At 50.6% G+C, this 57,671-nt stretch carries 53 protein-coding genes and 1 pseudogene (2 of these 54 cut by a window edge); 24 read left to right on the top strand and 30 right to left on the bottom strand.

All coding sequences use genetic code 11. The features are described from left to right. Nucleotides 1-94, top strand: partial view of a 50S ribosomal protein L9 gene (gene rplI / locus FQ015_RS20610; RefSeq protein ID WP_001196062.1) — the 3' portion only. 356 nt of this gene lie to the left of the window's left edge; 94 of the gene's 450 nt are visible here — the last part of the coding sequence; its start codon lies beyond the left edge, outside the window; the stop codon is at nucleotides 92-94. Nucleotides 95-205: 111 nt separating this feature from the next. On the opposite strand, the gene FQ015_RS20605 is transcribed toward rplI, so the two are convergent. The 8 genes from FQ015_RS20605 to FQ015_RS20570 are packed head-to-tail and all read right to left on the bottom strand — an operon-like array spanning nucleotide 206 to nucleotide 9,109. Next, nucleotides 206-1,177 (bottom strand): TRAP transporter substrate-binding protein, encoded by a 972-nt coding sequence (locus FQ015_RS20605; RefSeq protein ID WP_160524437.1) that lies wholly within the window; start codon nucleotides 1,175-1,177, stop codon nucleotides 206-208. 52 nt (nucleotides 1,178-1,229) lie between these two features. Then, nucleotides 1,230-2,531, bottom strand: a complete 1,302-nt coding sequence (locus FQ015_RS20600) for a TRAP transporter large permease (RefSeq protein WP_115738421.1) — start codon at nucleotides 2,529-2,531, stop codon at nucleotides 1,230-1,232. A 22-nt stretch (nucleotides 2,532-2,553) separates the two neighbouring features. Further along, nucleotides 2,554-3,030 (bottom strand): TRAP transporter small permease, encoded by a 477-nt coding sequence (locus FQ015_RS20595; RefSeq protein ID WP_001244360.1) that lies wholly within the window; start codon nucleotides 3,028-3,030, stop codon nucleotides 2,554-2,556. Between the two features lie 20 nt (nucleotides 3,031-3,050). Further along, on the bottom strand, nucleotides 3,051-5,132 hold the full coding sequence (locus FQ015_RS20590; protein ID WP_160524436.1) for an FAD-dependent oxidoreductase: 2,082 nt from the start codon (nucleotides 5,130-5,132) through the stop codon (nucleotides 3,051-3,053). Beyond that, nucleotides 5,129-6,670 carry an acyl CoA:acetate/3-ketoacid CoA transferase gene (locus tag FQ015_RS20585; RefSeq protein ID WP_160524435.1) on the bottom strand — a complete coding sequence of 514 codons (1,542 nt, stop codon included), beginning with the start codon at nucleotides 6,668-6,670 and terminating at the stop codon, nucleotides 5,129-5,131. The genes FQ015_RS20590 and FQ015_RS20585 overlap by 4 nt, the downstream gene beginning before the upstream one ends. A gap of 9 nt (nucleotides 6,671-6,679) precedes the next feature. After that, nucleotides 6,680-7,456 carry an enoyl-CoA hydratase/isomerase family protein gene (locus tag FQ015_RS20580; protein ID WP_160524434.1) on the bottom strand — a complete coding sequence of 259 codons (777 nt, stop codon included), beginning with the start codon at nucleotides 7,454-7,456 and terminating at the stop codon, nucleotides 6,680-6,682. A gap of 9 nt (nucleotides 7,457-7,465) precedes the next feature. Further along, nucleotides 7,466-8,308 carry a sugar phosphate isomerase/epimerase family protein gene (locus FQ015_RS20575; protein ID WP_097439486.1) on the bottom strand — a complete coding sequence of 281 codons (843 nt, stop codon included), beginning with the start codon at nucleotides 8,306-8,308 and terminating at the stop codon, nucleotides 7,466-7,468. Nucleotides 8,309-8,317: 9 nt separating this feature from the next. After that, nucleotides 8,318-9,109 carry a 3-ketoacyl-ACP reductase gene (locus tag FQ015_RS20570; RefSeq protein WP_160524433.1) on the bottom strand — a complete coding sequence of 264 codons (792 nt, stop codon included), beginning with the start codon at nucleotides 9,107-9,109 and terminating at the stop codon, nucleotides 8,318-8,320. Nucleotides 9,110-9,320: 211 nt separating this feature from the next. Here FQ015_RS20570 and FQ015_RS20565 point away from each other — a divergent pair, with 211 nt between their 5' ends. Beyond that, complete coding sequence (locus FQ015_RS20565; protein ID WP_001355101.1) at nucleotides 9,321-9,968, top strand: TetR/AcrR family transcriptional regulator; 648 nt, start codon at nucleotides 9,321-9,323, stop codon at nucleotides 9,966-9,968. On the opposite strand, the gene ytfB is transcribed toward FQ015_RS20565, so the two are convergent. After that, on the bottom strand, nucleotides 9,952-10,590 hold the full coding sequence (gene ytfB, locus FQ015_RS20560; protein ID WP_001119472.1) for a cell division protein YtfB: 639 nt from the start codon (nucleotides 10,588-10,590) through the stop codon (nucleotides 9,952-9,954). The two genes, FQ015_RS20565 and ytfB, sit on opposite strands and share 17 nt — an antisense overlap. A 217-nt stretch (nucleotides 10,591-10,807) precedes the next feature. On the opposite strand from ytfB, the gene fklB reads away from it, so the two are divergent. Together fklB and cycA are read left to right on the top strand one after the other, a co-directional pair. Beyond that, on the top strand, nucleotides 10,808-11,428 hold the full coding sequence (gene fklB, locus FQ015_RS20555; protein WP_000211225.1) for an FKBP-type peptidyl-prolyl cis-trans isomerase: 621 nt from the start codon (nucleotides 10,808-10,810) through the stop codon (nucleotides 11,426-11,428). 308 nt (nucleotides 11,429-11,736) lie between these two features. Beyond that, complete coding sequence (gene cycA, locus FQ015_RS20550; protein ID WP_000228335.1) at nucleotides 11,737-13,149, top strand: D-serine/D-alanine/glycine transporter; 1,413 nt, start codon at nucleotides 11,737-11,739, stop codon at nucleotides 13,147-13,149. 44 nt (nucleotides 13,150-13,193) lie between these two features. Here cycA and ytfE read toward each other — a convergent pair whose 3' ends face one another. The 3 genes from ytfE to qorB all read right to left on the bottom strand — a co-directional run bounded on the left by ytfE (nucleotide 13,194) and on the right by qorB (nucleotide 15,897). Next, nucleotides 13,194-13,856, bottom strand: coding sequence for an iron-sulfur cluster repair protein YtfE (gene ytfE / locus FQ015_RS20545; RefSeq protein ID WP_000331457.1), 663 nt, complete (start codon nucleotides 13,854-13,856; stop codon nucleotides 13,194-13,196). Between the two features lie 107 nt (nucleotides 13,857-13,963). Continuing rightward, nucleotides 13,964-14,929: a DMT family transporter gene (locus FQ015_RS20540; RefSeq protein ID WP_088541515.1), complete on the bottom strand. Its 966-nt coding sequence runs from the start codon at nucleotides 14,927-14,929 to the stop codon at nucleotides 13,964-13,966. A gap of 107 nt (nucleotides 14,930-15,036) precedes the next feature. Beyond that, nucleotides 15,037-15,897 carry an NAD(P)H:quinone oxidoreductase gene (gene qorB, locus FQ015_RS20535; RefSeq protein ID WP_032304381.1) on the bottom strand — a complete coding sequence of 287 codons (861 nt, stop codon included), beginning with the start codon at nucleotides 15,895-15,897 and terminating at the stop codon, nucleotides 15,037-15,039. Between the two features lie 87 nt (nucleotides 15,898-15,984). On the opposite strand from qorB, the gene FQ015_RS20530 reads away from it, so the two are divergent. After that, nucleotides 15,985-16,365: a winged helix-turn-helix transcriptional regulator gene (locus FQ015_RS20530; RefSeq protein WP_000075980.1), complete on the top strand. Its 381-nt coding sequence runs from the start codon at nucleotides 15,985-15,987 to the stop codon at nucleotides 16,363-16,365. 124 nt (nucleotides 16,366-16,489) lie between these two features. On the opposite strand, the gene cpdB is transcribed toward FQ015_RS20530, so the two are convergent. After that, nucleotides 16,490-18,433: a 2',3'-cyclic-nucleotide 2'-phosphodiesterase gene (gene cpdB, locus FQ015_RS20525; protein WP_032304382.1), complete on the bottom strand. Its 1,944-nt coding sequence runs from the start codon at nucleotides 18,431-18,433 to the stop codon at nucleotides 16,490-16,492. A gap of 189 nt (nucleotides 18,434-18,622) precedes the next feature. Between cpdB and cysQ the strand changes: the two genes are divergently transcribed. Beyond that, nucleotides 18,623-19,363: a 3'(2'),5'-bisphosphate nucleotidase CysQ gene (gene cysQ, locus FQ015_RS20520; RefSeq protein WP_000886904.1), complete on the top strand. Its 741-nt coding sequence runs from the start codon at nucleotides 18,623-18,625 to the stop codon at nucleotides 19,361-19,363. Nucleotides 19,364-19,575: 212 nt separating this feature from the next. Next, nucleotides 19,576-20,499: a hypothetical protein gene (locus tag FQ015_RS20515; protein WP_160524432.1), complete on the top strand. Its 924-nt coding sequence runs from the start codon at nucleotides 19,576-19,578 to the stop codon at nucleotides 20,497-20,499. A gap of 100 nt (nucleotides 20,500-20,599) precedes the next feature. Here the strand turns inward: FQ015_RS20515 and FQ015_RS20510 are convergent, their stop codons facing one another. After that, on the bottom strand, nucleotides 20,600-21,154 hold the full coding sequence (locus tag FQ015_RS20510) for a YtfJ family protein (protein ID WP_000175278.1): 555 nt from the start codon (nucleotides 21,152-21,154) through the stop codon (nucleotides 20,600-20,602). 325 nt (nucleotides 21,155-21,479) lie between these two features. Here FQ015_RS20510 and FQ015_RS20505 point away from each other — a divergent pair, with 325 nt between their 5' ends. Continuing rightward, a complete protein-coding gene (locus FQ015_RS20505) occupies nucleotides 21,480-21,686 on the top strand; it encodes a DUF1107 domain-containing protein (RefSeq protein ID WP_000689228.1) in 207 nt (68 codons plus the stop codon). A 62-nt stretch (nucleotides 21,687-21,748) separates the two neighbouring features. Here FQ015_RS20505 and FQ015_RS20500 read toward each other — a convergent pair whose 3' ends face one another. Next, a complete protein-coding gene (locus tag FQ015_RS20500; protein ID WP_000934983.1) occupies nucleotides 21,749-23,092 on the bottom strand; it encodes a hemolysin family protein in 1,344 nt (447 codons plus the stop codon). A 322-nt stretch (nucleotides 23,093-23,414) separates the two neighbouring features. Continuing rightward, nucleotides 23,415-24,053: a peptide-methionine (S)-S-oxide reductase MsrA gene (msrA, locus tag FQ015_RS20495; protein ID WP_001355104.1), complete on the bottom strand. Its 639-nt coding sequence runs from the start codon at nucleotides 24,051-24,053 to the stop codon at nucleotides 23,415-23,417. A 205-nt stretch (nucleotides 24,054-24,258) separates the two neighbouring features. Between msrA and tamA the strand changes: the two genes are divergently transcribed. The 4 genes and pseudogenes from tamA (at nucleotide 24,259) to esiB (ending at nucleotide 31,734) form a co-directional block, all read left to right on the top strand. Next, nucleotides 24,259-25,992, top strand: a complete 1,734-nt coding sequence (gene tamA, locus FQ015_RS20490) for an autotransporter assembly complex protein TamA (RefSeq protein ID WP_160524431.1) — start codon at nucleotides 24,259-24,261, stop codon at nucleotides 25,990-25,992. After that, a complete protein-coding gene (gene tamB / locus FQ015_RS20485) occupies nucleotides 25,989-29,768 on the top strand; it encodes an autotransporter assembly complex protein TamB (RefSeq protein ID WP_160524430.1) in 3,780 nt (1,259 codons plus the stop codon). The genes tamA and tamB overlap by 4 nt, the downstream gene beginning before the upstream one ends. 2 nt (nucleotides 29,769-29,770) lie before the next feature. After that, nucleotides 29,771-30,112, top strand: coding sequence for a gamma-glutamylcyclotransferase family protein (locus FQ015_RS20480; RefSeq protein ID WP_039021185.1), 342 nt, complete (start codon nucleotides 29,771-29,773; stop codon nucleotides 30,110-30,112). Between the two features lie 149 nt (nucleotides 30,113-30,261). Beyond that, nucleotides 30,262-31,734, top strand: a pseudogene (esiB, locus tag FQ015_RS20475) (secretory immunoglobulin A-binding protein EsiB). 411 nt (nucleotides 31,735-32,145) lie between these two features. On the opposite strand, the gene ppa reads toward esiB, so the two are convergent. Further along, the gene (gene ppa / locus FQ015_RS20470) at nucleotides 32,146-32,676 is read right to left on the bottom strand and encodes an inorganic diphosphatase (RefSeq protein ID WP_000055072.1); all 531 of its coding nucleotides are present in this window, start codon (nucleotides 32,674-32,676) and stop codon (nucleotides 32,146-32,148) included. A gap of 309 nt (nucleotides 32,677-32,985) precedes the next feature. On the opposite strand from ppa, the gene ytfQ reads away from it, so the two are divergent. The 5 genes from ytfQ (at nucleotide 32,986) to FQ015_RS20445 (ending at nucleotide 38,147) form a co-directional block, all read left to right on the top strand. Then, nucleotides 32,986-33,942, top strand: coding sequence for a galactofuranose ABC transporter substrate-binding protein YtfQ (gene ytfQ, locus FQ015_RS20465; protein ID WP_000265933.1), 957 nt, complete (start codon nucleotides 32,986-32,988; stop codon nucleotides 33,940-33,942). Nucleotides 33,943-34,074: 132 nt separating this feature from the next. Continuing rightward, complete coding sequence (gene ytfR, locus FQ015_RS20460; RefSeq protein ID WP_039021187.1) at nucleotides 34,075-35,577, top strand: galactofuranose ABC transporter, ATP-binding protein YtfR; 1,503 nt, start codon at nucleotides 34,075-34,077, stop codon at nucleotides 35,575-35,577. A gap of 13 nt (nucleotides 35,578-35,590) precedes the next feature. Further along, nucleotides 35,591-36,613 (top strand): galactofuranose ABC transporter, ATP-binding protein YtfT, encoded by a 1,023-nt coding sequence (ytfT, locus tag FQ015_RS20455; protein ID WP_039021188.1) that lies wholly within the window; start codon nucleotides 35,591-35,593, stop codon nucleotides 36,611-36,613. Then, nucleotides 36,600-37,604 (top strand): galactofuranose ABC transporter, permease protein YjfF, encoded by a 1,005-nt coding sequence (yjfF, locus tag FQ015_RS20450; protein WP_039021189.1) that lies wholly within the window; start codon nucleotides 36,600-36,602, stop codon nucleotides 37,602-37,604. Before ytfT ends, yjfF begins: the two co-directional genes overlap by 14 nt. A 27-nt stretch (nucleotides 37,605-37,631) precedes the next feature. Beyond that, entirely contained in the window at nucleotides 37,632-38,147 is a 516-nt protein-coding gene (locus FQ015_RS20445; RefSeq protein ID WP_032185775.1) for a DUF2569 domain-containing protein, read from the top strand. Between the two features lie 37 nt (nucleotides 38,148-38,184). Here FQ015_RS20445 and fbp read toward each other — a convergent pair whose 3' ends face one another. Then, nucleotides 38,185-39,183 (bottom strand): class 1 fructose-bisphosphatase, encoded by a 999-nt coding sequence (fbp, locus tag FQ015_RS20440; protein ID WP_000853753.1) that lies wholly within the window; start codon nucleotides 39,181-39,183, stop codon nucleotides 38,185-38,187. Between the two features lie 175 nt (nucleotides 39,184-39,358). On the opposite strand from fbp, the gene mpl reads away from it, so the two are divergent. Then, nucleotides 39,359-40,732, top strand: a complete 1,374-nt coding sequence (gene mpl, locus FQ015_RS20435) for a UDP-N-acetylmuramate:L-alanyl-gamma-D-glutamyl-meso-diaminopimelate ligase (RefSeq protein ID WP_001219783.1) — start codon at nucleotides 39,359-39,361, stop codon at nucleotides 40,730-40,732. Between the two features lie 155 nt (nucleotides 40,733-40,887). Here the strand turns inward: mpl and yjgA are convergent, their stop codons facing one another. Further along, the gene (yjgA, locus tag FQ015_RS20430; RefSeq protein WP_000166270.1) at nucleotides 40,888-41,439 is read right to left on the bottom strand and encodes a ribosome biogenesis factor YjgA; all 552 of its coding nucleotides are present in this window, start codon (nucleotides 41,437-41,439) and stop codon (nucleotides 40,888-40,890) included. 92 nt (nucleotides 41,440-41,531) lie between these two features. Between yjgA and pmbA the strand changes: the two genes are divergently transcribed. The 4 genes from pmbA to FQ015_RS20410 all read left to right on the top strand — a co-directional run bounded on the left by pmbA (nucleotide 41,532) and on the right by FQ015_RS20410 (nucleotide 44,017). Continuing rightward, nucleotides 41,532-42,884 (top strand): metalloprotease PmbA, encoded by a 1,353-nt coding sequence (gene pmbA, locus FQ015_RS20425; protein ID WP_001162173.1) that lies wholly within the window; start codon nucleotides 41,532-41,534, stop codon nucleotides 42,882-42,884. Between the two features lie 52 nt (nucleotides 42,885-42,936). Continuing rightward, nucleotides 42,937-43,323, top strand: coding sequence for a cytochrome b562 (cybC, locus tag FQ015_RS20420; RefSeq protein WP_001232246.1), 387 nt, complete (start codon nucleotides 42,937-42,939; stop codon nucleotides 43,321-43,323). Nucleotides 43,324-43,494: 171 nt separating this feature from the next. Further along, complete coding sequence (locus FQ015_RS20415; RefSeq protein ID WP_000212715.1) at nucleotides 43,495-43,737, top strand: type II toxin-antitoxin system RelB/DinJ family antitoxin; 243 nt, start codon at nucleotides 43,495-43,497, stop codon at nucleotides 43,735-43,737. Beyond that, a complete protein-coding gene (locus FQ015_RS20410; RefSeq protein ID WP_088541509.1) occupies nucleotides 43,727-44,017 on the top strand; it encodes a type II toxin-antitoxin system RelE family toxin in 291 nt (96 codons plus the stop codon). Before FQ015_RS20415 ends, FQ015_RS20410 begins: the two co-directional genes overlap by 11 nt. Here the strand turns inward: FQ015_RS20410 and nrdG are convergent, their stop codons facing one another. From nrdG to treR, 5 genes are all read right to left on the bottom strand, one after another. Then, a complete protein-coding gene (gene nrdG / locus FQ015_RS20405; protein WP_001106232.1) occupies nucleotides 44,018-44,482 on the bottom strand; it encodes an anaerobic ribonucleoside-triphosphate reductase-activating protein in 465 nt (154 codons plus the stop codon). 157 nt (nucleotides 44,483-44,639) lie between these two features. Beyond that, on the bottom strand, nucleotides 44,640-46,778 hold the full coding sequence (gene nrdD / locus FQ015_RS20400) for an anaerobic ribonucleoside-triphosphate reductase (protein WP_000187805.1): 2,139 nt from the start codon (nucleotides 46,776-46,778) through the stop codon (nucleotides 44,640-44,642). Between the two features lie 393 nt (nucleotides 46,779-47,171). Next, entirely contained in the window at nucleotides 47,172-48,827 is a 1,656-nt protein-coding gene (gene treC / locus FQ015_RS20395; protein WP_160524429.1) for an alpha,alpha-phosphotrehalase, read from the bottom strand. A gap of 49 nt (nucleotides 48,828-48,876) precedes the next feature. Next, nucleotides 48,877-50,298, bottom strand: coding sequence for a PTS trehalose transporter subunit IIBC (gene treB, locus FQ015_RS20390; protein WP_160524428.1), 1,422 nt, complete (start codon nucleotides 50,296-50,298; stop codon nucleotides 48,877-48,879). Nucleotides 50,299-50,416: 118 nt separating this feature from the next. Next, nucleotides 50,417-51,421 (bottom strand): trehalose operon repressor TreR, encoded by a 1,005-nt coding sequence (gene treR / locus FQ015_RS20385; RefSeq protein WP_272916538.1) that lies wholly within the window; start codon nucleotides 51,419-51,421, stop codon nucleotides 50,417-50,419. 125 nt (nucleotides 51,422-51,546) lie between these two features. Here treR and mgtL point away from each other — a divergent pair, with 125 nt between their 5' ends. Both mgtL and mgtA read left to right on the top strand, forming a co-directional pair. Continuing rightward, nucleotides 51,547-51,600 carry a mgtA regulatory leader peptide MgtL gene (mgtL, locus tag FQ015_RS20380; RefSeq protein WP_001387276.1) on the top strand — a complete coding sequence of 18 codons (54 nt, stop codon included), beginning with the start codon at nucleotides 51,547-51,549 and terminating at the stop codon, nucleotides 51,598-51,600. Nucleotides 51,601-51,740: 140 nt separating this feature from the next. Next, the gene (gene mgtA, locus FQ015_RS20375) at nucleotides 51,741-54,437 is read left to right on the top strand and encodes a magnesium-translocating P-type ATPase (RefSeq protein ID WP_000471876.1); all 2,697 of its coding nucleotides are present in this window, start codon (nucleotides 51,741-51,743) and stop codon (nucleotides 54,435-54,437) included. Between the two features lie 44 nt (nucleotides 54,438-54,481). Here the strand turns inward: mgtA and FQ015_RS20370 are convergent, their stop codons facing one another. The 6 genes from FQ015_RS20370 to FQ015_RS20345 all read right to left on the bottom strand — a co-directional run. Beyond that, a complete protein-coding gene (locus FQ015_RS20370) occupies nucleotides 54,482-54,937 on the bottom strand; it encodes a transposase (RefSeq protein ID WP_001130089.1) in 456 nt (151 codons plus the stop codon). A 66-nt stretch (nucleotides 54,938-55,003) separates the two neighbouring features. Further along, a complete protein-coding gene (ridA, locus tag FQ015_RS20365) occupies nucleotides 55,004-55,390 on the bottom strand; it encodes a 2-iminobutanoate/2-iminopropanoate deaminase (RefSeq protein ID WP_000047539.1) in 387 nt (128 codons plus the stop codon). 72 nt (nucleotides 55,391-55,462) lie between these two features. Then, entirely contained in the window at nucleotides 55,463-55,924 is a 462-nt protein-coding gene (gene pyrI, locus FQ015_RS20360) for an aspartate carbamoyltransferase regulatory subunit (RefSeq protein WP_000148581.1), read from the bottom strand. Nucleotides 55,925-55,936: 12 nt separating this feature from the next. Then, complete coding sequence (gene pyrB / locus FQ015_RS20355) at nucleotides 55,937-56,872, bottom strand: aspartate carbamoyltransferase (RefSeq protein WP_000013046.1); 936 nt, start codon at nucleotides 56,870-56,872, stop codon at nucleotides 55,937-55,939. Between the two features lie 3 nt (nucleotides 56,873-56,875). Further along, the gene (pyrL, locus tag FQ015_RS20350; protein ID WP_001296693.1) at nucleotides 56,876-57,010 is read right to left on the bottom strand and encodes a pyr operon leader peptide; all 135 of its coding nucleotides are present in this window, start codon (nucleotides 57,008-57,010) and stop codon (nucleotides 56,876-56,878) included. Between the two features lie 280 nt (nucleotides 57,011-57,290). After that, nucleotides 57,291-57,671, bottom strand: the 3' portion of a protein-coding gene (locus FQ015_RS20345; protein WP_039021195.1) for a RidA family protein. It continues 15 nt past the right edge of the window; the window shows 381 of its 396 coding nt (coding positions 16-396); the start codon falls outside the window, past its right edge; its stop codon occupies nucleotides 57,291-57,293.

Genomic DNA, 57,671 nt, shown 5'->3' with positions numbered 1-57,671 from the left:
CGGCGTTCTGCGTACCACTGGCGAACACGAAGTGAGCTTCCAGGTTCACAGCGAAGTATTCGCGAAAGTGATCGTAAACGTAGTAGCTGAATAATTCGTTATTCAACGAGACGTAAAAACGCCGACCTTGTGTCGGCGTTTTGCTTTTATAGCGAGCGCTTGTAGATATTGCTAAGGGCCACAATAAGCAGCCCTATTAAGATAATTACTTAGTCGCCTGAATATCAGTTAGCATTGGGGCGAGAGCAGGGTTTTCCTTAGCAAAGGCTGCGTACATCGGCTGCACTTTCTCGATAAACGGTGCTTTATCAACCTTGTAGACTTTCACGCCCATTTGATCCAGTTTAGCGAATTCTTTTTTCTCTTCCTCGCTCCACAAGTCTTTCATGTAGCTCATTGATTCTTTAGCTGCTTTTAATATAGCTGCCTGATTTTCCGGGCTAAGCTTATCAAACGAAGCATTGCTCATTAGAACCACATCAGGAACCATAGTGTGTTCGTCAAGGCTGAAGGATTTTGCTACTTCACCGTGGCGCATGGTGGTCAGCGCCATCACACTGTTTTCCGCCATATCAACCACACCTTGCTGCAATGCTGTGTACAACTCTCCATAATCCAGCGGTGTTGGGTTACCTCCCATGACTTTGATCATCTCAACTGCCCCTGGGCTTGGCTGGACACGAACTTTCATTCCTTTGAGATCGTCTGGTTTCAGCACCGGTTTATTGCCGTAGAAGCTGCGGGCGCCTCCATCATAGAAAGTCAGACCGAAATAACCTTTGTTTTTCGTTGAGTCGAGGATTTTCCTTCCGATATCGCCTTGCATGACCTGATAATAATGATCACGATCGCGGAACAAATAAGGCAGGCTAAATATTTTATACGAACTCTCGAAGGCTTCCATCTCCGCCGCATTGGTTTTTACCAGCGGAATAGCACCAGAACGAATCAGCTCCATTGTTTCTCGTTGAGTACCCAATGTTCCATTTGGATAAATACGAATAGTAATATCACCGTTAGAGTACTCTTTACTTTTTTTTGCAAAGAACTCCATCGCTTTATGAACAGGATGAGATTTATCCTGATTATGGCTAAGTTTTAATGTTACTGCCCAGGACTGGCTTGCGGATAGCATAAGCACAGGACCGATAATGCCAGCGGATACTTTTATTTTCATAGATGTTCCTTTTCTAATAAATATGGCGGCAGGAGCCGCCAGTGAATGCTCATCAGTAGCCCAGTGCTCTTGGCAATGCCATACTGATTTGCGGAATATAGGTCACCATAGCCAGCACCAATACCATCACGGCATAGAAGGGCAGCATAGGTTTGATAATTTTATTAATCGGTAATTTAGATACACTACAACCGACAAATAACACACTGCCTACAGGCGGAGTACAAATACCGATACACATGTTCAGTACCATGACAATACCAAAGTGAATCGGGTCCATGCCCAGTTCGGTGACAACGGGTAAAAATATCGGCGTAAAAATCAGTACTGCCGGTGTCATATCCATAAATGTGCCGATAATCAACAGAATAATATTGATAATAAGCAGGATTATTATTGGATTATCAGAAATAGTGTTAAGCAAATCGAGAATCAGGAAGGGAACGTCAGCGTTTGACATTGCCCATGACATTCCCATTGAAGAACCAATTAACAACAAGACAATTGCAGTGGTAATGACGGACTCAAGAAATATCTTAGGTAAATCTTTAACTGATATTTCACGATAAAGAACCAGTGCAAGGAAAAGGGTATAAATTACCGCAATTGCAGATGCTTCTGTCGGGGTAAAAATACCGCTTAGTACACCACCCATAATTAATACAATCAGGAAAATACTGGGGATCGCCATCCATATTGCCACTCCAGCCTGGCGCAAAGTCGGACGTTCTGGTTTTGGATAACCCCGGCGTACCGCGATAATACCAGCCACAGTCATCAGCGCCAGGCCCAATAAAATTCCCGGGACATATCCTGCCAGGAACAGTGCGGCAATAGAAGTACCACCACTGACCAGTGAAAAGACAATTAACGTATTACTGGGTGGAATAAGTAAACCTGTCGGTGCAGAGGCAACGTTAACAGCGGTACTGAATGCCGGGTCGTAACCCTCTTTAACCTGCTGTGGATGCATGACGCCGCCCATCGCAGCCGCCGAAGCAACAGCTGAACCAGAAATTGCCCCGAACAGCATATTGGCAAGAATATTACAGTGAGCAAGTGAGCCTGGCAGACGACCGCCGAGAATACGGGCAAAGTTGATTAATCGTCGCGCTATTCCTCCATGATTCATAATGTTGCCAGACAAAATAAAAAATGGGATTGCCAACAACGTAAAACTATCTAACCCGGAGGCTAACTTTTGTGAAACCACACTCAATGCTGAGTTGAAATCGAGTTGTGTAGTAATTGATGCCAGTGTTGATAAACCAATAGCATAGACAATAGGAACACCTAATGCCAACATAAAAAAGAAAGCACCAAATAACACAATGATCGGTAACCAGTAATCCATGTTTTCTCCATCCCTACTTATTTTAGAGTGGTTGTTTAAGTTCGGTTAAAACTGTATCTATGGTGTATATAATAATAAGGATGCCACTTATTGGAATGCTCATGTAAATATATCCCATCTGCCAGCCTAAAGCCGGAGAAGTTTGCCCTGAATCAAATGTGTCCAGTGTTAATAACCCGCCACCATAAACCATAATGATAGAGGCAAAAAGAATAACAATGGCCTGAATACATAAGAATAAATAACGTCGGGATTTTCCTTTTAGCATCATTGGCAGAAGATCAATGGCCAGATGTCGGTTTTGTCCGGCAGTATAAGCACCACCAAAAAGTCCAAGACAAATAAATAGTAAACGACTAAGTTCATCTGTAAAAATGCTGGGGCTTTTAAAGATAAATCGTGCTACTACTTGCCATGTAACGCACATCACAATAATTGCCAAAATGGTAATGTTCAATGTGGAAAGCAATGAATTAATAGATCTGATTATATTTCGCATAGTGATTAACCTTTGCAATATTATTCATGCCGTGTCTGATAAATTGTTCCGTTAAGAAAATCAGGCCAATTCTTCTCAAAGTAAATACCTTTAATATGCGGTAAGTTTCTCAAGAACTTAATTTCATTAATAAATAAACCTTGTGAAAAGGAGAGAGTTAGTCTGTGATTTTTATCTTCAGCTTGTTCAGAGCGAAAACGCCAATCTTCGATTGCGCCGCGACGAGTTTGTGGAAGATATTCTCCTTGTGGATCAATAATCATCCGCGCTCCACGACTACCACCGCCAGCATCAATATAATGTGATAGCTGGCTTAACACCGCAGCGGATGTTAATGCCATATGCCGCCACATAAATAGCTCGGCAACTTCGCCCACATGTTTGATTGCCAATCCATGCTGTTGGACAAATTCACTCAATAGCAGGGCATCACGAGTGGCACGTCGAACTTTATCGGCATGGCAAATAAATCCCGCATAGTCAGACATTCGTGCCTGAATTTTTTCTCTCACAATCGACAACGGCATCCCGGTCCCGTTATCGTGCGCCTGAGTAATGATCTCTCTTATAGAAGCCAGTGCCGGAGCTACCAGCTGTGCTATATCTCCATCAATATTACGTTTTTGCGTGCAACCAATAAAACGTGCCAGACGAACAGCAAAAACCTGCCCGGCATTCAATGCCGCACCACCAGGGCGAGTGACGCCGTGTGTGCCAGCAACTTCCCCCACGGCGAAACAGCCGGGCAGGGAGGTTTGCCCCCAGATATCCACTTCAATGCCGCCATTCATATGTTGATTATTCATGGCAAACTGCAATGGCTGCGTGGTGAGATCGTAACCGTGCATCTTATACAGCGAGATAGACAGCGGATTCATTCGTTGCAGTCGTTCGATGGGCGATGGTGCCAGAGCGTCGTTATTTTCCAGATACGCGCGAACGTCGTCGTCCAGTCGATCTAATGAGAACGGCATGTCACCCGGCACAGGTTCAGGATTGCGATTGAAATCCATAAATACCTGACGCCCTGATTGCTGCTCTTGCGCTACTGCCATATCTAACAAGCTGGAGCCAAAATCCATCACTCGTGTGGCGTGAAACGGCCACTGATAGCCTTTACGGAAGATGTTTGAAGCCAGTTCCTGGGTAGTTCGATAGTAATCCGTGAGGAAGTTATACTCGTTGCCCTCAGCATCTACGGAATAGATATATGGGATCACCTGTACATAGGTGCCGGACAAATTCCACGGAAAGGTGTTGCGTGGCGTGCCAATACCAAACTGGCTTTCTGTCAGATTGGTTAGCGTCAAACCTTCTTCCAGTGCCAGTCCCAGCGAGCCGAAGCATTTATGTGGATAAACACTGTCGCGATAAAGCTCGCCCGGTCCGCCCGTTGCCAGTACCACATTGGGCGCCGTCACAATAGCCAGCCCCCAAGGGTTATAGGCGCGGGAACCGGTTGCGAGAATAGCCCCCGCAACGCGATCTTCGCCATTCTCTCCATGCTGATGCAGGAGCTTAATCACCGTTGCACTGGTCAGTAGTGGTATGGCAAGACGCTGCACTTCCTCCAGCAATACTTTCACCATTAGGCGAGAAGTACGCGGCCCACACGAGGTTGCTCGCCCGGCTTCGTCATGGTCGGTTTGATAACGAAGAATTGCGCCATAGCGATCTTCCGGTAATTCCAGACCAAGATATTGCAACCCGCCAAGAATGTGCAGAGAACCTACCGCTTCGACATAAGCGGTGTCGTGATCCATCGCTCCACCGCTCGCCAGTGCTTCCGCCAGTTTGGCGAAGTTGTCGCCGTTGCCCGCGGTAGCGGCGGTAAACAGCGTCTGTTTATCGGAACCAGAACATGCCGATGTCCCCATATATAACCCGGCGGTGGCGATCAGCACATTTTGCTGGCGGCGCTTAAGTTCCACAGCTGCACGCAGCCCGGCTGCACCACTGCCGACTACCAGGGCATCTGTTTGCCAGAGTGGGTAATCAACACCGTCTACCGTGACAACCCATGCGGGTTCTGCCTGTGCAAAACCCTTCGGGAAAGTGACATGCGTCAGCGCATCAAGGAGGGTGTCATCAAGCTGGCTCATGCATCCTCCATCGGCGTAAACAGGCTACTTTCCATCAGGCGTGGCTGATTGATAATTGGACGGAAGGCCATATGCGGCAGAATGTCGCGCTCAATCTCCACACCCGGCGCGATTTCAATTAATTCAACGCCTTCTGCCGTTAACTGGAATACTGCACGTTCAGTGATATACAACACTTCCTGACCGCTTTGCTGTGCGTAGGCGGCGCTAAAAGTGATTTTTTCCACCTGGGTAACCAGTTTAGGGATTTGACCTGACTGGGCAATATGCAAGCCATCTGGCGTTACATCAATCTTGCTACCTTTGGCGTCGAACGTGCCGCAGAACACCACTTTACGGGCGTTTTGCGCAATTTCGAGAAATCCGCCGGGGCCAATGAGATTGCCATTGAGATGGGAGACGTTGACGTTACCGTACTGATCCATCTCTCCCATGCCGAGGAAGGTGATATCGATCCCTCCGCCACTGTAGAATTCGAATTGATCGAGTGATGGAATAATGGCATCGGCGTTACGGGCGCAGCCGAACAGAGCATCATCCAGCATCATACCGTTATGCACGCCTTGCTCGACGCTCAGCCATAAACTTTGATAAGGCACGCCTTCGCGCAGTGCAACCCCAGGAATGCCGCCGGGAATGCCAAAGCCAAAGTTGGTTGAAGCGCCAGCCACCAGTTCGCGTGCTGCCCGACGGGCAATCAGGCGGCGCACCGGATGACTAACCAGTTCAATAGCGTCGTTAGAACTCAAACGGCGATGCTGACCGCTGATGGTCAGGTCGTAACCGCCAAGATAGGTTTGCGGTTGTTCGCGGTGTTCAACGATGCCATCAACCAGAATGCCCGGTAATTTGACCCGGCGTGGTTCAATGGCACCAGCTTCCAGCACATCGCGCACCTGTACGAACACTTTACCGCCGCTGTTGTGTGCTGCCAGCGCCATGGAATAGCTATCCATATCAATCGCCTCTTCTTCGAGGCTGACGTTGCCACGCGGATCGGCATAAGTGCCACGCAAAATCGCGTAATCCACTTTGAAAGGGCGATAACGAAGTTTGGTTTCACCGTCGATTTCAATCAGTTCTACCAGATCCTCAGTGGTGCTGGCGTTCGACTTACCGCCGCCGTTGCGCGGATCAACAAACGATCCCAGCCCAACGTGGGTAAAAAGCCCTGGACGTCCGGCACCGCTCTCCCGCAGCAGTGCCTGAATTACGCCACCAGGGAAGCAGTAGGCTTCAATAGCATTGTTTTTCACCAGATCCTGCATCTTGGGCGACCAGGTAAAATGTCCGGCAATGATGCGTTTGAGCATATCTGCATGAGCGAAGCGGTTAGTGCCTTTGCAGTCGCGATCGCCAATGCCCAGTGAGTGGATTAATGTCAGATCGCGCGGGTGTCCGGTTTGCAGGAAACGCGCTTCAATAGCAGCCAGAATATGGTCCGCTTCCACCATGCCGCCGCCATTACCGCTAATGGCAATGGTTGCGCCGTCCTGAATTTGCGCCGCCAGTGTCTCGGCGGTTGTTATCTTACGCATACAATTTCCTTATTGATTTTGGAAGCTCACGCTACTTTTTTCGGCAAATGCGCGCGTCGCCTGCTGGCAATCCTGAGTGGCGGACATTAATCCAGCCAGTAACTGGTGCGGGTAATCGGCGTGTTTATTTTCCAGCGCCAGAATCAGTTGCTTAATATGTGCGAGCGCCACCGGACCGCATTTTTCCAGCTGCGCTAACTGATTCGCCATCCAGCTTTCCACCTGTTCTTTTTCTACCACTTCATCAATTAAATTCGCCGCCTGAGCTTCCTGCGCCGTCAGGCGTTTACCCAGCATCAGCATCTGGCGACCGACCACCGGACCGACCTGATTAAGCACGCGTTCAATGCCCATCCAGCCAGGCACCATGCCGAGCATTACTTCCGGATTAGAGAATTTCGCGCCGGGGCGAGCAATACGAATATCGCAGCACAAGGCAAGTTCAATACCACCGCCGATGGTATGACCGTTGAGATTCGCAACCGTTAATTGAGGTAAATTGCGCAGGCGATTAAAAACGTCATTGCCGCGTTTAATCCATTTTCTGCCCATATCTAATGGCGAATAGGCTGACCACGATTTAATATCGCCGCCTGCACAAAAGAATTTATCGCCGGTTGCCGTTAATTCGACTAATCGTAATGTGGTGTCGTTTTCAATTTCATTTAAATAATGGTCGAGAGATTCGATCATTTCTTCATTAATAGCATGACATTTATCTTCACGGTTCAATGTCAGACGGCAGGAAGCCGCCGCTCTGCTGAACAGAACGGGTTGGTCATTCATGATCATTCCTTAACAATAATGTGCGATGCGATCGACGCTAATATCCAGCGTGCTGTTAATATCTTTCTGCCACCAGTACGGTGAGAATATTTCCAGTTCAATAGCGCCATTAAATCCGGCGTTTTCAACCAGCCGACGAATTGACGGAATATTGATGACACCATCTCCCGGCATTCCACGGTCATTGACCAGATCGGTGGTCGGCACTAACCAGTCGGAAACATGAAACGCGAGGATGCGTTTTCCGGCACGCAGGATCTGACTGGCGAGATCCGGGTCCCACCAGACATGGTAGACATCTACCGCCACGCCGAGGCCAAATTCGCCATCGGGATCGAGTTCATCACACCAGTCCAGCGCCTGACGTAATGTGCACAGACAAGAACGATCGGCAGCAGTCATCGGGTGCAGTGGCTCCAGTGCAATTGGCACGCCGACCTCTTTCGAATGTGGCAGCAACTGGCGAATCCCTTGTTTCACCTGTTCCCGTGCTTCGTACAGATCTTTTGTTCCCATTGGCAGACCGCCAACCACCTGCATATAACAGGCGGCGTTCAGTACAGCGGCGTCGTCCAGCGCCCGGCGGTTATCGTCAATCGCCAGTTTGCGCTCCGCCAGCGTCGGTGCGGTGTAGTAGGTGCTACGGCACAAACCGGAAACGTTCATGTTACTGGCAGCAAGCTGGCGGGCGATTTGCTGGAGATCTTCACCCTGTAACTCCCTGCGCCAGGGGGCAATGGCGCCAATACCGCGTGCGGCGCAGGCATCAATAATGGCGGGTAGCGGCGTTTTATAGCCCAGTGTCGCGGTATTGATACTGAATAAATCCGGGCGTTGTAACAGATCTCTCATGATTCAGCCTCAGAAGCGCGGCATACTTAAGCCGCCGTCGATGGCGACCGCCTGACCACAGGTGTAAATCAGTTTACCTTCCGCCATCGCGCGGACAGTGGAAGCAATATCAGCCGGATAACCCCAACGTCCCCACGGCACTAACCCCTTAGCAATCAGTTCGTCGTAATAAGCCGTTGCCGGAATGGTCATATCGGTTTTGATTAGGCCAGGGCGCACTTCATAAACGCCAATTTGTTCATTGCAAAGGCGAGCGGCAAACAGGCGAGCTGCGGCGGAGACGGCAGTTTTGGCATTGGTATATTCGCCGCGATTCATCGCCAGCATGATGGCGTTTATGGAACTGACAAAAATAATCGAGCGGTGCGGCAGTTCTGCTTCCGGTTTCGGCTGTGCCAGTAATCGCTTACTGAATGCCTGAGCAAGGAAGAACGGCGCACGGGTGTTAATGGCAATGTTTTGGTCGAAGCTGTCTGGTTCGAGGTCGAGGAGGTCACCGCGTTTTTTCACTGAAATGCCTGCGTTGTTGAGTAGACAGTCCAGACGTCCCCACTGGTTTTGCGCCGCGTCGAGCATCTCTTCATGAAGGGAGAGATCGCCAACATCAGCAGGGAAGCAAATCACTTCCACGCCTTCCGCCAGACATTCTTGTTGTGTGGCATGTAATTTTTCTACGCTGTCGGCATCCGGACGATCATTAATCAGCAGATTAAATCCGCCACGCGCAAGTTCCAGTGCACAGCCCTTTCCAATACCACGTGCGGCTCCAGTGATGACAGCAACAGGACGTGTTGACTTCATACGATAACCCTCTTTTTGAATATTATTTCCTTAAGTGACGATTAGCTTGCAATGTGTGGCAAGAAAGATCAACCATCTAGTTGGTTGATATGCGATAATGATCACAGAGCATTTGATAACCCGATGAAATTGCGAGTTTTTAGCCATTTTAGTGGAGCTTCTAACAAATCGGGTTAAGATAGTCATCACGAAGAAGACGTGGGGAAGCGGAATGTATCTTGATACCAGCAACGTACAAAGCCTGAAGGAAAAGCTGTTGTTATGTGCGGTTAATGAATTTGCCGAATATGGTTACGAAGGGGCCAGAGTCGATAATATCGTCAAGGCCGCGGAGTGCAGTAAACAGACGGTTTATCATCACTTTGGTAATAAAGAAAATTTATTTATCGAAGTGCTGGAATATACCTGGAATGATATTCGGCAAAAAGAAAAATCCCTTGATTTCTCAGGTCTTCCGCCACAAAAAGCCATTGAGAAAATTATCGATTTCACCTGGGATTATTACATTGCTAACCCCTGGTTTTTAAAAATTGTGCATAGTGAAAACCAGAGTAAAGGGGTGCATTATGCAAAATCACAGCGCCTTTTAGAAATTAACCACGCACACTTACAGTTAATGGAGTCATTATTAGCTGAAGGCAAACGGCGCAATATTTTTAAGCCAGATATCGACCCGTTGCAGGTGAATATTAATATTGCTGCTCTTGGAGGATATTATTTGATCAACCAGCATACGCTTGGCCTGGTTTATCACATCAGTATGGTTTCACCGCAGGCACTGGAAGCCAGGCGTAAGGTCATCAAAGAGACGATCCTTAGCTGGCTTCTGGTTGACCCTTCATCTACCGCGCGCGAATAAAACTGCCATCCGGCTGGCGGGTAAACAGGACCTGTTGATTATTTCCCGTATCAATGGTTAAGCCCGTCACCACGCCGCTGGCGTTCTGGCGGATTTTCACCATCTGCCCATTTTGCAAATTACTCAGTGGCTTATCCGCGCCTTCTACCTGCGCCATTGCATAGACATCGGTAGCGGGCAGTCCGTGGTCGCGGAACAGCTGCGCCATTGTTTTACCGGGTTCGACACGATAAGAGCGCCATTGATTGTCAATTCCGCTATCTGGCTGGAAAGGTTGCACTTGCGAGGTTTGCGGCTGCTCTTCCGGTTGGCCTTCCTGTATCGGTTCTGGAGCGACCGGAGCCACCTGATCAGGATCATTTTGTGGTGTGACTAATTGCGCCCGCAGCTGTTCTTCTGTCGGCGGTTGTGATTGCGACTGAATATCTAACTGTGCTTCACGCGTCACCACCGGCGCGTTTGGCGTATCATCCGACGGGAGTAGAAATCCGACCACCAATACAATAGCGGCAATAATGATCCCCCGACGATGCATCGGCGGTAGCGGGTCCATGAAGCGAAAATTGTCCGGCGCGTGCCAGACTTTCTCCAGGGTTGGTTTTAGTTCAAAGCGCCCGGGCATGGTTTCCTCCTGCTCCGCGTCTTGTTCCTCAATCATAGCCTATGAATAAGCTAACGCTATGATGTCCGTGGTAAACCCGCCTTTATTATATTCATACGGGATATTGCTATTGTTTCTTTTTCCCCGGGATTTGTCATCATTCCCGCGACAAAGTTTTACCCAAAGAAGTGTGGCTGATATGCTGCCCGCTACTTTATACCCTAAGAAAGGAAATACGATGACCACCCCAACTTTTGACACCATCGAAGCGCAAGCAAGCTACGGCATTGGTTTGCAGGTAGGGCAACAACTGAGTGAATCAGGCCTGGAAGGGCTGCTGCCAGAAGCCCTGGTTGCAGGCATTGCCGATGCGCTGGAAGGCAAACATCCGGCTGTTCCGGTTGATGTGGTGCACCGCGCGCTGCGTGAAATCCACGAACGCGCCGATGCCGTTCGTCGTCAGCGTTTCCAGGCGATGGCTGCTGAAGGTGTGAAATACCTGGAAGAAAACGCCAAAAAAGAGGGTGTGAATAGCACCGAATCTGGCCTGCAATTCCGCGTGATCAATCAGGGGGAAGGCGCAATTCCGGCACGCACTGACCGCGTTCGTGTTCATTACACCGGTAAACTGATCGACGGCACTGTGTTTGACAGCTCTGTTGCCCGTGGCGAGCCAGCTGAATTCCCGGTTAACGGCGTGATCCCTGGCTGGATTGAAGCACTGACTCTGATGCCGGTAGGTTCTAAATGGGAACTGACTATCCCGCAGGAACTGGCCTATGGCGAGCGTGGCGCAGGCGCGTCCATCCCTCCGTTCAGCACCCTGGTGTTTGAAGTCGAACTGCTGGAAATCCTCTAAGCAGCGCATTCTGTTCCCCTCGAGCCAGAGGGGAGCAGGCATTCAGCAATAAACCCTTCAGTTTGCCAAATGGCGCTATTTTGTGTTGCAAAGACCCCGTAAGCGTGTATTTTTGTGAGCTGTTTCGCGTTATCACCGTGATATGACACTCACTTTAAACATAAAATTAACATTAGATCTAAATCTTAGTATTCATCCCGCGTATTGTTACCTAATATCGATGAGTCCCGATACAGATTCGTCGTATCATAGACTGACTAAAGGCCGCAGAGCCTGAACAACACAGACAGGTACAGGAAGAAAAAAACATGGTAGATCAGGTAAAAGTCGTTGCCGATGATCAGGCTCCGGCTGAACAGTCGCTACGGCGCAATCTCACAAACCGACATATTCAGCTTATTGCCATTGGTGGGGCCATTGGTACGGGGTTGTTTATGGGGTCCGGTAAAACAATCAGCCTTGCCGGACCGTCGATCATCTTCGTTTATATGATCATCGGTTTTATGCTCTTTTTTGTGATGCGGGCAATGGGGGAATTGCTGCTTTCGAATCTGGAATACAAATCTTTTAGTGACTTCGCTTCCGATTTACTGGGGCCATGGGCGGGATATTTCACTGGCTGGACCTACTGGTTCTGCTGGGTGGTTACCGGTATGGCGGACGTGGTGGCCATCACTGCCTATGCTCAGTTCTGGTTCCCCGATCTCTCCGACTGGGTTGCCTCGCTGGCGGTGATAGTGCTGCTGCTGACGCTCAACCTCGCTACCGTGAAAATGTTCGGTGAGATGGAGTTCTGGTTTGCGATGATCAAAATTGTCGCCATCGTGTCGCTGATTGTCGTTGGTCTGATCATGGTCATGATGCACTTCCAGTCACCGACCGGTGTGGAAGCGTCGTTTGCGCATTTGTGGAATGACGGCGGCTGGTTCCCGAAAGGTTTAAGTGGCTTCTTTGCCGGATTCCAGATAGCGGTTTTCGCTTTCGTGGGGATTGAGCTGGTCGGTACAACCGCTGCGGAAACGAAAGATCCGGAGAAATCACTGCCACGTGCGATTAACTCCATTCCGATCCGTATCATTATGTTCTACGTCTTCGCGCTGATTGTGATTATGTCCGTGACGCCGTGGAGTTCGGTAGTCCCGGAGAAAAGCCCGTTCGTTGAACTTTTTGTATTGGTGGGTTTGCCTGCGGCTGCCAGCGTAATCAACTTTGTGGTGCTGACCTCTGCGGCGTCTTCCGCTAACAGCGGCGTCTTCTCTACCAGCCGTATGCTGTTTGGTCTGGCCCAGGAAGGTGTTGCGCCGAAAGCGTTCGCTAAACTTTCTAAGCGCGCCGTACCAGCGAAAGGGCTGACCTTCTCTTGTATCTGTCTGCTCGGCGGTGTGGTGATGTTGTATGTGAATCCCAGCGTGATTGGCGCGTTCACGATGATCACGACTGTTTCCGCGATTCTGTTTATGTTCGTCTGGACGATTATCCTTTGCTCATACCTGGTGTATCGCAAACAGCGTCCGCACCTGCATGAGAAGTCTATCTACAAGATGCCGCTCGGCAAGCTGATGTGCTGGGTATGTATGGCGTTCTTTGTGTTCGTGGTCGTGCTGCTGACACTGGAAGATGACACTCGCCAGGCGCTGCTGGTTACCCCGCTGTGGTTTATCGCGCTGGGGTTGGGCTGGTTGTTTATTGGTAAGAAGCGGACTGCTGAACTGCGGAAGTAACGGCTTTATCATGCTGGATGGCGCAATGCCATCCAGCTTTTAGATCACTCACCCGCCAGCGCGCGCGGGAACAGCACATTATTTTCCAGACTGATGTGCTCCATCAGGTCATCAATCAGTTCATTAATACCGTTATACATCGCTTTCCAGGTGGTGCAGGCTTCCGGCGGCGGTGTGACGTTATTGGTAGTGTGTTTGATTACTTCCAGCAGTTCACCCGCTTCATCGTGCTCGCTTTCCATCACGCTAATAGGCCCCATCGCCTGGCTACCCATGCCTTGTTTAATCATCGGGAAGAGGATCTGCTCTTCTTTCATCATGTGGCTGGAAAGCTCTTCATGCAGCATGGTCAGGTATTTTGTCAGCCCTTTTGGCACGCTCGGTTTGTCGGCGTGAACGCGTTCGACTTTAGTCGCTTGCAGAATCAGTTCCGGCAGTTGTTCACGGTGACGATCGTGGTAGCGCACGATGATATGGTCGATGATTTCTGCCAGTGGGGCGCTACGCCAGTCTTTCTCAATCGGTTGTTCAGCAAGCTTTGCCAGTTCGGCTTCAATGACCTCAACATCCAGTTCTTTACGTGCCGCCGCGCGCGCCAGCGTTTGCTTACCGCCACAGCAGTAATCCATATCATATTTACGAAACAGAGCCGAAGCGCGAGGAATAGAGAGCGCCAGTTCACCTAAAGGTTGGTCGCGATAAGCCATAGCTGATACCTCATTCTTAATAATATAAGATGTATTTTAAATGCATCTTTAAGGTGAATGCTATAACCCTTACGTAGCAGAGGCTTATTTAACTCACTGCCAGCGTGTCAACTTTCAGAGACAGGTTCAATTAAGGGTTTTTCCGGTTTTGCTCTGACCGCAATGACCACGCCAACCACTAACAGCGCGATACCGCTCAGCGTCATTAGCGGCGGCATTTGCTGGCGAAGTAAAAAGGTGTACAGCAAACCTGCCAGCGTTTCGAAAACAATCAACGGTCCGAGGATAACCGTCGGTAATCGCTGGCTGGCGACGTTCCAGCAGAGTGCGCCAACCCATGAGCAAAGCACGGCTATCGCAATCATCAGACTAATAAACACCAGCGGACGGGGGCCAAAAGGTAGGGAGAAGCCCGGCGTTTGCGTATTCAGCCAGTAACAGGCGACAAGATAACCGATGAGAGAAACCGGCAGCGTGACCAGCGCCTGCGCCGTCGCCCACATCATCGGATGTTTGTCGGGATTCTCCCGCAGCCAGCGGGCGTTGCGCAGGGCATACCATGCCCAGCAGACCACGGAAACTAACGCCAGCACGATGCCAGAGGTATAACGTGCCCAGTCAAAATCGGGGAGTCCGTGGTTTAACTCAGCAATATTCACACACGCTAGGCCGATGCCAATACAAACCAGTGCCGGGGCGAGTTTTCCCCACGCGAGTTTGCCGTCGCGCTGGCTATAAAGCAGATTGGCGAAGACAGGAATAACCACCGGCAGGGTGCCAATAATCATCGTGGAAACAGGCGCGCCAGTACGTTGAATGGCACTGGCAAGGCAGAAGTAATAGATGAGGTTGCCCATCATGGTGAGCATCAAGGCGGTAAGCCAGTCGCGACGCGCCAACTGACGCAGACGCACGCGCCCCAGCCAGGCAATGGGGAGCGCAATTAACCCTAACGCCAGATAACGCCCCATAGACTGCAACATCGCCGGGTATTCCGGCACGATCAACGGCCCGACAAATATAAGCCCCCACATCAACCCTGCTAACAGGGCGTACAGCACGCCGCTAATCATTACTGGCATCCATTGGTCTGTCAGAAGAAAGTTCAGGAAGCAGACATGATTGCTCCCCGCATCCCGTCATTATCAGAGAGGATACGGGAGGATGCCACTTTAATTAACTAGTTATTAACATTAAAAAGATGGCTTACGCTCTCGGCTAATGTTGTCGTTGGGCGGCCAATCAATTTGCTAAGCGTTTTGCTGTCATCAAACAGGCCGCCTTTCGATGCGCCAACGTCAGAATCTGCCAGCATATCCGCCAGCCCGTCAGGCAGACCGACGCTTTTCAGCGCCGCGGCGAAATCAGCTTCGCTTAGGTTTTGATAGGTAACCTGTTTGCCGCTCTGTTTGGTGAGTTCCGCCGCTAATTGTGTCAGTGTCCAGGCGCTATCACCTGCCAGTTCATAAACCTTGCCTTCGTGACCTGCTTCGCTAATTACGCGCGCCGCAGCTACCGCATAATCAGCTCGCGTAGCTGAGGCAATTTTGCCATCGCCCGCGGCACCGATAAATACGCCGTGCTCCAGTGCTGCCGGGGCGCTGGCGAGATAGTTTTCGGTGTACCAGCCGTTGCGCAGCAAGGTGTAAGCGATGCCAGAAACAGCCAGCATTTTCTCCGTCTCGATGTGCTCATCGGCGAGGCCGAGCGGGGAGGTATCAGCATGTAGCAGGCTGGTATAAGCGATAAATTTCACGCCCGCCGCCTTAGCGGCATTAATAACATTTCGATGCTGCGGGGCACGTTGCCCCACTTCGCTGGAAGAGATCAGCAGCAGTTTTTCCACTCCCTGAAGCGCAGATGTCAGTGCGGCCTCATCGCCGTATTCAGCCTGACGTACAGTAATGCCTTGTGCTGTCAGTGCGTGTGCTTTTGCCGGGTTACGCGCGATAGCCACTATTTGGCTGGCAGGAACGGTTTTCAGTAAGGAGTTAATAACATGGTGACCAAGTTGGCCGGTTGCGCCGGTAATTGCGATCATGGGAAGCCTCCATCGGTTTGTCTTGTGTTTAAATACGCTACCACCTAAACTTACTTTTAGTAAGTACGTACAAAAAGGTAAGTATGAATGAGCCAGGCTAGCCTGTCGCAACAACTGAAAGAGGGTAACCTCTTCGCCGAACAGTGCCCGTCGCGCGAGGTGTTGAAACACGTCACCAGTCGTTGGGGGGTATTGATTCTGGTCGCGCTTCGCGAAGGTACGCACCGTTTTAGCGACCTGCGCCGCAAGATGGGTGGGGTGAGTGAAAAGATGCTTGCGCAGTCGTTACAGGCGTTAGAGCAGGATGGGTTTCTTAACCGTATCTCTTATCCGGTAGTGCCGCCGCATGTGGAATACAGCCTCACGCCGCTGGGCGAGCAGGTGAGCGAAAAGGTTGCTGCACTGGCGGACTGGATTGAGTTGAATTTGCCTGAGGTGTTGGCAGTGCGGGATGAACGTGCAGCATAACAGCCGGATGCGCTGCGCTTATTCGGCCTACGGTTCATGACCTGTAGGGCGGATAAGATGCAGCAGCACCGCATCCGCCAATAAATGCCGGATGCGGTTCATATTTATAGACGGGAAAAGTGTTTTACTTACTCAAATCCACCTGATAAATCGCAAAGCCGATATCATCGGTCGCGACTTTATTCATCGGATACTGCCCTTTCTCTTTAATAAACTCTGCGGCTTTGTCTGACGGAGAGGTTTCGAAACGGATATCCAGTTTCTTATCGCCGGGAATCGGTGCTAAACGCCAGTTGTTATCTGCCGCCGGGTGAATTTCCCCCGCACGCTTCGACTCATCTGCAATCCACGCTGCCAGCACCGAGCGGTTCTCATCCGGTGAAGCAAAAGCGATATGGCTATCGCCCGTACCTGCAAATTTGCCGCCGTAAGCGCGATAGTTATTGGTGGCAACGAGGAACATCGCGTTCGGATCAATCGGCTTGCCGTTAAAGGTCAGGTTCTTAATCCTTTCCGCATTGGCATTAACCACCTGGCACTCGCCGTCATAGCGGGCGGGCTGAGTAACATCAATCTGATAATTGACACCATCAATGACGTCAAAGTTATAGGTGCGAAAACCATCCCAGTTAATGAGTGACTGCGGTTTCGTGCTGTTAGGATCAATCTGCTTAAACTGTCCGGCGGAGCACTCCAGCCACTCTTTCACTTCTTTACCGCTGGCTTTCACCACAATCAGCGTATTGGGATAGAGATAAAGATCGGCAGCATTACGGAAAGTCAGCTGACCTTTTTCCACCTCCACATAGCTTGCCGGATCATTTTTGCGACCACCGACTTTAAACGGTGCGGCAGCTGAAAGCACCGGCAGTTTTGCCAGATCCGGATCGCCCTGAATGTAATGTTCGACATACGCTTTTTGTGCATTATTCACCACCTGCACGGTCGGATCGTCCTGCACCAGCGCCAAATAGCTATACATATTGTCGGCAGATTTACCGATTGGTTTGCTGACAAACTGGCGTGTGGCCTCGTGATCGGCCTTAAGTGTTTCTACCAGCTTGCTGTCTTCCGCCGCGAGGGATTTTTTATTGGCGATATCGTAAATCGGCCGTGCTTCCGCTTTCGCCTGCGTCACCTGCCATTTTCCGCTGTCATTATTGAGTTGCAGATCGACCACGCCGAGATGATCGCCCCACATGCCCGGCATTACCGCCGGAACGCCGTTCAGCGTGCCTTTGGCGATATCAGCCCCTTTGATATTCGCAAAATCTTTACTCGGGAAAACAGCGTGAGCATGACCAAACATAATGGCATCAACGCCCGGAATTTCACTGAGGTAATAAACTGAGTTTTCTGCCATCACTTTATACGGATCGGCAGAGAGACCAGAATGCGCCAAAACGACAACGAGATCGGCACCTTTCTCGCGCATTTCAGGCACGTACTTGCGCACAGTTTCCGTTATATCGTTAACGGTGACTTTGCCGGACAAATTGGCTTTATCCCACCCCATAATCTGCGGCGGCACGACGCCAATATAGCCAATCTTTAACGTCTGTTTTTTTCCGTCTTTATCGACCACTTCGGTGTCTTTAATCAAATACGGTGTAAACATGGGCTGTTTGGTTTTAGCGTCAATGACGTTGGCATTTACATAAGGGAATTTCGCTCCTGCCAGTGCATTTTTCAGGTAATCCAGACCGTAGTTAAACTCGTGGTTGCCAAGCGTGCCGACGGTATAGTCCAGCGTATTTAATGCTTTATAGACAGGGTGAATATCACCTGCTTTTAAGCCTTTCGCCGACATGTAATCGGCCAGCGGACTCCCCTGAATCAAATCGCCATTATCGACCAGTACGCTGTTTTTCACTTCATTGCGGGCATCGTTAATCAGGCTTGCCGTACGTACCAGTCCGAATTTTTCCGTGGCGGTGTCTTTGTAATAATCGAAATCCATCATGTTGCTATGCAAATCAGTGGTTTCCATGATACGCAGATCGACCGTCGCTGCATTCACACTCGCGGCAATCAGCGTGGCCAGGAGCGTTGCGCTAAACTTAATCATCAGGGACATCCTTTTTTCATCGGGAATTCGAAAGAAAAGGGAGAATAAACCTCTTACTTTTAGAACAGTGAAGAATGCCACAATTTAACGCTTTGAAAATGATGACACTATCACAGTTGGCGCATTCTTTAACGATAGGGTATAAGTAAAACAATAAGTTAACACCGCTCACAGAGACGAGGTGGAGAAATGTTAGATCAAGTATGCCAGCTTGCACGGAATGCAGGCGATGCCATTATGCAGGTCTACGACGGGACGAAACCGATGGACGTCGTCAGCAAAGCGGACAATTCTCCGGTAACGGCAGCGGATATTGCCGCACACACCGTTATCATGGACGGTTTACGTACGCTGACACCGGATATTCCGGTCCTTTCTGAAGAAGATCCTCCCGGTTGGGAAGTCCGTCAACACTGGCAGCGTTACTGGCTGGTAGACCCGCTGGATGGTACTAAAGAGTTTATTAAACGTAATGGTGAATTCACCGTTAATATTGCGCTCATCGACCACGGCAAACCGATTTTAGGTGTGGTGTATGCGCCGGTAATGAACGTAATGTACAGCGCGGCAGACGGCAAAGCCTGGAAAGAAGAGTGCGGTGTACGCAAGCAGATTCAGGTCCGCGATGCGCGCCCGCCGCTGGTGGTGATCAGCCGTTCCCATGCGGATGCGGAGCTGAAAGAGTATCTGCAACAGCTTGGCGAACATCAAACCACGTCTATCGGCTCTTCGCTGAAATTCTGCCTGGTGGCGGAAGGGCAGGCTCAACTCTATCCGCGTTTCGGGCCAACTAATATTTGGGATACCGCTGCCGGTCACGCAGTTGCGGCAGCGGCCGGAGCACACGTTCACGACTGGCAGGGTAAACCGCTGGATTATACCCCGCGCGAGTCGTTCCTGAATCCTGGGTTCAGAGTCTCTATTTATTAAATATATATGGCAGAAACAGTGTATTTCCTGATTCTGCCATCCTGATTTGTTTCCAACCTAAAAAGTTATAGATATAAAGGGATTGTATTTAAAGTGTAAATATTCTAACGCTAATAAGTTATGTTTTAATAATGAGCGTTTTTTGATAGTTTATTTCTTTAACAAGATATTTAATGGCGACATAGAATAACCAAATATAATAAGGTTGTCATATGTTACCCAGGATCAGACACAATAATTTTATTGGTGCGGTGGAGTTATTTGTAAAGTCTTCGTATACAAAAACACATTCAAATAATTTCTTTAATAATATTCAGCATGCATTTAAGAAAAGGGATTGGATTTCGAATTATGATAGTCTGTTAATTTTAAGGGAGTTCTTTCTTAGAGCTACACAGATCGATAAAAATAGTTATCAGGTGCTTTCATTAAAAGATGAAACCGTTCACTCCATGGATAATTTTCTTATCAGCTTCCGCCTTAAAGATAACGGTGCCGAATATACAATGACATTGCGAGGCACTGGATTTGAATACGAAGAAATCCCTATAACAATAAATGAGTATAACTCATTTATAGACTTTAAAAACCGTGAATTTCCACTAGCACAAAATAGAAGATTGTATGCCTATGATATTTTGCAGAAAAAACAGTCTGACATACCTGAAAGGATTAACGGTTATTTTCGGAAGGCGGCGGGTAACTTATCTTACGATTCTGCTTATTTGGAGAATGTAGTAAGCAAATTAAAACGGGGTAAATTTGAACTTGAAGGGCCAGAAGGTAGCATTAAAGAATGTGAAGGATGGTATTTTTGCGAGGAAATAAATAATAGAAATTATGCCATGGTCATAGAATCTTTGGGCTTTGCTCTTAAAATCTATGGAGGGGATGAGGAACTTCGAACTGGCTCTTATATTTTTTTGCAGGGTGAAGATTACTCTCTTATTTATAATTTTCTGGTTAATGCAGGTTACCAACAAGTGGAAATAACCGAGCAAGTGGAAGCGATTGTAAGTGCAAATCTGGCCGCAAACGGTAATTATACCGAAGAAAAGATTCACAAGAAATATAAATCTACCATTGAAGCGTTTAAAAAAGAGGTAAAACCGTTAAACGCGAATAAGGGTTATTGATACTAGTATGAGTTCGGCGTAAAAACTCAGAGACTTAATTCCCCTATCCCATATATATCGATAGGGGAAATTTATTTTTCCAGAATTTATGTTATTAACATTATTTGAGCAACTTTTGCAGCAGGTTCATCACTTGCTGCACCTCTTCCTGAGTGAGCGCACCGTCTTTGGCCCATTGCACTCGACCGTCTTTGTCCAGCACCGCTACAGCGGAACTTTCTTCATCCAGCTGCCAGGCACCGCGCGCGATGCCATTGCTATCGACAATAAACTGCGACCAGGGATAAAGCTTTTTATTACTCTCCAGACTGCTGCGCACAAACATGCCGGAACCCGGAATCGCGTCGTCGGTGTTCACAATGGTGGTGGTCTGGTAACGATCGTGCGGTAACTTTGCTGATTTAATCGCTTCAATCAGCGTCGCGTTTTTCTCTTTTGCAGAGGTGCGACCAGCAATATGTTGCAGTACTCGCACTTTTCCCACTAACTGCGCGCTGTTCCAGGTTTTGTAGCTAAACTGATCTTTATCAAGCACCAACTCGCCCCGATCGGTAATGCCTATCGGTGGCACTCGTTGACCGGTTTCAAACTGATGTGCGGAAGCCATCATCGGCAACAGCAGGCAGGTGAGTGCCAGAATCTTGCGTAGGGTCATGGTGTATCCTTCTTATGATATGCAGGTGATCCGACCACTTGGGGTCTGACTTTTAATCATATGTGCTATTTATCGAATTTCCCGCAAGTGTGATGCCAGTTTGCGGTCAAGCGCACAAATCATATGAAAAATGAATGCTTATACTGAAGACCGCGCTTCGGTAAAAAGATAATTCTGAATAATTGTAACCTTTAGGTAAAAAAAGTTATACGCGGTGGAAACATTACCCGGATAGTCTATAGTCACTAAGCATTAAAATTTGCGCCTCATAATAGTTGGGCCGATTGTGGCACCGCAAAGGCGTAATACTCAGCAGGAGATAACAATGAAAATTTTCCAACGGTACAACCCACTGCAGGTGGCGAAGTACGTAAAGATCCTGTTCCGTGGACGGTTATACATCAAGGACGTTGGCGCTTTTGAATTTGATAAGGGTAAGATTCTTATCCCAAAAGTGAAGGATAAGCTGCATTTGTCAGTGATGTCCGAAGTTAACCGTCAGGTTATGCGTCTGCAAACAGAGATGGCTTAACCAAAGTGCTATGCAGTAAATAAGACGGCTCCTGATTCAGGAGCCGTTGATGTTTCTTGGGGTTACGCGACGTTTTCTTCTTTATCTTTAACGTCAGGCAGTTTGGGCGAAAGGGCGGTGGCCTTGCTGTCGATCCGCGTTACCAGCAACTGGTCGATGCGGTAGTTATCGATATCCACCACTTCAAATTTGTAGCCGGCGAATTTCACCGAGTCGGTGCGTTTCGGGATTTTACGCAGCATAAACATCATAAAGCCGCCGATGGTTTCGTAGTTGCCTGACTGCGGGAACTCATCAATATCCAGCACACGCATTACGTCGTCAATCGGGGTGCCGCCATCAATCAACCATGAGTTCTCATCACGGGCGACAATCTGCTCTTCCAGTCCCTGACCGACCAGATCGCCCATTAGTGTGGTCATTACGTCGTTGAGGGTGATGATCCCCACGACCAGCGCGTACTCGTTCATGATCACCGCGAAGTCTTCACCCGCAGTTTTAAAACTTTCCAATGCCTCTGAAAGGGTTAATGTATCCGGCACAATCAGTGTGTTGCGAATTTGTACGCCGCTGTTCAGTGCCAGGCTTTGGTTAGCCAGCACGCGGTTCAGCAGGTCTTTAGAATCGACATAGCCGATGATGTGGTCAATATCTTCATTACAGACGAGAAATTTCGAGTGCGGATGTTCCGCCACCTTATTCTTCAGACTTTGCTCATCTTCGTGGAGATCAAACCAAATCACGTTTTCACGCGGTGTCATTGACGACGGAACGGTACGGGATTCCAGCTCAAAGACGTTTTCTATCAGCTCGTGTTCCTGTTTACGTAACACGCCCGCCAGTGCACCTGCTTCCACAACTGCATAGATGTCATCAGAAGTGATGTCATCTTTACGTACCATTGGCAGTTTAAAGATACGGAAGATCATATTCGCCAGGCCGTTGAAGAACCACACCAACGGGGTGCAAACGTACAGGCAGAAGCGCATCGGGTTGATGATACGCAAAGCCACCGCTTCTGGCGCAATCATACCGATGCGTTTCGGAGTTAAATCCGCAAACAGGATAAACATGCCAGTTACTAACGAGAAAGAGAGAATAAAGCTCAGTTGCTCAGAGAGTTCCGCCGACATATAGCGGGAAAACAGGCTGTGAAAAGCTGGAGAAAACGCCGCATCACCGACAATACCGCCGAGAATCGCCACTGCGTTAAGACCGATTTGTACCACGGTAAAGAACATGCCAGGATTTTCTTGCATATTCAGAACGCGTTGGGCATTTATATTGCCTTCATCAGCCAGCAGTTTTAGTTTGATTTTGCGTGAAGCGGCAAGTGAGATCTCGGACATCGAGAAGAACGCACTTACAGCGATCAAGCAGAGTATGACAAAAATACTGTTTAACATATCTTATCCGACCTTTCAGGCCAGATCCTCGGAAGGGGAAGTTGATTAATTTGTGTGAAATACACATTGAAAGCCGATTCGAAGAAAGTGAACCGGCATTTTCAGTGGCTAGTATAGCGTAAGGTACTGTAAAGTCGCCAGAGGGTTAAAATTCAGACGACTGATAAATGCAAAACTGCCTGATGCGCTATGCTGTTCAGGCCTACGAAGTCTCTGCAATACATTGAATTTTGAGGGTTTTGTAGGCCTGGCAAGGCGTTTACGCCGCATCCGGCATATACAAAGCTCACTTTATCAACAATCTGAATTTGTAACCGTAACGCTATGCTTCCGGCGGCAGACAGACGCCAATTCCGCCAATTCCACAGTAACCATATGGGTTTTTATGCAGATATTGCTGGTGGTCATCTTCGGCATAATAAAATGGTGAGGCGTTAGCGATTTCCGTGGTGATGTGACGATCGTCATCGGCGGCAAGCATCGCCGCCTGAAAACGCTCCAGACTGGCACGAGCGGCGGCATCCTGTTCTGGGGTCAGCGGATAAATCGCTGAACGATACTGCGTGCCGTGGTCATTGCCCTGACGCATTCCCTGGGCGGGATCGTGATTCTCCCAAAATACTTGTAGCAACTGCTCATAGCTGATGACGGAAGGATCGTAAACAATGCGCACCGCTTCGGCATGACCAGTATCACCGGAGCACACTTCCCGATAAGTGGGGTTTGGCGTATATCCGCCGGTGTAACCTGCGGCGGTGCTGTAAACGCCGGGTAACTGCCAGAACAGACGCTCCACACCCCAGAAACAACCCATCGCAAAAATGGCAATCTCCATTCCGTCAGGTACATTGGTCATTGAGTGACCATTGACCGCATGCAGCGTGGCTACGGGCATCGGGGTGTTACGTCCAGGCAGGGCATCGGCGGGGGAAACCAGATGCTTTTTATCAAATAAACTCATGGTGTCGCTCTCCCGAAAATCGGTCATTGGGGTTAAGGTTGTAACAAGAGACGTATTTGCACACAATAACCACCGTGAATAGGTCTAAAGTAAAACATAAGAAATATTTGGGGTTTAGTCTGCTTTTTAATCCATATTACTGGATTTTTGTTAAGCCGTTTAACGGCGTTCCAGGGGCAGGAAAAAAGGATATTCAGGAGAAAATGTGCGCTATATCCGACAGTTATGCTGTGTAAGCTTACTCTGCTTAAGCGGATCTGCCGTCGCCGCGAACGTCCGTCTACAGGTCGAGGGGTTATCGGGACAGCTGGAAAAGAACGTTCGTGCACAGCTTTCAACAATTGAAAGTGATGAAGTGACGCCAGACCGTCGCTTTCGCGCACGCGTCGATGATGCCATCCGCGAAGGTCTGAAAGCGCTGGGTTATTACCAGCCGACCATTGAATTTGATCTCCGTCCACCGCCAAAGAAAGGGCGGCAGGTTTTGATCGCCAACGTCACGCCAGGCGTTCCGGTGTTAATTGGTGGCACCGATGTGGTATTGCGCGGCGGCGCGCGGACCGATAAAGACTATTTGAAATTGCTCGATACTCGCCCGGCGATTGGCACTGTTCTGAACCAGGGTGATTATGAAAATTTCAAAAAGTCCTTAACCAGCATTGCGTTGCGTAAAGGCTATTTCGATAGCGAATTTACCAAAGCGCAGCTGGGCATTGCGCTCGGCCTGCATAAAGCCTTCTGGGATATTGATTATAATAGTGGCGAACGTTACCGCTTTGGGCATGTGACCTTTGAAGGATCACAAATTCGTGACGAATACCTGCAAAATCTGGTGCCGTTCAAAGAGGGCGATGAGTACGAGTCGAAAGATCTCGCGGAACTGAACCGCCGACTTTCTGCTACCGGCTGGTTTAACTCGGTGGTGGTTGCACCACAATTTGATAAAGCGCGCGAAACGAAAGTATTACCGTTGACGGGCGTGGTTTCGCCGCGCACAGAAAACACCATCGAAACCGGGGTCGGTTACTCTACAGACGTGGGACCGCGCGTGAAAGCGACGTGGAAAAAACCATGGATGAACTCTTACGGTCACAGTCTGACCACCAGTACCAGTATTTCCGCGCCGGAACAGATCCTCGACTTCAGCTATAAAATGCCGCTGCTGAAGAACCCGCTGGAACAATATTATTTGGTGCAGGGCGGTTTTAAGCGCACTGACCTGAACGATACCGAGTCTGACTCCACTACGCTGGTGGCTTCTCGCTACTGGGATCTTTCCAGCGGCTGGCAGCGTGCCATTAACCTGCGCTGGAGTCTCGACCACTTTACCCAGGGTGAAATTACCAACACCACGATGCTGTTTTACCCGGGAGTGATGATTAGCCGCACGCGTTCTCGCGGTGGCCTTATGCCGACCTGGGGCGACTCACAACGCTACTCTATCGACTACTCCAACACGGCCTGGGGCTCAGATGTTGATTTCTCCGTTTTCCAGGCACAAAACGTCTGGATCCGTACACTGTACGATCGCCATCGTTTTGTTACGCGCGGCACGCTGGGCTGGATTGAAACCGGGGATTTCGACAAAGTACCGCCGGATCTGCGTTTCTTCGCCGGGGGCGACCGCAGTATTCGTGGCTACAAATACAAATCTATCGCCCCGAAATACGCCAACGGTGACCTGAAAGGGGCATCGAAGTTGATAACCGGATCGCTGGAGTACCAGTACAACGTGACCGGAAAATGGTGGGGCGCGGTGTTTGTCGATAGTGGCGAAGCGGTAAGCGATATTCGCCGCAGCGACTTTAAAACCGGTACCGGGGTTGGCGTGCGCTGGGAATCGCCGGTCGGGCCAATCAAACTCGATTTTGCCGTACCGGTCGCGGATAAAGACGAACACGGGTTACAGTTTTACATCGGTCTGGGGCCAGAATTATGAGTTTATGGAAAAAAATCAGCCTCGGCGTGGTTATCGTTATCTTACTGTTGCTGGGAGCGGTGGCGTTTCTGGTGGGCACCACCAGCGGCCTGCATCTGGTATTTAAAGCGGCGGATCGCTGGGTGCCGGGGCTGGATATTGGCAAGGTCAGTGGCGGCTGGCGCGATCTCACCTTGTCTGATGTTCGTTATGAGCAGCCAGGCGTGGCGGTAAAAGCGGGCAATCTCCATCTGGCGGTCGGGCTGGATTGTCTGTGGAACAGCAGCGTTTGCATTAATGACCTGGCGCTGAAAGACATTCAGGTCAACATCGACAGTAAAAAAATGCCCCCTTCTGAACAGGTTGAAGAAGAGGAAGATAGCGGGCCGCTGGATCTCTCCACGCCGTATCCCATCACCCTGACGCGGGTGGCGCTGGATAACGTCAACATCAAGATTGATGACACCACGGTATCGGTGATGGACTTCACCTCCGGCCTGAACTGGCAGGAGAAAACCCTGACCCTGAAACCGACATCACTGAAAGGTTTATTGATTGCTCTGCCGAAAGTGGCGGAAGTAGCGCAGGAAGAGGTCGTCGAACCGAAGATTGAAAATCCGCAGCCGGATGAAAAACCGCTCGGCGAAACGCTGAAAGATCTCTTTTCTCGCCCGGTATTGCCGGAAATGACTGACGTGCATTTGCCGCTCAACCTGAATATTGAAGAGTTTAAGGGCGAGCAGTTGCGCGTGACGGGCGACACGGACATCACCGTGAGCACCATGCTGCTGAAAGTGAGCAGCATCGACGGTAATACCAAACTGGACGCCCTGGATATCGACTCCAGTCAAGGGATCGTCAACGCCAGCGGCACGGCGCAGCTATCAGACAACTGGCCGGTGGATATCACCCTCAACAGCACACTGAACGTGGAGCCGCTGAAAGGCGAAAAGGTGAAGCTGAAAGTGGGTGGTGCGCTGCGCGAACAGCTGGAGATAGGCGTTAACCTTTCTGGCCCGGTAGATATGGATCTGCGCGCCCAGACGCGGCTGGCAGAAGCTGGATTGCCGCTCAACGTGGAAGTGAACAGCAAACAGCTTTACTGGCCGTTCATTGGTGAGAAGCAGTATCAGGCGGATGATCTGAAACTGAAACTCACCGGTAAAATGACCGATTACACGCTCTCTATGCGCACGGCAGTGAAGGGACAGGAGATCCCGCCAGCCACCATTACCCTTGATGCCAAAGGCAATGAACAGCAGGTCAATCTCGACAAACTCACCGTCGCGGCGCTGGAAGGGAAAACTGAACTCAAGGCGCTACTCGACTGGCAGCAGGCAATTAGCTGGCGCGGTGAGTTAACGCTTAATGGCATTAACACCGCGAAAGAGTTCCCGGAGTGGCCGTCGAAACTCAATGGTTTGATTAAAACGCGCGGTAGTCTGTATGGCGGCACCTGGCAGATGGACGTGCCGGAGTTGAAGCTGACCGGTAACGTCAAACAGAACAAAGTGAACGTTGACGGCACGCTGAAAGGCAATAGTTATATGCAGTGGATGATCCCAGAGCTTCATCTGGAACTGGGGCCAAACAGTGCCGAAGTGAAAGGTGAACTGGGGGTAAAAGATCTCAATCTTGATGCCACCATCAACGCGCCGGGGCTGGATAACGCGCTGCCGGGGCTTGGCGGTACAGCGAAAGGGCTGGTGAAAGTACGCGGCACGGTGGAAGCGCCACAACTACTGGCAGATATCACCGCGCGCGGCCTGCGCTGGCAGGAACTTTCCGTGGCGCAGGTTCGCGTGGAAGGCGATATCAAATCCACTGACCAGATTGCGGGTAAACTTGACGTACGCGTTGAGCAAATCTCGCAGCCCGATGTGAATATCAACCTCGTCACTCTGAATGCCAAAGGCAGCGAAAAGCAGCACGAGCTACAGTTGCGGATTCAGGGCGAACCGGTTTCCGGGCAGCTTAATCTGGCAGGAAGTTTTGATCGCAAAGAAGAACGCTGGAAGGGAACACTTAGCAATACCCGCTTCCAGACGCCAGTCGGCCCGTGGTCGCTGACCCGCGATATTGCGCTGGATTATCGCAACAAGGAGCAAAAAATCAGCATCGGGCCACACTGCTGGCTTAACCCGAATGCGGAACTGTGCGTGCCGCAAACCATTGATGCCGGGGCTGAAGGGCGTGCGGTGGTAAATCTCAATCGCTTCGACCTCGCCATGCTGAAACCGTTTATGCCAGAAACCACACAGGCCAGCGGTATCTTCACGGGTAAAGCGGATGTCGCATGGGACACCACTAAAGAAGGGCTGCCACAGGGGAGTATCACCCTTTCGGGGCGTAACGTGCAGGTAACGCAAACCGTCAACGATGCGGCGCTGCCCGTGGCGTTTCAGACGCTGAATCTGACAGCGGAGTTGCGTAACAACCGTGCCGAACTGGGCTGGACCATCCGCCTGACCAATAACGGCCAGTTTGATGGTCAGGTGCAGGTGACCGATCCACAAGGCCGCCGTAATCTTGGTGGTAACGTCAATATCCGTAACTTCAACCTTGCGATGATAAACCCCATCTTTACCCGTGGGGAAAAAGCAGCGGGGATGGTGAGTGCCAACTTGCGTCTGGGGGGGGATGTACAAAGCCCGCAGTTGTTTGGTCAGCTCCAGGTTACGGGTGTGGATATCGACGGCAACTTTATGCCGTTTGATATGCAACCGAGCCAGCTTGCGGTCAACTTTAACGGTATGCGCTCGACGCTTGCTGGTACTGTGCGGACCCAACAGGGAGAAATCTACCTGAGCGGTGACGCCGACTGGAGCCAGATTGAAAACTGGCGGGCGAGGGTAACCGCGAAAGGCAGTAAGGTACGGATCACCGTGCCGCCGATGGTTCGAATGGATGTATCCCCAGATGTTGTATTCGAGGCTACACCAAACCTGTTTACTCTCGACGGTCGCGTGGATGTCCCTTGGGCGCGCATTGTGGTGCATGAGCTGCCGGAAAGCGCGGTGGGCGTTTCCAGCGATGTGGTGATGCTTAACGATAACCTGCAACCGGAAGAGCCGAAAACGGCGTCGATTCCGATTAACAGCAACCTGATTGTCCACGTTGGCAACAATGTGCGCATTGACGCCTTCGGCCTGAAAGCGCGGCTGACGGGCGATCTCAACGTCGTACAGGACAAACAAGGACTGGGCCTGAACGGGCAGATCAACATCCCTGAAGGTCGCTTCCATGCCTATGGTCAGGATCTGATTGTGCGTAAGGGTGAGCTACTGTTCTCTGGTCCGCCGGATCAACCGTATCTTAATATCGAAGCTATTCGTAACCCGGATGCTACAGAAGACGACGTAATCGCCGGAGTTCGAGTCACTGGTCTGGCAGACGAACCGAAAGCGGAGATCTTCTCTGACCCGGCGATGTCGCAACAGGCCGCGCTTTCCTACCTGCTACGTGGACAAGGGTTGGAGAGCGATCAGAGTGACAGTGCGGCGATGACCTCAATGCTGATTGGTCTGGGGGTTGCACAAAGTGGTCAGATTGTGGGTAAAATCGGCGAGACGTTTGGCGTAAGCAATTTAGCGCTCGACACAGAGGGAGTAGGCGACTCCTCCCAGGTAGTGGTCAGCGGCTATGTATTGCCAGGTCTGCAAGTGAAATACGGCGTGGGTATATTTGACTCAATAGCAACACTCACGTTACGTTATCGCCTGATGCCTAAGCTATATCTGGAAGCCGTGTCTGGTGTAGACCAGGCACTGGATTTGCTCTATCAGTTCGAGTTTTAGCAATGCGAATATTTGTCTACGGCAGTTTACGCCACAAACAAGGCAACAGTCACTGGATGACCAATGCCCAGTTACTGGGCGATTTCAGTATCGATAACTACCAGTTGTATAGCCTGGGCCACTATCCAGGCGCAGTTCCGGGGAACGGAACAGTACACGGTGAAGTTTATCGTATTGACAACGCCACGCTGGCCGAACTTGATGCCTTGCGCACCAGGGGCGGTGAATACACGCGCCAGTTGATTCAGACGCCGTACGGGAGTGCATGGATGTACGTTTATCAACGACCCGTCGATGGATTAAAGCTAATTGAAAGCGGCGACTGGTTAGACAGGGATAAGTAACCATATGCATACGCCACCTTCGGGTGGCGTTGTTTTATCCAGCTGCCTGAATGTATTCCGAATTTGACGCCATTCTTATCTTTTCTTAAATGCTGATTTGTTGTGCAGTGTTATAAACACCTGGCACGCTCAACAAGGACGCGACCTCAATGAAAAAATCTCTTCTGGCTGTAATGCTGACAGGACTGTTTGCTCTCGTTTCTTTTCCCGCTCTGGGAAATACCAACCTCGAACAATTAAAACAAAAAGCTGAACGTGGAGAAGCTAAATCACAGTTGGAGCTGGGATATCGATATTTTCACGGTAATGAAACGACAAAGGATCTCACCCAGGCGATTGACTGGTTTCGCCGTGCCGCAGAGCAGGGATACACCCCGGCAGAATTTGTACTGGGGTTACGCTATATGAACGGTGAAGGTGTGCCGCAAGATTATGCTCAGGCGGTTATCTGGTACAAAAAAGCAGCACTGAAGGGGCTTCCACAGGCGCAGCAGAATCTGGGTGTAATGTACCATGACGGTAAGGGCGTGAAGATTGATAAAGCCGAATCTGTGAAATGGTTTCGCCTGGCAGCAGAGCAAGGTCGTGACAGCGGCCAGTAAAGTATGGGAGATGCATATTTTGAAGGCGATGGCGTAACGCGGGATTACGTTATGGCACGTGAGTGGTATAGCAAAGCAGCGGAACAAGGTAACGTCTGGTCCTGTAATCAGCTTGGTTATATTTATTCCAAAGGTTTAGGTGTTGAAAAAAACGATGCTATATCGGCGCAATGGTATCGAAAATCAGCGGCATCAGGCGACGAACTGGGGCAGCTTTATCTGGCTGATATGTATTATTTCGGTAGTGGCGTTCCTCAGGATTACACACAGTCACGGATATTATTTTCCCAGTTGGCAGAGCAGGGAAATGCTATTGCGCAGTTTCGTCTGGGAGATATATTGGAGCAAGGTTTAGCGGGAGCGAAAGAGCCGTTAAAAGCACTGGAGTGGTACCGTAAGTCGGCAGAACAGGGAAATTCCGATGGTCAGTATTATTTAGCGGAAATGTATATCAGCCGTGCAGAAGGTATTCCCTATAACCGTGAACAGGCTATCTATTGGTACACCAAATCGGCAGAACAAGGGGATGCGAATGCGCAGGTTAATCTCGGGGTATTATTGTATCGACATGGTTCCGAAGAAGAACAGAGAAGGGCCGTGGACTGGTATCGCAAGGCGGCTGAAGAGGGAGTGGCAATGGCGCAATTTAATTTGGGTAATGCTTTACTCCAGGGAAAAGGTGTTAAAAAAGATGAGCAACAGGCAGCAATCTGGATGCGAAAAGCCGCAGAGCAAGGACTCAGTAAAGCGCAGGTACAATTAGGTGAAATCTATTATTATGGCTTGGGCGTAGAACGCGATTATGTGCAGGCCTGGGCGTGGTTCGATACCGCATCGACCAATGATATGAATCTTTTTGGTACGGAAAACCGCAAAATTACCGAGAAAAAACTGACAGCCAAACAACTGCAACAGGCTGAATTATTATCGCAACAATATATAGAAAAATATGCCCCGGAAGCCTGGGCGAGAATGCAAAAGCTTAACGCACGATCTACTGTAACGACGGGTAATAAATAACGGGTAACTGTCAGATCAGGTTTGCGCTAATACCACTCAACCAATGCCACCTGCGGGTGGCGTTATTTTTTTGCGAGACGAATCGTATTCTTTTTTGTAACTTCCCTATCTTTAGCTTTTCTCTCCGAGCCGCTTTCCATATCCGTAAACGCATAAAAAACTCTGCTGGCGTTCACAATTACGCAGGGGTAAAACGGTACACGCTTTGAACGGTGAGAATGAGTGAGGTTGGCTAACTTCCAGCAAGCGGCTATGAACAGCAAAATGGTGGTCGGGTTTGCTTGTTCTTACCGTTCAAGCCTTTCAACTGCTGAGAATAATGATAGTGGAATAGAGAGTTTATATATTCCGGGCATAAAAAAACCCTTACTAACCGAAGCCCGGCGTTCAGGGTTATTACGCTTGAAGAACTTATTTATTCTTGGCGCGCTCGAAGGAAGCAACGATTTCAGCTTTAGCGGCTTCTGCGTTTTCCCAACCTTCAACTTTTACCCACTTGCCTTTTTCGAGGTCTTTGTAGTGCTCGAAGAAGTGAGCGATCTGAGCTTTCAGCAGTTCAGGCAGATCGTTAACGTCTTTGATGTGATCGTATTCTTTGCTCAGCTTGGTGTGCGGAACAGCAATCAGTTTCGCATCTTCACCGGCTTCGTCGGTCATTTTCAGAACGCCAACCGGACGGCAGCGAATCACGGAACCCGGCTGCAGCGGGTACGGAGTCGGGACCAGTACGTCAACCGGGTCACCGTCCAGAGACAGGGTGTGGTTGATGTAACCGTAGTTGCACGGATAGAACATCGCGGTGGACATGAAGCGGTCAACGAACAGTGCGCCGCTCTCTTTGTCGATTTCGTATTTGATCGGATCTGCGTTAGCCGGGATCTCAATAACAACGTAGATGTCTTCCGGCAGATCTTTACCCGCAGGGACGTTGAGTAAGCTCATGTCTGTTTCCTTTAAAAATATGTGGCAAACAAGTGCCGAGTATTATAGCCAACTCGCGCCGAATGTCTTCGCTTGTTTTCGTCTTCATTTTCCTTTTTAGCCAGTTTTAAGGTGGTTTAAAGAGCAGGAAAATCCATAACCGTAGCCGCATTTTTCATAGTGAGATGAAAGCGATTACAAACTTGTGATTAACGTTTTATTTACTTTTTTGAAGTGTGATGTAACGCAATCCGTTACATAACGAATTGTCTATAGTTTTTTCGCGAACATCTTTTCACCAATAATAATTACCCCGACGAGGACAACCCTATGTGGAAACGCTTACTTGTAGTCTCTGCAGTCTCGGCAGCCATGTCGTCTATGGCGTTGGCTGCTCCATTAACCGTTGGATTTTCGCAGGTCGGATCGGAATCCGGCTGGCGCGCCGCAGAAACCAATGTGGCGAAAAGTGAAGCCGAAAAGCGCGGAATTACGTTGAAAATTGCCGATGGTCAGCAAAAGCAGGAAAACCAGATTAAAGCGGTACGTTCCTTCGTCGCGCAAGGGGTGGATGCGATCTTTATCGCTCCGGTGGTAGCGACCGGTTGGGAGCCGGTATTAAAAGAGGCGAAAGATGCCGAAATCCCGGTCTTCTTGCTTGACCGTTCCATCGATGTGAAAGACAAATCTCTCTATATGACCACCGTCACTGCCGACAACATCCTCGAAGGCAAATTGATCGGTGACTGGCTGGTAAAAGAAGTGAATGGCAAACCATGCAACGTGGTGGAGCTGCAGGGCACCGTTGGGGCCAGCGTCGCCATTGACCGTAAGAAAGGCTTTGCCGAAGCCATTAAGAATGCGCCAAATATCAAAATTATCCGCTCGCAGTCAGGTGACTTCACCCGCAGCAAAGGCAAAGAAGTGATGGAGAGCTTTATCAAAGCGGAAAACAACGGCAAAAACATCTGCATGGTTTACGCCCATAACGATGACATGGTGATTGGTGCAATTCAGGCAATTAAAGAAGCGGGCCTGAAACCGGGCAAAGATATCCTGACAGGCTCTATCGACGGCGTGCCGGATATCTACAAAGCGATGATTGATGGCGAAGCGAACGCCAGCGTTGAACTGACGCCGAACATGGCAGGCCCCGCTTTTGATGCGCTGGAGAAATATAAAAAAGACGGCACCATGCCTGAAAAGCTGACCCTGACCAAGTCCACCCTTTACCTGCCTGATACTGCAAAAGAAGAGTTAGAGAAGAAGAAAAACATGGGGTATTGAGGGGCATCAATGCCTGATGCCGACTTGTGGGCCGCCGGATAAGGCATTCACGCCGCATCCGGCGGTTGTGCGAGATGCCTGATGCGACGCTGTTGTGTCTTATCTGGCGCACGCTTTACAACGGGGGAAACTATGAATACTAACCAACACCAGGAAATCCTCCGCACCGAAGGATTAAGTAAATTTTTCCCCGGAGTCAAAGCGTTAGACAACGTTGATTTCAGCCTGCGCCGTGGTGAAATCATGGCGCTGCTCGGTGAAAACGGGGCGGGAAAATCAACGCTAATCAAAGCATTAACCGGTGTCTACCACGCCGATCGTGGCACCATCTGGCTGGAAGGCCAGACTATCTCACCGAAAAATACCGCCCACGCACAACAACTCGGCATCGGCACCGTCTATCAGGAAGTCAACCTGCTACCCAATATGTCGGTCGCTGATAATCTATTCATAGGTCGCGAACCCAAACGTTTCGGCCTTCTACGCCGTAAAGAGATGGAAAAGCGCGCCACCGAACTGATGGCATCTTACGGTTTCTCCCTCGACGTGCGGGAACCGCTCAACCGCTTTTCAGTCGCGATGCAGCAAATCGTCGCCATTTGCCGGGCCATCGATCTCTCCGCCAAAGTGCTGATCCTCGATGAACCCACCGCCAGCCTCGACACTCAGGAAGTAGAGTTACTGTTTGGCCTGATGCGTCAGTTGCGCGATCGCGGCGTCAGCCTGATCTTCGTTACTCACTTTCTCGATCAGGTCTATCAGGTCAGCGATCGGATCACCGTCTTACGCAACGGCAGTTTCGTAGGCTGTCGGGAAACCCGCGAGCTACCGCAGATCGAACTGGTAAAAATGATGCTGGGGCGCGAGCTGGACACCCACGCGCTACAGCGTGCCGGACGAACATTGCTGAGCGACAAACCCGTTGCCGCGTTCAAAAATTACGGCAAAAAAGGAACGATCGCACCGTTTGATCTCGAAGTACGCCCCGGCGAGATCGTTGGCCTGGCAGGCTTGCTGGGATCAGGACGTACCGAAACCGCCGAAGTGATCTTCGGTATCAAACCTGCTGATAGCGGCACGGCGTTGATCAAAGGCAAACCGCAAATCCTGCGATCGCCACATCAGGCGTCGGTACTGGGTATCGGCTTCTGCCCGGAAGACAGGAAAACCGATGGCATCATCGCCGCCGCCTCGGTGCGGGAAAATATCATCCTCGCTCTCCAGGCCCAGCGCGGCTGGTTACGGCCAATTTCGCGCAAAGAACAGCAAGAGATTGCCGAACGCTTTATCCGCCAGCTTGGCATTCGCACACCTTCCAGCGAACAGCCGATTGAGTTTCTCTCCGGTGGCAATCAGCAAAAAGTGCTGCTCTCACGCTGGCTACTGACCCGGCCGCAATTTCTGATCCTCGACGAGCCAACGCGTGGCATTGACGTTGGCGCCCACGCTGAGATCATCCGCCTGATCGAAACGCTATGCGCCGATGGTCTGGCGCTGCTGGTGATCTCCTCCGAACTGGAAGAACTGGTGGGCTATGCCGACCGGGTGATTATCATGCGCGATCGCAAACAGGTGGCGGAGATCCCGCTGGCAGAGCTTTCCGTTCCGGCGATCATGAACGCCATTGCGGCGTAAGGAGAACAGTGTGATGCCTCAATCTCTCCCTGACACTACGCCGCCGAAAAGGCGCTTTCGCTGGCCAACAGGAATGCCGCAGCTGGCGGCGCTATTGCTGGTGTTGCTGGTCGATAGCCTGGTGGCCCCGCATTTCTGGCAGGTGGTGCTTCAGGATGGGCGTTTGTTCGGTAGTCCTATCGACATTCTTAATCGCGCCGCCCCCGTTGCGCTACTGGCGATTGGTATGACGCTGGTGATCGCCACCGGTGGGATTGATCTCTCCGTGGGGGCGGTGATGGCTATCGCCGGAGCCACAACAGCTGCGATGACGGTCGCGGGATTCAGCCTGCCGATTGTTTTGTTAAGCACCCTGGGCACTGGCATCCTGGCGGGATTGTGGAACGGCATACTGGTAGCGATCCTCAAAATTCAGCCGTTTGTTGCCACCCTGATCCTGATGGTCGCCGGGCGCGGCGTGGCGCAACTGATCACCTCCGGACAGATCGTCACGTTTAACTCGCCGGATCTCTCATGGTTTGGCAGTGGATCGCTATTGTTCCTGCCAACACCAGTCATTATTGCGGTACTGACGCTTCTCCTCTTCTGGCTGTTGACCCGCAAAACGGCGCTGGGGATGTTTATCGAAGCCGTTGGTATCAACATTCGGGCGGCAAAAAATGCCGGAGTCAACACACGAATCATCGTCATGCTCACTTATGTGTTGAGCGGGCTGTGTGCGGCGATTGCGGGCATTATCGTGGCGGCGGATATTCGCGGTGCCGATGCCAACAACGCCGGATTATGGCTGGAGCTGGACGCCATTCTTGCGGTGGTGATTGGCGGCGGATCGCTGATGGGCGGGCGTTTTAACCTGCTGCTCTCAGTGGTAGGGGCGCTGATTATTCAGGGGATGAACACCGGAATTTTACTTTCTGGCTTTCCGCCAGAGATGAACCAGGTGGTCAAAGCGGTAGTGGTGCTTTGCGTGCTGATTGTTCAGTCGCAACGCTTTATCAGTCTGATTAAAGGAGTGCGTAGCCGTGATAAAACGTAACCTGCCGCTTATGATCACCATCGGCGTCTTTGTGCTGGGTTATCTCTACTGTCTGACGCAGTTTCCCGGTTTTGCTTCCACAAGAGTGATCTGCAATATCCTGACCGATAACGCTTTTCTGGGGATCATCGCCGTTGGCATGACCTTTGTGATCCTCTCCGGTGGGATCGATCTCTCCGTCGGTTCGGTGATCGCCTTTACCGGCGTGTTTCTGGCAAAAGTGATTGGCGATTTCGGCCTCTCGCCGCTGCTGGCGTTTCCACTGGTGCTGGTGATGGGCTGTGCCTTTGGCGCATTTATGGGGCTTTTGATCGACGCCCTGAAGATCCCGGCGTTTATCATTACTCTGGCAGGAATGTTCTTTTTGCGTGGCGTCAGCTATCTCGTTTCGGAAGAGTCGATCCCGATAAATCATCCTGTTTATGACACGCTCTCAAGCCTTGCATGGAAAATCCCTGGCGGCGGTCGCTTAAGTGCGATGGGGCTACTGATGCTGGCGGTGGTGGTTATCGGCATATTCCTCGCGCATCGTACCCGTTTTGGTAATCAGGTATACGCCATTGGCGGCAACGCAACGTCGGCGAACCTGATGGGGGTTTCCACTCGCAGCACCACTATTCGCATTTATATGCTCTCCACCGGACTGGCAACGCTGGCGGGGATTGTTTTCTCGATTTATACCCAAGCCGGATATGCGCTGGCGGGCGTAGGTGTGGAACTGGACGCTATCGCCTCAGTGGTGATTGGCGGTACACTTTTGAGCGGTGGCGTTGGAACAGTACTTGGGACGCTTTTTGGCGTGGCGATTCAGGGACTGATTCAGACATATATCAACTTTGACGGTACGCTGAGTTCCTGGTGGACGAAAATCGCCATCGGCATTTTGCTGTTCATTTTTATTGCCTTACAGCGTGGATTAACGGTGCTGTGGGAGAATCGCCAGAGTTCGCCAGTAATGAGAGTGAGTCCGGAAATTAGACTAAAAGAATAAATTTTACTGATATATAAGGATATTTTTATGTGGGTGAAGGACGGCGAAGAATTACAAACAACATGTAAAAACTGTGGTGTGGCTGTTTTACCACCTGACGATTATTGTAAAAGTTGTGCGGATAAAAAGCTTACAGGGATTGGCGGCTGGCTATTTCTGCCGGCAATTGGTTTAGTGCTTGGTATTCTTGCGAACGCGTATTCAATTATCCATACTTGGGGGCTTACTCACGTAATTTACGAAGAACCGCTCAGGACGGCACTTTATCTGGAAACCGCCGGATTTGCCGTTTTGTTTCTGCTGTTGATTTATACTACTTATTTGTTTTTTAACAAAAAACGCCAGCTTCCACAGTATTATATTGCCCTTCTTCTGTCACTGTTTGCATTCATTGTGGCTGATATTTGGGGGACAATGCACTTTCTTAATGCCTCATTTGAATTGACAGATGCATGGGAGCTTCTGAAAAGTATCATCCATCTTGCAATCTGGATCCCCTATTTTTGCGTATCTAAACGAGTCAAATTAACCTTTGTTAATTGATAATTGAAAACGCCGGACTGCTCCGGCGTTAACTCATTTACGCGTCCGGGAACTCACGGATAAAGCGTTCGACATCTTCAACCATATGGTCATTGCCGACAAAGAACGAACGGCGCTGGTGCAGGGTTTCCGGGATGATATCCAGAATACGCTCTTTGCCATCGCTCGCTTTACCGCCCGCTTGTTCCGCGAGGAACGCCATCGGGTTGCACTCATACAGCAAACGCAGTTTACCGTCCGGGTGGCTGGCAGTGCTTGGGTAGAGATAAATCCCACCTTTCAGCAGGTTACGGTGGAAATCTGCGACCAGAGAACCGATATAACGTGAGGTATATGGACGGTTGGTGGACTTATCTTCTTCCTGGCAGAATTTAATGTACTTCTTCACCCCGTTTGGAAACTTAATGTAGTTCCCTTCGTTGATGGAGTAGGTTTTGCCTTTCTCCGGGAAGCGCATCCGTTCCTGGCACAGGCAGAAAACGCCAAGCGAAGGATCGTAAGTAAAGGCGTGAACACCGCATCCGGTGGTGTAAACCAACATGGTAGAGGAGCCGTATACCACGTAACCTGCCGCAACCTGTTTGTTACCAGGCTGGAGGAAGTCTTCTTCCGTTACCGGCGTACCGACAGGGGTAACACGGCGGTAAATGGAGAAAATGGTACCGACAGAGACGTTAACATCGATGTTGGACGAGCCATCCAGTGGGTCCATCAGCACCACGTATTTTGCGTGTTCACAGCCTTCAAAGACGACAATCTCATCTTCTTCTTCAGAGGCAATGCCCGCAACGATATCGCGTGCTTTAAGTGCGGCTTTCAGTTTTTCATTAGCGAACAAGTCGAGTTTCTGCTGAACCTCGCCCTGCACGTTCTCAGCACCGCTGGCACCCAGGATATCAACCAGTCCTGCTTTGTTGATATCGCGATGGATAATCTTGGCGCCCAGTTTTATTGCCGACAGCAAAGCAGTGAGCTCACCGGTAGCATGAGAAAACTCGTGCTGCTTTTCGACAATAAATTCACCTAACGTTTTCATAAAACTTTCCCTGCAATGTTTATGGAGTAAAGCGACCGCAACAATCTTAACAAATAATCTCAATGTCGCGCTCAGGTGAATCGCGCCAGCAAATTACGGATTATCCTGAAATGCGTTTCTCACTTGCCCGACATATGCGTAAAATGAGCGGCAGATTAAAAAAGGATAGTGACGTATGCGCATTCATATTTTAGGAATTTGTGGCACATTTATGGGCGGTCTGGCGATGCTGGCGCGCCAGTTAGGCCATGAAGTAACGGGTTCGGACGCCAATGTGTATCCGCCGATGAGCACCTTACTTGAGAAGCAAGGCATTGAACTGATTCAGGGTTACGATGCCAGCCAGCTCGACCCGCAGCCGGATCTGGTGATCATTGGCAACGCCATGACCCGTGGAAATCCGTGTGTGGAAGCGGTACTGGAAAAAAACATCCCTTATATGTCTGGCCCGCAGTGGCTGCACGATTTTGTGCTGCGTGACCGCTGGGTGTTGGCCGTTGCCGGTACACACGGCAAAACCACCACCGCGGGAATGGCGACCTGGATTCTGGAACAGTGTGGCTATAAACCGGGTTTTGTGATCGGCGGTGTTCCGGGGAACTTTGACGTTTCGGCACGTTTAGGCGAAAGCGACTTCTTTGTTATCGAAGCGGATGAGTATGACTGCGCCTTCTTCGACAAACGCTCTAAATTTGTCCATTACTGCCCGCGTACGCTGATCCTCAACAACCTTGAGTTCGATCATGCCGATATCTTTGACGACCTGAAAGCGATCCAGAAACAGTTCCACCATCTGGTGCGTATCGTTCCGGGGCAGGGGCGTATTATCTGGCCGGAAAACGACATCAACCTGAAACAAACCATGGCGATGGGCTGCTGGAGCGAGCAGGAGCTGGTGGGCGAGCAGGGGCACTGGCAGGCGAAAAAGCTAACCACTGACGCTTCCGAATGGGAAGTCTTGCTGGATGGCGAAAAAGTGGGCGAAGTGAAATGGTCGCTGGTGGGCGAACATAATATGCATAACGGCCTGATGGCGATTGCGGCGGCCCGTCATGTTGGCGTAGCGCCGGCAGATGCTGCTAACGCGCTGGGTTCGTTTATTAACGCTCGTCGTCGTCTGGAGTTGCGCGGTGAAGCAAATGGCGTGACGGTGTATGACGATTTTGCCCATCACCCGACGGCGATTCTGGCAACGCTGGCGGCGCTGCGCGGCAAAGTTGGCGGTACGGCGCGCATTATTGCCGTGCTGGAACCGCGCTCAAACACCATGAAAATGGGGATCTGCAAAGACGATTTGGCACCTTCATTAGGTCGTGCCGATGAAGTCTTCCTGCTGCAACCGGCGCATATTCCGTGGCAGGTCGCAGAAGTGGCAGAAGCCTGCGTCCAGCCTGCACACTGGAGTGGCGATGTGGATACGCTGGCAGATATGGTGGTGAAAACCGCTCAGCCTGGCGACCATATTCTGGTGATGAGCAACGGCGGTTTTGGTGGAATTCATCAGAAACTGCTGGATGGGCTAGCGAAGAAAGCGGAAGCCGCGCAGTAATTCGGCCTCAGCCTGATATAGTGTGTGTAGGCCGGATAAGGCGTTCACGCCGCATCCGGCATTTGAGCATAGTGCCTGATGCGACGCTTGATGCGTCTTATCAGGCCTACAGGTGCACCGCATCCGGCAAACCATACTCACATCAACAACGAAAATTACCCTTCGTTTTCCGCTAACTCACGCAGATACTGGAAAATCTGGCGCGCGGATTTCGGCGGCTTATTCCCTTCTTTCTCTTTCTTCGCGTTGCGGATCAGAGTACGCAGTTGCTGACGATCGGCATCGGGCCACAGATTTAATACTTCAGCGATGGCGTCATCACCCTGGTCGATCAGACGATCGCGCAGGTTTTCCAGTTTATGGAACAACACCACCTGCTGGTTGTGGCGATTTTTCAGCTTATCCAGCGCCTGACGGATCGGTTCTACGTCGCGCTGGCGCAGCATCTTACCGATGAGCTGCAACTGGCGGCGGCGACCTTCCATCTTAATACGCTGGGCGAGCTCAATAGCCGCGCGCAGATCCGCGTCTAACGGGATCTTATCCAGCGCGTTTTTCCCCAGATCAACAATTTCTGCGCCAAGGCGTTTTAGCTCCTCGGCATCACGTTTAATTTCACTTTTACTGACCCAGATAATTTCATCGTCTTCGTCTTCGATGTCATCACCGGGAACGTCGTCGAGCCAGTCTTCGGGCTGCTTAGTCATCTCAGGCTCCTTAAAAAAGAGGCTAATGTTACCAGTTAAGATGCGCACTGAAAAACGGTTCTCTGTTAGACTTCAGAGAAACTCTCTACATTATGGCACTTGCAATGAAAGTAATCTCTCAAGTTGAAGCGCAGCGCAAGATTCTGGAAGAAGCAGTTTCCACTGCGCTGGAGTTGGCCTCAGGCAAATCGGACGGTGCGGAAGTTGCCGTCAGCAAGACCACCGGCATTAGCGTAAGCACGCGATATGGCGAAGTGGAGAATGTTGAATTCAATAGCGATGGCGCGCTGGGGATCACTGTTTATCACCAGAACCGTAAAGGTAGCGCATCGTCTACCGATTTAAGCCCGCAGGCCATTGCCCGCACCGTACAGGCAGCGCTGGATATTGCCCGTTATACCTCGCCAGATCCCTGTGCCGGCGTGGCAGACAAAGAGCTGCTGGCCTTTGACGCGCCGGATCTCGACTTGTTTCACCCTGCGGAAGTTTCCCCGGATGAAGCTATTGAACTGGCTGCTCGCGCAGAACAGGCTGCATTACAGGCGGACAAGCGTATTACCAATACCGAAGGTGGCAGTTTTAACAGCCACTACGGTGTCAAAGTTTTTGGCAACAGCCACGGCATGTTGCAGGGTTACTGCTCAACGCGTCATTCGCTCTCAAGCTGTGTAATTGCCGAAGAAAATGGCGATATGGAGCGTGATTACGCCTACACCATTGGTCGCGCGATGAGCGATCTGCAGACGCCAGAGTGGGTCGGGGCCGACTGTGCTCGCCGTACTTTATCGCGCCTGTCACCGCGTAAACTTTCCACCATGAAAGCGCCGGTAATTTTTGCCAATGAAGTGGCAACAGGGTTGTTTGGTCATTTGGTGGGGGCGATAGCGGGTGGATCGGTTTACCGTAAATCCACCTTCCTGCTGGATTCGCTGGGTAAACAAATTCTGCCGGATTGGCTGACCATTGAAGAGCATCCGCATCTGCTGAAAGGACTGGCATCTACACCATTCGACAGCGAAGGTGTGCGCACCGAGCGCCGCGATATCGTCAAAGATGGTATCCTGACTCAGTGGCTGCTGACCAGCTATTCGGCGCGGAAACTGGGGCTGAAAAGCACCGGACATGCGGGCGGTATTCACAACTGGCGGATTGCCGGACAAGGGCTAAGCTTCGAACAAATGCTCAAAGAGATGGGCACCGGGCTGGTGGTGACGGAACTGATGGGCCAGGGAGTGAGTGCCATTACCGGTGATTATTCCCGTGGTGCTGCGGGCTTCTGGGTAGAGAATGGCGAAATTCAGTATCCGGTTAGCGAAATCACCATCGCAGGTAATTTAAAAGATATGTGGCGCAATATTGTCACCGTCGGTAACGATATTGAAACACGCAGCAATATACAGTGTGGTTCTGTGCTGTTGCCGGAGATGAAAATCGCCGGGCAGTAAAAAAAGGCGCGACCTGCCGCGCCAAATCTTAATAAGAAAAAGGAAGTGAGCAATGCGTAAAAGCCTGTTAGCTATTCTTGCAGTCTCCTCGTTGGTATTCAGTTCGGCGTCGTTTGCCGCTGATCTTGAAGACAATATGGAAACCCTCAACGACAATTTAAAAGTGGTCGAAAAAGCCGATAACGCGGCGCAAGTCAAAGACGCGTTAACCAAAATGCGCGCAGCGGCGCTGGATGCGCAAAAAGCAACGCCGCCGAAGCTCGAAGGCAAATCGCCAGACAGCCCGGAGATGAAAGACTTCCGCCACGGTTTCGACATTCTGGTCGGTCAGATTGACGACGCGCTGAAGCTGGCTAATGAAGGTAAAGTAAAAGAAGCGCAGGCTGCCGCAGAGCAACTGAAAACGACCCGCAACGCCTATCACCAGAAGTATCGTTAATTCCTTATTGGGCGGTGAAACGTTACCGCCCAACGCTTTCTTCCCCTTCGTAAAATCACCGCAATATCTATCTTCACTACGGCATATTCCTGCGTGTCGTTTTCCAGAAATGAATGTAATGCATATGTAATGCTATAATGCATTACACTTTTCATAATTACCGGGGGCATAATGGCCACACTTAACGTCCGCCTGGATGACAAACTGAAAAATGAGGCTTATGCGGTGCTGGAAAAATTAAACATCACGCCTACTGAAGCAGTGCGGCTGCTGTTTCAGTACGTTGCGGAAAATGGACGAATGCCGGTAAAAACGCTCACTGTCAGTGATAGTGAAGAAGCCTTGTTACGCACTGTCAGGGAACGACTGGCCAACCCACAGGAGGCCATTAAGGTCCGACTGGATGAACTATGAACTGGCTTTTGATCCGCGGGCGCTGAAAGAGTGGCAAAAACTGGGCGTGACAGTCCGGGAACAATTTAAAAAAAAGCTTGGGGATGTGCTGAAAAGGCCGCGCAATCCATCGGCTAAACTACGGGATTTGCCGGACTGCTACAAAATTAAGCTTCGCACACTGGGATATCGCCTGGTCTATCAGGTCAATGATAAAGAGTTGCTCGTGTTGGTGATAGCTATTGGTAAGAGAGAGAACTCAGCCGTTTATGAAGACGTGACAAAACGGCTGGATGAGTGATTAACGCAAATGATGCACCACCTGATTGCTGCTGCCGCGCCAGATCAGGGAAGGGTCTTTTAGATCCTGCATAAATTTGCCGTCGACCAGCACGTTAATCAAATCAACAACCTGCATTTGCGCAGCGTTGAGTTCGTCGAGTTTATAGCCTGTCCACACCCAGATGTCTTTACCCGGACATTCGGCGCGGATGCGTTGTACCAGTTTCAGAATATCCGGCACGTTTTGCGGATGCAGCGGATCGCCGCCGGAGAGGGAAATACCCTGGCGTTTGATGCGGGTGTCATTCAGATCGTTAATGATCTGGTCTTCCATTGCTTTGGTAAATGGCTGACCGGAATTTACCCGCCAGGTGCTTTTGTTATAGCAACCGGGGCATTCATGAACACACCCGGAGACAAACAGGGTGCAGCGAGTGCCGGGGCCGTTGACGATGTCGACAGGATAGTACTGATGATAATTCATTATTTCGCCTGGCTTATCAGTCCGCGTGTAGGCGGTATCAGGCAATCAACGCCTGATGCGACGCCGTTGCGTCTTATCAGGCCTACAGCCGTTGCCAAATGTAGGCCGGATAAGGCGTTTACGCCGCATCCGGCATTTGCTTAGCGCAGAGTGAAGATTAACCGATCTGCCCATTTCCCAAATGTTTAACGCGGCGCTTAACTTCTTCCTGCTTACCAGCGTTAAACGGACGCGCATCCGGGCTACCTAAATATCCGCACACGCGGCGAGTCACCGACACACGGGAGGCGTCATGGTTACCACATTTCGGGCAGGTGAAGCCTTTACTGGTGCACTCAAACTCACCGGTAAAACCACACTCGTAACACTCATCAATCGGCGTATTGGTGCCGTAATACGGTACATGCTGATAGCTGTAATCCCAGACATCTTCCAGCGCCTTCAGGTTGTGCTGAATGTTTGGATATTCGCCGTAGCAAATGAAGCCACCGTTCGCCAGCGGCGGGTAAGGCGCTTCAAAGTCGATCTTGTCGTACGGGTTCACCTTCTTCTCCACATCGAGGTGGAAACTGTTGGTGTAGTAACCTTTATCAGTCACGCCCGGCACCACGCCAAACTCCGCGGTATCGAGACGGCAGAAGCGGTCGCACAGGTTTTCACTTGGCGTGCTGTAAAGGCTAAAACCGTAACCCGTTTCTTCTTTCCACTGATCCACCGCCTGACGCAGACGTTCAACAATGGCGATACCTTTCGCGCGCAGCTGCTCGTTGTCATACACATGCTCGCCGCCAAACAGCGCGTTAATGGTTTCGTGGATGCCGATGTAACCCAGCGAAATAGACGCACGACCGTTTTTGAAGATTTCAGAAACATCATCGTCAGCATTGAGACGCACGCCACAAGCGCCTTCCATATAGAGGATCGGGGCCACGCGAGCTTTCACGCCTTCGAGACGAGCGATACGGGTCATCAGCGCCTTACGTGCCAGCACCAGACGTTCATCCAGCAGCTTCCAGAAGGTGGCTTCATCGCCTTTCGCTTCTAGCGCAATGCGCGGCAGGTTCAGGCTGATCACGCCGAGGTTGTTACGACCATCGTGGATCTGTTCGCCGTTTTCATTTTCCCACACGCCGAGGAAGCTACGGCAGCCCATCGGGGTTTTAAACGAACCGGTGACTTTCACTACCTGATCGTAGTTCAGGATATCCGGATACATGCGCTTGCTTGCGCACTCCAGCGCCAGCTGTTTGATGTCGTAGTTCGGATCGCCTTTTTTATGGTTCAGGCCATCGCGAATCGCAAACACCAGTTTCGGGAACACCGCAGTTTTACGGTTTTTACCGAGGCCCGCGATACGGTTACGCAGGATAGACTCCTGAATCAGGCGAGACTCCCAGCTGGTGCCCAGACCAAAACCAAAGGTCACAAACGGTGTTTGACCGTTGGCGGTGTGCAGGGTGTTTACTTCGTACTCCAGCGACTGGAAGGCATCGTAGCACTCTTTGATGGTACGAGAGTTAGCGTAACCTTCGGCGTCCGGGATGTTCCACTCTTCTGCGGTCTTGCGGTGTTTGTTGTAGCTGGCGGTGACAAACGGTGCCAGCACTTCATCGATACGGTTAATGGTGGTGCCGCCATAAATATGACTGGCGACCTGAGCAATAATCTGCGCTGTTACCGCGGTTGCCGTAGAGATCGACTTCGGTGGTTCAATCTCGGCGTTACCCATCTTAAAGCCCTGGGTCAGCATACCTTTCAGGTCGATCAACATGCAGTTGAACATCGGGAAGAACGGCGAGTAATCGAGATCGTGATAGTGAATATCGCCACGCTCATGCGCCTGCACCACGTCACGCGGCAGCAGGTGCTGACGTGCATAGTGTTTAGCCACAATCCCGGCCAGCAGGTCGCGCTGGGTTGGAATCACCTTGCTGTCTTTGTTGGCGTTTTCGTTGAGCAACGAGGCGTTGGTCTGCTCGACCAAACCACGGATCTCCTGATTCAGGCGACCGCGTTTTTCACGTTCAATGTCGCGATCGTGACGGTACTCGATGTAAGCACGAGCCAGTTGTTTGTATGGACCCGACATCAGCTGGTTTTCAACGGCGGTCTGGATCTCGTTGATATCCACCTGGCTGCGGCCCTGCATCTGCTCGCTGACAACCGCGGCAACAGTGGCGCAATAATCTGCATCATCGACTTCCGCTGCTTTAGCTGCACGCAGAATCGCTTCTTTGATGCGCTCTGATTTAAACGGCACTTTGCAGCCGTCTCGTTTCATCACATGCGGTGTCATGATCGCTCCATATTTTTAAGAACAGGTTATCCACAGAAATTGGGAAAGGTGTTTTCCGGTTTTTTCGTTTCGTTTTCCGGCGCTTTCCGCAATCGCCATCCGCTTATCCACAACGCCGCACCTTTTTCGTGGGGAGCTGTAGTAGCAATTATAGTCGATTAATACAACATATTGGGTCGGGACGCATTTTAAAGTCTATATATAGTGCTTTGCATCAAGGATGTTTGAACTTTTTTTGATGTAGCTCAAAGTAAAAAGCAGAGCGTACGGATGACGGGCGCTACAGCGTTATGTAAATTTTTTAATGAATTTTTTGATTATAAAATCAACAAAAACAACATACTGAAAGGCAAAACCCCGGAATGACCAGTATTACCGGGGCTTAGCGGATACTTACTTCTGTAACCACCAGACGGCCTCAAAAGGCCGTAAAGTCATGGCACAGGGTTGTGCTGAGACTTCTTCGTAGTTATGCATCACAAGCTGCCAGTTTCCGCGCATTTGCCCTGGCTGCCAGGGTTGGATCTCACGGCTAAGGTTGGCAATGACCAGCAAGGTTTGCCCCTTCCATTCACGGCGATAGCACCACAATACAGGGCTGTCTGGCAGCAGATCCTGGTAATTGCCCCATGTCAGGACGGCTTCTTGCTTACGCAGTGCGATTAACTTTTGGTAGGTGTAAAACACCGAGGACTCATCGGCCAGCGCGGCTTCTACGTTGATTTCTTGATAGTTATCGCCCAGGCCAATCCACGGTTCACCCATTGTAAACCCGGCATTATCGCCGTTGCTCCATTGCATTGGCGTGCGACTATTGTCACGGGATTTACTGGCGAGGATTGCCAATAACTCGTCGGCGTCACGCCCATCGTTGCGCAGTTCGGCAAACATATTGAGGCTCTCCACGTCGCGATAGTCAGTAATGCGCGTGAAATGTGGATTAGTCATGCCAATCTCTTCGCCCTGATAGATATATGGCGTTCCCTGCATGCCATGCAGCACCATCGCCAGCATTTTTGCCGCTGGTTCGCGGTAGTCCCCTTCATCACCAAAACGAGAAACAATGCGCGGCTGATCGTGGTTACACCAGAACAAGGCATTCCATGCCACGTTGTGCATTCCTTGTTGCCAGTGGCGGAACAATGCTTTCAACGCCACAAAGTCAGGTTTAGCCAGCGTCCATTTTTCACCACCGGGATAATCGACCTTCAGGTGATGAAAATTAAAGGTCATCGACAATTCACTGCCTGTTAGTGCCGCGTATCGCTGGCAATGCTCAAGGCTGGTGGAGGACATTTCACCCACGGTCATTAAACCGCGAGGCGTAAACACATCGCGGTTCATCTCATGCAAAAACTCGTGTGCTCGTGGCCCGTCGGTGTAGAAGCGACGCCCGTCGCCATCCAGGTCTTCAGGGAAACGCGGGTCTTTGGAGATCAGATTCACCACATCCAGGCGCAACCCGTCGACCCCGCGATCGGCCCAGAACTCACAGACTTTTTTCAGCTCGGCGCGTACCGCCGAATTCTCCCAGTTGAGATCCGCCTGTTCTGGTGCAAAGAGATGCAAATAGTACTGTTCGCTTTCCGCATGCCAGCGCCACGCACTACCGCCAAATTTTGAACGCCAGTTATTCGGTGGCGTTTCTGGTTCACCATCGCGCCAGATATAAAACTGGCGGTAAGGGCTTGCTTTGTTCAGCGCCTCGCGAAACCAGGCATGTTGGGTAGAGGTATGGTTAAACACCATATCGAGAATGATACGAATGCCGCGTGATTTCGCCTGCGTCACCATTTCGTCAAAATCGTCCAGCGTACCGTAAGTGGGATCTATCGCCGTATAGTTCGCTACGTCGTATCCGTTATCGACCTGGGGAGAGACATAAAAGGGGGTTAGCCAGATGGCATCAACGCCCAGTTTATGCAGATAGTCCAGGCGTTGGATAACGCCACGTAAATCGCCGGTGCCGCTGCCCGTGGTGTCCTGAAAACTCTTGGGATAAATCTGGTAGATAACGCCGTTTTGCCACCAGTGGGGAAGATTCGTCATTACGTTATTCCTGCAAATGCGAGGGGGCGCAATTGCGCCCCGAAGAAAATTAAACAATGTCCAGCGTACCCAGGCGGTATTTCCGCTGGTAGATAAATGAGGTGAGTACAATCGGGATGATGATGGCGATAGCCATTGCCAGCGCAAACACTTGCCAATAGATCGGTTGAATAGAGAGAATTCCCGGCAGGCCGCCTACGCCGATGCCATTCGCCATAACGCCGTTCAGACCACATAGCAATCCTGCCAGACCAGAACCAATCATCGCGCACAGCATCGGGAAGCGATATTTCAGGTTGATGCCGTACATTGCAGGCTCAGTGACCCCAAGCCAGGCGGAGATAGCGGCAGGCACGGAGATCTCGCGTTCATTGTTCTTGCGGCTGGAAATGATAATGCCTATCACGGCGGAGCCCTGAGCGATATTCGACAGCGCAATAAGCGGCCACACTGGCGTGCCACCCATGCTTTGAATCATCTGCAAATCTATAGCAAGCGTGGTCTGGTGTACGCCGGTGATCACCAGCGGTGCGTAAAGGAAGCCAAACAATGCCGCACCAATGGGGGCAAAGCTGCCGGTCATCAGGTGACGCACCGCAAAGGCAACGCCATCGCCAATCATGCGACCAAACGGACCAATCAGCGCATGGGCGAGGAACACCGCGAGGATCAGCGAACAGACCGGCACCACCACCAGATAGAGGTAATCCGGCACGATACGCTTAAGGCGAGTTTCTATCACGCCCAGCGCCAGCCCGGCTAACAGTGCCGGAATAACCTGTGCCTGATAGCCCACTTTGGCGATGCTGAACATGCCAAAGTTCCATACTTCCGGTAGCTGCTGCTCGAGCAGATAAGCGTTCATCAACTGTGGAGAAACCAGCGTCACGCCAAGCACGATACCGAGGATCGGCGTGCCGCCCATTTTTTTCACCGCTGACCAGCAAATTCCGACCGGCAGGTAGAAGAAGATCGCTTCACCGATCAACCATAGAAAATCGTAGATCGTTTGCAGGGAAGGGTACATTTGCGCCAGCGTTTGACCGTTGCTCATGGGCAAATCGCCGATCACATTGCGAAAACCGAGGATCAAACCACCACTAATCAACGCGGGCAGCAGCGGGAAGAAGATCTCCGCGAAATGAGAGATCAACTGCTCATGCCATTTCATATTCTGCCGGGCGGCTTTTTTAACCTGCTCTTTATCAACCTGCGCCTGTCCGGTCGTCGCTATCAGCGCTTGATAGTAATCACCCACGTTGGTGCCAATTACCACCTGAAATTGCCCGGCATTGGTGAAACAGCCTTTCACCATGGGGAGTTGCTCAATCTCTTTCGGTCTGGCATTGGCCGGTTGGTTGAGGACAAAGCGCAGGCGAGTAATACAGTGGCTCACCGTCGCAATGTTGCCGCGCCCGCCGACCAGTTCAATCAGCCGATCGAGATCCGTTTGGTTTATTTTGCTCATCATAAGGCCCCATGGCAGATGACATATTTGGTTGGCTGCAGAATATATGGCGGGGGTAAATTTAAAAACGGGAACGTTCCCGAAACGCAGCGAAGATCACAATTTATCGTTCAGGAAACGATCAGGACAGGGTGGCGGGGATGATGATTTGTTGCGGTTCGCTGCGCCCGGTTACCTGCGCAATTAACTGGCTGGCCGCCTGGCGTCCGGCTTCGGCGTAACCTGGGTCAACGGTGACGATCTCCGGATGGAGGAATTTCATTAACGGTGTATTACCGACGCTCGCCAGTTGCAAGGTGTCGATGCGTTGCTCTTGCAAGTATTTACTTGCGCCAAGTGCCAGCGTGTCGGTTGCGCATAGTAACGCGGTAGTTTCAGGGGTAATCACTTTTGCTACGTTCTCATAGCCTTGCTTCATCGCAAGGCCTGGCAGGGCGGCGACGGGATGCAGTTTATGCGCTTTGCAGAACGCCAGGTAGGCTTCGTGACGTCGCTTACCGGTCGTCACGTCACTGTGCGGTACGCCGAGATAACTGATATTACGATGTCCCTGATCATACAGCCGTTGCATCAGGATTTTGATTGCCCCTTCGTCGTCATAACAGACCGAAGCAAAGCCTTTCGCGTCACGTGCCAGCAGAACCAGCGATGACTGCCAGTGGGCTAACATGTCTTCGGTTATGCCGGTAAAACCGAACAGCACTATGCCGTCGATATTACGCCGTTTCAGCACCCCCAAATGTTCGGCAACTAATTGCGGAGAAAACTGACTTTCCATCATGATCGGGTCGTAACCTTGTTCATAGAACGCTGGCAGCATGGTTTGGACGGCGAGATTTTCTGACAACGAATCCAGACGGGTCACGATGATGGCGACGACTTTGTCGCTTTGCCCACGCATAGCGCGTGCGGAGCGGGAAGGGGAAAATCCATGCTGATTCATCACTGCTTCCACGCGCTCGCGCGTGCGCTGACTCACGCCGCTTTCGTTATTCAGCACTCGGGAAACCGTAGATTTCCCCACGCCGCTTAAGCGCGCGATGTCTTTGATGGTCAGCCGATTTTGCATCCTGTTGTCCCGTAATTGCGTTTCATTATTTGAGCCTAACTTTACCCGTGCATTCAGCAATGGGTAAAGTCTGGTTTATCGTTGGTTTAGTTGCCAGTAGGTATTATATCGCCATAAATGCCACGAATATTATTGGATTCTCCTTATTATTTGCGGCGCTTTTTTCACTTACCGGAGGTTATATGGAACCTGATCCCACGCCTCTCCCTCGACGGAGATTAAAACTTTTCCGGTAAGCCCGTCTTTTCACGGCGTTACCGGATGCGTAAGGCCGTGACGTTTTAACGTCCCAGCTCAGCTTTATTACCTTCAGGTAAGGCTTCGCCACGCCTGAAGACATTTCTGCACTGTTTCAGTCAGTGCGGAGGGACTCCTTATGTTTAAAGAAATTTTTACCCGGCTCATTCGCCATTTACCTTCCCGTCTGGTTCATCGCGATCCATTGCCTGGCGCGCAGCAGACAGTGAATACGGCGGTCCCGCCGTCCTTAAGTGCGCATTGCCTGAAAATGGCGGTGATGCCAGAACAGGAATTATGGAAAACGTTCAATACCCATCCGGAAGGGTTAAATCAGGCGGAAGTGGAATCTGCCCGCGAACAACATGGTGAAAATAAATTACCCGCGCAACAACCGTCGCCGTGGTGGGTGCATTTATGGGTCTGCTATCGCAACCCCTTTAATATTTTGCTCACCATTCTCGGTGCTATTTCTTACGCCACGGAAGATTTATTTGCCGCAGGTGTTATCGCGCTAATGGTCGCTATTTCTACGTTGCTGAACTTTATTCAGGAAGCTCGTTCCACCAAAGCGGCAGATGCCCTGAAAGCGATGGTCAGTAATACCGCGACGGTACTGCGCGTAATTAACGATAAAGGTGAAAATGGCTGGCTGGAAATCCCGATAGACCAACTAGTGCCCGGCGATATTATAAAACTGGCGGCGGGGGATATGATCCCGGCAGATTTACGTATCTTGCAGGCGCGGGATCTGTTTGTCGCTCAGGCGTCGTTAACCGGTGAGTCTCTGCCCGTGGAAAAAGCCGCAACCACTCGCCAGCCGGAGCACAGCAATCCGCTGGAGTGCGACACCCTGTGTTTTATGGGCACCACCGTGGTGAGCGGCACGGCACAAGCAATGGTGATTGCTACAGGAGCCAACACCTGGTTTGGTCAACTGGCGGGGCGTGTTAGTGAGCAGGAAAGCGAGCCGAATGCCTTTCAGCAAGGGATTAGCCGCGTCAGTATGCTGCTGATTCGCTTTATGCTGGTGATGGCTCCGGTGGTGTTGCTGATCAACGGTTACACCAAAGGTGACTGGTGGGAAGCGGCACTGTTCGCACTTTCGGTCGCGGTAGGCTTAACGCCAGAAATGTTGCCGATGATTGTCACTTCGACGCTGGCGCGTGGTGCCGTAAAGCTGTCGAAACAGAAAGTGATCGTCAAACATCTGGATGCCATTCAGAACTTTGGCGCTATGGATATTCTGTGCACTGATAAAACCGGCACCCTGACGCAGGATAAAATTGTGCTGGAGAATCATACCGATATCTCCGGTAAAACCAGCGAACGCGTGCTGCATAGCGCGTGGTTGAACAGTCATTATCAGACCGGACTTAAAAACCTGCTTGATACAGCGGTGCTCGAAGGTACGGATGAAGAGTCAGCGCGCTCGCTGGCCAGTCGTTGGCAAAAAATTGATGAGATTCCGTTTGATTTCGAGCGTCGCCGGATGTCGGTGGTAGTGGCAGAGAATACCGAACATCATCAACTGGTTTGCAAAGGCGCATTGCAGGAAATCCTCAATGTGTGTTCGCAGGTGCGTCACAATGGTGAGATTGTGCCGCTTGATGACATCATACTGCGTAAGATTAAGCGCGTTACTGATACGCTGAATCGTCAGGGGCTGCGCGTGGTTGCGGTGGCGACGAAATACCTGCCAGCACGTGAAGGGGATTACCAGCGGGCGGATGAATCCGACCTGATCCTCGAAGGATATATTGCTTTCCTTGATCCGCCGAAAGAGACAACAGCTCCGGCACTGAAGGCATTAAAAGCGAGTGGCATTACCGTGAAAATCCTTACTGGCGACAGCGAGTTAGTGGCGGCGAAAGTGTGCCATGAAGTGGGACTGGACGCGGGAGAGGTGGTCATTGGTAGTGATATTGAAACGCTATCTGACGACGAACTGGCAAATCTTGCACAGCGCACCACGCTGTTTGCTCGCCTGACGCCGATGCATAAAGAACGCATCGTGACCTTGCTAAAGCGCGAAGGGCATGTGGTTGGCTTTATGGGCGATGGTATTAATGATGCGCCCGCCTTACGCGCTGCGGATATCGGCATTTCTGTGGACGGCGCGGTAGATATTGCCCGTGAAGCGGCTGATATCATCCTGCTGGAAAAAAGCCTGATGGTGCTGGAAGAGGGGGTTATTGAGGGACGTCGCACTTTCGCCAACATGCTGAAATACATCAAAATGACGGCGAGCTCTAACTTCGGTAATGTGTTCAGCGTGCTGGTGGCGAGTGCTTTCTTGCCCTTCCTGCCGATGTTGCCGCTACACTTGCTTATTCAAAATCTGCTGTACGATGTGTCACAGGTGGCGATCCCATTTGATAACGTCGACGACGAGCAAATTCAAAAGCCGCAGCGTTGGAATCCGGCGGATCTGGGGCGCTTTATGATCTTCTTCGGACCGATCAGTTCGATCTTCGATATTCTGACGTTTTGCCTGATGTGGTGGGTATTCCATGCCAACACGCCGGAAACGCAAACGCTGTTCCAGTCGGGCTGGTTTGTGGTGGGATTACTATCGCAAACGCTTATTGTGCATATGATCCGTACCCGTCGTGTACCGTTTATTCAGAGCTGTGCATCGTGGCCGTTAATGATCATGACCGTGATTGTGATGATAGTCGGGATCGCATTGCCGTTTTCGCCGTTGGCCAGTTATCTGCAACTGCAGGCGCTGCCGTTAAGCTATTTCCCGTGGCTGGTTGCGATTCTGGCAGGGTATATGACGTTAACCCAGTTGGTGAAAGGGTTCTATAGCCGTCGTTACGGCTGGCAGTAAGCAAGTGATGAAGCTGGCCTGAAATACTCTTTCAGGTCAGTCTGTTACGAAAACACCTGAATAAAAAAATAGATTACTGCAAAAATAAAAAAACAAATAAACGTCCAGCTCAAATTATAAAGGGCGCTATAGCTGTTATTAACAGAACGAGAGAGAAAAATGTCTTCTTTTTTTATATGTCTGGCGGAGATGTTGCGATACAGGCGGATATAATAAACACAATAGAGTAATAAAGGTGGTATTGCCCATCCACCTGTAGGTTTACCAAATATAAGCGTGAGTATAATGACGATAGCAATGAAAAGCAGAAAGACGATCTGTGCTTTAGATTCTATTTTTTTTAATTCGCTTCTGATGCCGTCAGCGTGCTGTTCTTGCCAGCGCCGCAGCGTGTTAACGCTAAATTGATAGTGTTCACAAAGCTCCTTATTAGATGCCCCCTCTTTTGACCGCTGTAAAATTTCAGCAATTTGCTTATCTGTGAAACGGGATTTAGCCATCTTCAACCCTCCGTGGTTGAATCAGATAATCCAGGCGCGAAACCTGGATTATCTTTTTGAAAGAGATTAGCGACGAACAGCGATCGCTTCGATCTCAATCTTCACGTCTTTCGGCAGACGGGCAACTTCAACGCAAGAACGTGCCGGGAAGGTGGCATTGTGCTCGGTGAAGAACGCTTCGTAGGTAGCGTTTACGGTTGCGAAGTCGTTCAGATCTTTCACAAACACGGTGGTTTTAACGATATCGCCCACTTTCAGGCCAGCGGCTTCGACGATAGCTTTTACGTTATCCAGCGACTGACGTGCCTGTGCAGCGACGTCTGCCGGTACTTCGCCGGTTTTCGGGTTTACCGGGATCTGACCGGAGGTAATGATCATATTGCCCAGATCAACGCCCTGTACGTAAGGACCGATAGCTGCCGGTGCATTTTCCGTCGCGATAGTTTTGCTCATGATTTCTCCTTTATTACAGCGGTAAAAAGTCTGGCTCATTATAGGGAGCCAGACTTTTATTACCAACCGCAATTAATTGGCCAGCACCACATTATGGGAAAACTCTTTTTCACAGTATTTGCATTTGAGCGCGATGTCATTGGCGCGTTTTCGCACGGCAAAGCTGGATGAAACCGGTTCGGCATGGCTGATACAGTTGCTGTTCGGGCAGACCAGCACATTGTCGATGCGCTCCGGCAGGCTGGGGCGCGATTTACCCACCACTTCATAGTTGTCGATGCGATTTACTGTGGCTTGTGGTGCATACAAAGCCAGTTGGTCTACCTGATCTTCACTCAAAAAGGTATTTTCGATTTTGATCAGATCTTTACGCCCCATCTCACCAGAAGGCAGGTTCAGACCAATGGTGATGCGCTGATCCGTTTCGGTCAGCTTGAACAGACTCAACAGCTTAAAACCGATCTGGGCGGGGATATGGTCAATTACCGTGCCGCGTTTAATAGCTTCAACCTGCAATTTATTATCGTGTGTCATCTCTATTTCCCCTTACAGTACCAGATCGCGATTCAGAACCAGTGCCAGTAACGCCTGGCGAGCGAAAATCCCGTTGCCTGCTTGCTGGAAGTACCAGGCGTGAGGCGTTTTATCAACATCGGTGGCAATCTCATCAACGCGAGGCAGCGGATGCAGCACTTTCATATTGGCTTTGGCGTTGTGGAGATCGCTGGCGCGAAGAACAAACTGCGCTTTCACGTTGGCGTACTCGGACGGGTCCAGACGCTCTTTTTGCACGCGAGTCATGTACAGGATGTCTACTTCCGCCATCACTTCTTCAATAGAGCTGTGCAGACTCCAGGCGATCCCTTTTTCATCGAGCATATCAAGGATGTATTGCGGCATTGCCAACGCGTCCGGCGCGATGAAGTAAAAACGGTTGCCGTCGAACTTCGCTAACGCCTGAGTCAGGGAGTGAACGGTGCGGCCATATTTCAGGTCACCAACCATTGCGACGTGGAGATTGTCCAGACGCCCCTGGGTTTCCTGAATGGTGAATAAGTCCAGCAAGGTTTGCGTCGGATGTTGGTTGGAGCCATCACCGGCATTCAGTACCGGTACATTGCCGGAAAATTCGGTGGCCAGGCGCGCCGCACCTTCCTGCGGATGACGCATCACTATCGCATCGACGTAAGTGCTGATAACCGAAATGGTATCGGCCAGCGTTTCGCCCTTTTTACCCAGTGATGTATTGGCGCTGTCGGAGAAGCCCACCACGCTGGCACCCAGGCGGTGCATGGAAGTTTCGAAAGAGAGGCGGGTACGGGTAGAGGCTTCGAAGAAACAGCTGGCAATGACTTTGTGCTTCAACAGCTCTGGTTGCGGGTTTGCTTTCAGTTTCGCCGCTGTTGCCAGCACCAGATTAAGGTCATCGCGACTAAGGTCGTTTATGGAAATGATATGTTTCTGATATAGCGGATTAGCCATCTTTTATCTCCTGACGCCTGGGCAAAAAAAAGCCCCTCGATTGAGGGGCTGGGAATGGGTGATCAACGGGAAGAAAAACGGCAGGCCGGCGTCTTTTTTCAGACGCGGTAAGACAAAATGTCGAACACACTGAACCATACATCCTCCCGGCAAATTGTCCGGCATTATACTCATCGTCAGAAGCGGCGCAAGCATTTGATGCAATATTTTGTCAGCGCAAACGGTTTATTTGAATTAAAAGTCAAAGTGTATGCATTTTTATTTGCTATGATTCTGGAGGGGAACGGTCGTTCGGTATCAATAATTGCAGACATTTCCTGCTTTTTTCTTTTTCACTTTCACCCAATCAGATATGCATTTTATTCCATTCATCCGACTTATAGGGCGGAGTGTGAAAACTAACGGCTAAAACTATTGCTTACAGCTCAGGGATGCGCGCTATCACTTTAATTTCAAAATCAAAGCCTGCCAGCCAGGTAACGCCCACCGCCGTCCAGTTTGGATAAGGTGGGGCGCTAAATATTTCATTTTTGACTGTCATGATGTCTTCAAATTGTTTTTCCGGATCGGTATGAAAGCTCGTCACATCAATGATATCGTCAAAAGTGCATCCCGCAGCTGCCAGGGTCGCATGCAAATTATCAAATGCCAGTCTGACTTGTTGCTGAAAATCGGGTTCAGGTGTTCCGTCTTCTCGACTTCCTACTTGCCCGGAAACAAACAGCAAATCGCCGGAACGAATGGCCGCAGAATAACGATGTTCAGCATACAGTGAATGTCGGCCAGCAGGGAAAACAGC

The sequence above is a fragment of the Escherichia sp. HH26CH genome (genome assembly GCF_009820205.1).
Lineage (GTDB): Bacteria > Pseudomonadota > Gammaproteobacteria > Enterobacterales > Enterobacteriaceae > Escherichia > Escherichia coli_F.
Note: the sequence above shows the minus strand (reverse complement) of the source record. Positions and strands in the feature narration are given on the sequence as shown.

Coding starts and splice junctions, on each gene's coding strand:
- FQ015_RS20575 (WP_097439486.1), bottom strand. CDS start 8,308: ATGAGAGATCTGTTACAACGCCCGGATTTATTCAGTATCAATACCGCG.
- FQ015_RS20580 (WP_160524434.1), bottom strand. CDS start 7,456: ATGAATGACCAACCCGTTCTGTTCAGCAGAGCGGCGGCTTCCTGCCGT.
- mgtA (WP_000471876.1), top strand. CDS start 51,741: ATGTTTAAAGAAATTTTTACCCGGCTCATTCGCCATTTACCTTCCCGT.
- tamB (WP_160524430.1), top strand. CDS start 25,989: ATGAGTTTATGGAAAAAAATCAGCCTCGGCGTGGTTATCGTTATCTTA.
- FQ015_RS20505 (WP_000689228.1), top strand. CDS start 21,480: ATGAAAATTTTCCAACGGTACAACCCACTGCAGGTGGCGAAGTACGTA.
- FQ015_RS20600 (WP_115738421.1), bottom strand. CDS start 2,531: ATGGATTACTGGTTACCGATCATTGTGTTATTTGGTGCTTTCTTTTTT.
- FQ015_RS20530 (WP_000075980.1), top strand. CDS start 15,985: ATGAGCCAGGCTAGCCTGTCGCAACAACTGAAAGAGGGTAACCTCTTC.
- FQ015_RS20415 (WP_000212715.1), top strand. CDS start 43,495: ATGGCCACACTTAACGTCCGCCTGGATGACAAACTGAAAAATGAGGCT.
- qorB (WP_032304381.1), bottom strand. CDS start 15,897: ATGATCGCAATTACCGGCGCAACCGGCCAACTTGGTCACCATGTTATT.
- FQ015_RS20590 (WP_160524436.1), bottom strand. CDS start 5,132: ATGAGCCAGCTTGATGACACCCTCCTTGATGCGCTGACGCATGTCACT.
- fklB (WP_000211225.1), top strand. CDS start 10,808: ATGACCACCCCAACTTTTGACACCATCGAAGCGCAAGCAAGCTACGGC.
- ppa (WP_000055072.1), bottom strand. CDS start 32,676: ATGAGCTTACTCAACGTCCCTGCGGGTAAAGATCTGCCGGAAGACATC.
- FQ015_RS20570 (WP_160524433.1), bottom strand. CDS start 9,109: ATGAAGTCAACACGTCCTGTTGCTGTCATCACTGGAGCCGCACGTGGT.
- msrA (WP_001355104.1), bottom strand. CDS start 24,053: ATGAGTTTATTTGATAAAAAGCATCTGGTTTCCCCCGCCGATGCCCTG.
- nrdG (WP_001106232.1), bottom strand. CDS start 44,482: ATGAATTATCATCAGTACTATCCTGTCGACATCGTCAACGGCCCCGGC.
- yjgA (WP_000166270.1), bottom strand. CDS start 41,439: ATGACTAAGCAGCCCGAAGACTGGCTCGACGACGTTCCCGGTGATGAC.
- cpdB (WP_032304382.1), bottom strand. CDS start 18,433: ATGATTAAGTTTAGCGCAACGCTCCTGGCCACGCTGATTGCCGCGAGT.
- ridA (WP_000047539.1), bottom strand. CDS start 55,390: ATGAGCAAAACTATCGCGACGGAAAATGCACCGGCAGCTATCGGTCCT.
- ytfB (WP_001119472.1), bottom strand. CDS start 10,590: ATGCCCGGGCGCTTTGAACTAAAACCAACCCTGGAGAAAGTCTGGCAC.
- FQ015_RS20510 (WP_000175278.1), bottom strand. CDS start 21,154: ATGACCCTACGCAAGATTCTGGCACTCACCTGCCTGCTGTTGCCGATG.
- cysQ (WP_000886904.1), top strand. CDS start 18,623: ATGTTAGATCAAGTATGCCAGCTTGCACGGAATGCAGGCGATGCCATT.
- FQ015_RS20370 (WP_001130089.1), bottom strand. CDS start 54,937: ATGGCTAAATCCCGTTTCACAGATAAGCAAATTGCTGAAATTTTACAG.
- mpl (WP_001219783.1), top strand. CDS start 39,359: ATGCGCATTCATATTTTAGGAATTTGTGGCACATTTATGGGCGGTCTG.
- ytfR (WP_039021187.1), top strand. CDS start 34,075: ATGAATACTAACCAACACCAGGAAATCCTCCGCACCGAAGGATTAAGT.
- FQ015_RS20585 (WP_160524435.1), bottom strand. CDS start 6,670: ATGCGTAAGATAACAACCGCCGAGACACTGGCGGCGCAAATTCAGGAC.
- cycA (WP_000228335.1), top strand. CDS start 11,737: ATGGTAGATCAGGTAAAAGTCGTTGCCGATGATCAGGCTCCGGCTGAA.
- pyrB (WP_000013046.1), bottom strand. CDS start 56,872: ATGGCTAATCCGCTATATCAGAAACATATCATTTCCATAAACGACCTT.
- fbp (WP_000853753.1), bottom strand. CDS start 39,183: ATGAAAACGTTAGGTGAATTTATTGTCGAAAAGCAGCACGAGTTTTCT.
- cybC (WP_001232246.1), top strand. CDS start 42,937: ATGCGTAAAAGCCTGTTAGCTATTCTTGCAGTCTCCTCGTTGGTATTC.
- FQ015_RS20540 (WP_088541515.1), bottom strand. CDS start 14,929: ATGATTAGCGGCGTGCTGTACGCCCTGTTAGCAGGGTTGATGTGGGGG.
- FQ015_RS20595 (WP_001244360.1), bottom strand. CDS start 3,030: ATGCGAAATATAATCAGATCTATTAATTCATTGCTTTCCACATTGAAC.
- FQ015_RS20565 (WP_001355101.1), top strand. CDS start 9,321: ATGTATCTTGATACCAGCAACGTACAAAGCCTGAAGGAAAAGCTGTTG.
- FQ015_RS20605 (WP_160524437.1), bottom strand. CDS start 1,177: ATGAAAATAAAAGTATCCGCTGGCATTATCGGTCCTGTGCTTATGCTA.
- ytfE (WP_000331457.1), bottom strand. CDS start 13,856: ATGGCTTATCGCGACCAACCTTTAGGTGAACTGGCGCTCTCTATTCCT.
- pyrI (WP_000148581.1), bottom strand. CDS start 55,924: ATGACACACGATAATAAATTGCAGGTTGAAGCTATTAAACGCGGCACG.
- treB (WP_160524428.1), bottom strand. CDS start 50,298: ATGATGAGCAAAATAAACCAAACGGATCTCGATCGGCTGATTGAACTG.
- FQ015_RS20500 (WP_000934983.1), bottom strand. CDS start 23,092: ATGTTAAACAGTATTTTTGTCATACTCTGCTTGATCGCTGTAAGTGCG.
- pyrL (WP_001296693.1), bottom strand. CDS start 57,010: ATGGTTCAGTGTGTTCGACATTTTGTCTTACCGCGTCTGAAAAAAGAC.
- FQ015_RS20515 (WP_160524432.1), top strand. CDS start 19,576: ATGTTACCCAGGATCAGACACAATAATTTTATTGGTGCGGTGGAGTTA.
- pmbA (WP_001162173.1), top strand. CDS start 41,532: ATGGCACTTGCAATGAAAGTAATCTCTCAAGTTGAAGCGCAGCGCAAG.
- FQ015_RS20410 (WP_088541509.1), top strand. CDS start 43,727: ATGAACTATGAACTGGCTTTTGATCCGCGGGCGCTGAAAGAGTGGCAA.
- ytfT (WP_039021188.1), top strand. CDS start 35,591: ATGCCTCAATCTCTCCCTGACACTACGCCGCCGAAAAGGCGCTTTCGC.
- FQ015_RS20445 (WP_032185775.1), top strand. CDS start 37,632: ATGTGGGTGAAGGACGGCGAAGAATTACAAACAACATGTAAAAACTGT.
- FQ015_RS20480 (WP_039021185.1), top strand. CDS start 29,771: ATGCGAATATTTGTCTACGGCAGTTTACGCCACAAACAAGGCAACAGT.
- nrdD (WP_000187805.1), bottom strand. CDS start 46,778: ATGACACCGCATGTGATGAAACGAGACGGCTGCAAAGTGCCGTTTAAA.
- treC (WP_160524429.1), bottom strand. CDS start 48,827: ATGACGAATCTTCCCCACTGGTGGCAAAACGGCGTTATCTACCAGATT.
- ytfQ (WP_000265933.1), top strand. CDS start 32,986: ATGTGGAAACGCTTACTTGTAGTCTCTGCAGTCTCGGCAGCCATGTCG.